Annotated in this window: 42 protein-coding genes and 1 pseudogene; 30 read left to right on the forward strand and 13 right to left on the reverse strand. The window is 73.4% G+C overall.

Annotated features, from left to right (window positions below; translation table 11 throughout):
- Both ACH499_RS31525 and ACH499_RS31530 read left to right on the forward strand, forming a co-directional pair.
- Positions 1–336: lactate utilisation protein LutB domain-containing protein (locus ACH499_RS31525; protein ID WP_399020164.1), on the forward strand; the 336-nt coding region annotated here is incomplete at its 5' end.
- Positions 333–974, forward strand: coding sequence for a lactate utilization protein C (locus tag ACH499_RS31530; protein WP_399020166.1), 642 nt, complete (start codon positions 333–335; stop codon positions 972–974). The genes ACH499_RS31525 and ACH499_RS31530, both read left to right, overlap by 4 nt.
- A gap of 19 nt (positions 975–993) precedes the next feature.
- Here the strand turns inward: ACH499_RS31530 and ACH499_RS31535 are convergent, their stop codons facing one another.
- Together ACH499_RS31535 and ACH499_RS31540 are read right to left on the reverse strand one after the other, a co-directional pair.
- Positions 994–1,872: a universal stress protein gene (locus ACH499_RS31535; RefSeq protein WP_399020167.1), complete on the reverse strand. Its 879-nt coding sequence runs from the start codon at positions 1,870–1,872 to the stop codon at positions 994–996.
- Between the two features lie 10 nt (positions 1,873–1,882).
- Positions 1,883–2,788 (reverse strand): universal stress protein, encoded by a 906-nt coding sequence (locus ACH499_RS31540; protein ID WP_399020169.1) that lies wholly within the window; start codon positions 2,786–2,788, stop codon positions 1,883–1,885.
- Positions 2,789–3,237: 449 nt separating this feature from the next.
- Here ACH499_RS31540 and ACH499_RS31545 point away from each other — a divergent pair, with 449 nt between their 5' ends.
- From ACH499_RS31545 to ACH499_RS31590, 10 genes are all read left to right on the forward strand, one after another.
- A complete protein-coding gene (locus ACH499_RS31545) occupies positions 3,238–4,332 on the forward strand; it encodes a hypothetical protein (RefSeq protein ID WP_399020171.1) in 1,095 nt (364 codons plus the stop codon).
- A gap of 470 nt (positions 4,333–4,802) precedes the next feature.
- The gene (locus ACH499_RS31550) at positions 4,803–6,257 is read left to right on the forward strand and encodes an AAA family ATPase (protein WP_399020292.1); all 1,455 of its coding nucleotides are present in this window, start codon (positions 4,803–4,805) and stop codon (positions 6,255–6,257) included.
- A 293-nt stretch (positions 6,258–6,550) separates the two neighbouring features.
- A complete protein-coding gene (locus ACH499_RS31555; RefSeq protein WP_399020173.1) occupies positions 6,551–7,420 on the forward strand; it encodes a universal stress protein in 870 nt (289 codons plus the stop codon).
- A 62-nt stretch (positions 7,421–7,482) separates the two neighbouring features.
- A complete protein-coding gene (locus tag ACH499_RS31560; RefSeq protein WP_356207148.1) occupies positions 7,483–8,001 on the forward strand; it encodes a flavodoxin domain-containing protein in 519 nt (172 codons plus the stop codon).
- 162 nt (positions 8,002–8,163) lie between these two features.
- Positions 8,164–9,093 (forward strand): ABC transporter ATP-binding protein, encoded by a 930-nt coding sequence (locus ACH499_RS31565; protein WP_399020175.1) that lies wholly within the window; start codon positions 8,164–8,166, stop codon positions 9,091–9,093.
- Positions 9,093–9,911, forward strand: coding sequence for an ABC transporter permease (locus ACH499_RS31570; protein ID WP_399020177.1), 819 nt, complete (start codon positions 9,093–9,095; stop codon positions 9,909–9,911). The genes ACH499_RS31565 and ACH499_RS31570 overlap by 1 nt, the downstream gene beginning before the upstream one ends.
- Before the next feature lie 25 nt (positions 9,912–9,936).
- The gene (locus ACH499_RS31575; RefSeq protein WP_399020179.1) at positions 9,937–11,196 is read left to right on the forward strand and encodes a sensor histidine kinase; all 1,260 of its coding nucleotides are present in this window, start codon (positions 9,937–9,939) and stop codon (positions 11,194–11,196) included.
- A gap of 13 nt (positions 11,197–11,209) precedes the next feature.
- Positions 11,210–11,845, forward strand: a complete 636-nt coding sequence (locus ACH499_RS31580; RefSeq protein WP_356207164.1) for a response regulator transcription factor — start codon at positions 11,210–11,212, stop codon at positions 11,843–11,845.
- A gap of 162 nt (positions 11,846–12,007) precedes the next feature.
- Entirely contained in the window at positions 12,008–12,751 is a 744-nt protein-coding gene (locus tag ACH499_RS31585; protein WP_399020181.1) for a LuxR C-terminal-related transcriptional regulator, read from the forward strand.
- A gap of 36 nt (positions 12,752–12,787) precedes the next feature.
- A complete protein-coding gene (locus ACH499_RS31590; RefSeq protein ID WP_356207138.1) occupies positions 12,788–13,576 on the forward strand; it encodes a hypothetical protein in 789 nt (262 codons plus the stop codon).
- A 4-nt stretch (positions 13,577–13,580) separates the two neighbouring features.
- On the opposite strand, the gene ACH499_RS31595 is transcribed toward ACH499_RS31590, so the two are convergent.
- Positions 13,581–14,408 (reverse strand): hypothetical protein, encoded by an 828-nt coding sequence (locus ACH499_RS31595; RefSeq protein ID WP_399020183.1) that lies wholly within the window; start codon positions 14,406–14,408, stop codon positions 13,581–13,583.
- Positions 14,409–14,659: 251 nt separating this feature from the next.
- Between ACH499_RS31595 and ACH499_RS31600 the strand changes: the two genes are divergently transcribed.
- From ACH499_RS31600 to ACH499_RS31625, 6 genes are all read left to right on the forward strand, one after another.
- Positions 14,660–14,785, forward strand: coding sequence for a lasso RiPP family leader peptide-containing protein (locus tag ACH499_RS31600; RefSeq protein ID WP_356207133.1), 126 nt, complete (start codon positions 14,660–14,662; stop codon positions 14,783–14,785).
- 135 nt (positions 14,786–14,920) lie between these two features.
- Positions 14,921–16,753, forward strand: coding sequence for an asparagine synthase-related protein (locus ACH499_RS31605; protein WP_399020185.1), 1,833 nt, complete (start codon positions 14,921–14,923; stop codon positions 16,751–16,753).
- Positions 16,750–17,007 (forward strand): lasso peptide biosynthesis PqqD family chaperone, encoded by a 258-nt coding sequence (locus ACH499_RS31610; protein WP_356207127.1) that lies wholly within the window; start codon positions 16,750–16,752, stop codon positions 17,005–17,007. The genes ACH499_RS31605 and ACH499_RS31610 overlap by 4 nt, the downstream gene beginning before the upstream one ends.
- A complete protein-coding gene (locus tag ACH499_RS31615) occupies positions 17,004–17,438 on the forward strand; it encodes a lasso peptide biosynthesis B2 protein (RefSeq protein ID WP_356207125.1) in 435 nt (144 codons plus the stop codon). The genes ACH499_RS31610 and ACH499_RS31615 overlap by 4 nt, the downstream gene beginning before the upstream one ends.
- 2 nt (positions 17,439–17,440) lie before the next feature.
- Complete coding sequence (locus tag ACH499_RS31620) at positions 17,441–18,502, forward strand: LLM class flavin-dependent oxidoreductase (RefSeq protein WP_399020188.1); 1,062 nt, start codon at positions 17,441–17,443, stop codon at positions 18,500–18,502.
- A 13-nt stretch (positions 18,503–18,515) separates the two neighbouring features.
- Positions 18,516–20,318: an ABC transporter ATP-binding protein gene (locus ACH499_RS31625; RefSeq protein ID WP_399020189.1), complete on the forward strand. Its 1,803-nt coding sequence runs from the start codon at positions 18,516–18,518 to the stop codon at positions 20,316–20,318.
- Positions 20,319–20,329: 11 nt separating this feature from the next.
- Here the strand turns inward: ACH499_RS31625 and ACH499_RS31630 are convergent, their stop codons facing one another.
- Positions 20,330–21,574, reverse strand: coding sequence for a serine hydrolase domain-containing protein (locus tag ACH499_RS31630; RefSeq protein ID WP_399020191.1), 1,245 nt, complete (start codon positions 21,572–21,574; stop codon positions 20,330–20,332).
- Between the two features lie 154 nt (positions 21,575–21,728).
- Here ACH499_RS31630 and ACH499_RS31635 point away from each other — a divergent pair, with 154 nt between their 5' ends.
- A complete protein-coding gene (locus ACH499_RS31635; protein WP_399020193.1) occupies positions 21,729–22,886 on the forward strand; it encodes a sensor histidine kinase in 1,158 nt (385 codons plus the stop codon).
- A complete protein-coding gene (locus ACH499_RS31640) occupies positions 22,877–23,542 on the forward strand; it encodes a response regulator transcription factor (RefSeq protein WP_356205985.1) in 666 nt (221 codons plus the stop codon). Before ACH499_RS31635 ends, ACH499_RS31640 begins: the two co-directional genes overlap by 10 nt.
- A gap of 70 nt (positions 23,543–23,612) precedes the next feature.
- Here the strand turns inward: ACH499_RS31640 and ACH499_RS31645 are convergent, their stop codons facing one another.
- Both ACH499_RS31645 and ACH499_RS31650 read right to left on the reverse strand, forming a co-directional pair.
- Entirely contained in the window at positions 23,613–24,176 is a 564-nt protein-coding gene (locus ACH499_RS31645) for a dihydrofolate reductase family protein (protein WP_356205984.1), read from the reverse strand.
- Positions 24,177–24,356: 180 nt separating this feature from the next.
- Positions 24,357–25,064: a TetR/AcrR family transcriptional regulator gene (locus tag ACH499_RS31650; RefSeq protein ID WP_399020196.1), complete on the reverse strand. Its 708-nt coding sequence runs from the start codon at positions 25,062–25,064 to the stop codon at positions 24,357–24,359.
- A gap of 113 nt (positions 25,065–25,177) precedes the next feature.
- Between ACH499_RS31650 and ACH499_RS31655 the strand changes: the two genes are divergently transcribed.
- On the forward strand, positions 25,178–26,812 hold the full coding sequence (locus tag ACH499_RS31655; protein ID WP_399020198.1) for an amidohydrolase: 1,635 nt from the start codon (positions 25,178–25,180) through the stop codon (positions 26,810–26,812).
- A 7-nt stretch (positions 26,813–26,819) separates the two neighbouring features.
- Here ACH499_RS31655 and ACH499_RS31660 read toward each other — a convergent pair whose 3' ends face one another.
- On the reverse strand, positions 26,820–26,987 hold the full coding sequence (locus ACH499_RS31660; protein ID WP_356205979.1) for a hypothetical protein: 168 nt from the start codon (positions 26,985–26,987) through the stop codon (positions 26,820–26,822).
- A 484-nt stretch (positions 26,988–27,471) separates the two neighbouring features.
- Here ACH499_RS31660 and ACH499_RS31665 point away from each other — a divergent pair.
- The 5 genes and pseudogenes from ACH499_RS31665 (at position 27,472) to ACH499_RS31685 (ending at position 37,884) form a co-directional block, all read left to right on the forward strand.
- Positions 27,472–27,944, forward strand: a pseudogene (locus ACH499_RS31665) (MaoC family dehydratase).
- Between the two features lie 235 nt (positions 27,945–28,179).
- Entirely contained in the window at positions 28,180–30,921 is a 2,742-nt protein-coding gene (locus ACH499_RS31670) for an AAA family ATPase (protein WP_399020293.1), read from the forward strand.
- 286 nt (positions 30,922–31,207) lie between these two features.
- Positions 31,208–31,981, forward strand: coding sequence for a thioesterase II family protein (locus ACH499_RS31675; protein WP_399020200.1), 774 nt, complete (start codon positions 31,208–31,210; stop codon positions 31,979–31,981).
- Between the two features lie 256 nt (positions 31,982–32,237).
- Positions 32,238–37,400, forward strand: a complete 5,163-nt coding sequence (locus ACH499_RS31680) for a beta-ketoacyl synthase N-terminal-like domain-containing protein (protein WP_399020202.1) — start codon at positions 32,238–32,240, stop codon at positions 37,398–37,400.
- A gap of 85 nt (positions 37,401–37,485) precedes the next feature.
- Complete coding sequence (locus ACH499_RS31685; protein WP_356202293.1) at positions 37,486–37,884, forward strand: ATP-binding protein; 399 nt, start codon at positions 37,486–37,488, stop codon at positions 37,882–37,884.
- 61 nt (positions 37,885–37,945) lie between these two features.
- On the opposite strand, the gene ACH499_RS31690 is transcribed toward ACH499_RS31685, so the two are convergent.
- Together ACH499_RS31690 and ACH499_RS31695 are read right to left on the reverse strand one after the other, a co-directional pair.
- Positions 37,946–38,998 (reverse strand): DUF2637 domain-containing protein, encoded by a 1,053-nt coding sequence (locus ACH499_RS31690; protein WP_356202291.1) that lies wholly within the window; start codon positions 38,996–38,998, stop codon positions 37,946–37,948.
- 301 nt (positions 38,999–39,299) lie between these two features.
- On the reverse strand, positions 39,300–40,145 hold the full coding sequence (locus ACH499_RS31695) for a (2Fe-2S)-binding protein (RefSeq protein WP_399020205.1): 846 nt from the start codon (positions 40,143–40,145) through the stop codon (positions 39,300–39,302).
- 166 nt (positions 40,146–40,311) lie between these two features.
- Between ACH499_RS31695 and ACH499_RS31700 the strand changes: the two genes are divergently transcribed.
- Positions 40,312–41,127: a GntR family transcriptional regulator gene (locus ACH499_RS31700; RefSeq protein WP_399020207.1), complete on the forward strand. Its 816-nt coding sequence runs from the start codon at positions 40,312–40,314 to the stop codon at positions 41,125–41,127.
- Between the two features lie 19 nt (positions 41,128–41,146).
- Here ACH499_RS31700 and secD read toward each other — a convergent pair whose 3' ends face one another.
- From secD to ACH499_RS31720, 4 genes are all read right to left on the reverse strand, one after another.
- The gene (secD, locus tag ACH499_RS31705; RefSeq protein WP_399020208.1) at positions 41,147–43,525 is read right to left on the reverse strand and encodes a protein translocase subunit SecD; all 2,379 of its coding nucleotides are present in this window, start codon (positions 43,523–43,525) and stop codon (positions 41,147–41,149) included.
- Positions 43,526–43,605: 80 nt separating this feature from the next.
- The gene (locus tag ACH499_RS31710; RefSeq protein ID WP_399020210.1) at positions 43,606–44,382 is read right to left on the reverse strand and encodes a hypothetical protein; all 777 of its coding nucleotides are present in this window, start codon (positions 44,380–44,382) and stop codon (positions 43,606–43,608) included.
- An 89-nt stretch (positions 44,383–44,471) separates the two neighbouring features.
- The gene (locus tag ACH499_RS31715) at positions 44,472–45,191 is read right to left on the reverse strand and encodes a response regulator transcription factor (protein ID WP_356202285.1); all 720 of its coding nucleotides are present in this window, start codon (positions 45,189–45,191) and stop codon (positions 44,472–44,474) included.
- 2 nt (positions 45,192–45,193) lie between these two features.
- Positions 45,194–46,147, reverse strand: coding sequence for a HAMP domain-containing sensor histidine kinase (locus ACH499_RS31720; RefSeq protein WP_356202283.1), 954 nt, complete (start codon positions 46,145–46,147; stop codon positions 45,194–45,196).
- Between the two features lie 402 nt (positions 46,148–46,549).
- Here ACH499_RS31720 and ACH499_RS31725 point away from each other — a divergent pair, with 402 nt between their 5' ends.
- The 3 genes from ACH499_RS31725 to ACH499_RS31735 are packed head-to-tail and all read left to right on the forward strand — an operon-like array spanning position 46,550 to position 48,189.
- A complete protein-coding gene (locus ACH499_RS31725) occupies positions 46,550–46,879 on the forward strand; it encodes a TraR/DksA C4-type zinc finger protein (protein WP_356202282.1) in 330 nt (109 codons plus the stop codon).
- A 42-nt stretch (positions 46,880–46,921) separates the two neighbouring features.
- Positions 46,922–47,293: a TraR/DksA C4-type zinc finger protein gene (locus ACH499_RS31730; protein WP_356202281.1), complete on the forward strand. Its 372-nt coding sequence runs from the start codon at positions 46,922–46,924 to the stop codon at positions 47,291–47,293.
- Complete coding sequence (locus ACH499_RS31735) at positions 47,290–48,189, forward strand: hypothetical protein (protein ID WP_399020213.1); 900 nt, start codon at positions 47,290–47,292, stop codon at positions 48,187–48,189. Before ACH499_RS31730 ends, ACH499_RS31735 begins: the two co-directional genes overlap by 4 nt.
- Positions 48,190–48,286 lie beyond the last annotated feature (97 nt).

Genomic DNA, 48,286 nt, shown 5'->3' on the forward strand with positions numbered 1-48,286 from the left:
GCCTCCCTGCCCTACGCGTCGTCCCTGTGCGGCGCCTGCTACGAGGTCTGCCCCGTCGCCATCGACATCCCCGAAGTCCTCGTACACCTGCGGGAGAGGGTCGCGGACCAGGGAGGCAAGAGGCACCGGCTGGAGAGGGCCGCGATGAGGACGGCGACATGGCTCCTCGATCACCCGGCCGCCCTCGCCGCCGGCGAACGGCTCGCGTCCGGGACGCGCAAGCTGCATCCCAAGCGGCTCCCCGGCCCGGGGGCGCGCGCGTGGACCAACAGCCGGGACCTGCCGGAGCTGCCCGCCGAACCGTTCCGTGACTGGTGGAAGAAGAACCACGCATGACCCCTCCCCCCTCCTCCCGCGACCGCGTCCTCGGCCGAGTGCGCAGGGCCCTCGCGGACGCGCCCGAAGCACCCGAGGCCGCGCGCGACTACCTGGTGAGCCACACCCCGGACGACCCGGCCGCGGTGCTCGACCTCCTCCACGAGAACCTCGCCGACTACCGCGCGGGCGTGCACCGCACCACCCGGCAGGGCCTCGCGGAACTGATCGGCGAACTCCTCGCGGGACACGGTGCGCGCAGCGTCGTCGTGCCGCCCGGCCTTCCCGGTGCCTGGCTGGCCGGCTCGGACGCCCGGCAGCGCTTCGACGACGTCCCCCTGACTCCCGAGGAGCTCGACTCCGCCGATGCCGTGGTCACCGGCTGCGCCCTGGCCGTCGCGGAGACCGGCACCGTCGTGCTCGACGCCGGCCCGGGGCAGGGCCGCCGTGCCCTCACCCTGGTTCCCGACGTGCACGTCTGCGTCGTCGACGCCCGCACCCAGGTGGTCGCCTCCCTCCCGCAGGCCCTGCCCCGCCTCGACCCCACCCGGCCGAGCACCTGGATCTCCGGCCCGTCCGCCACGAGCGACATCGAGCTGGACCGGGTGGAGGGCGTGCACGGGCCCCGGGCCCTGGAGGTCGTGCTGGTGGTGGACTGACGGCCGGCCGCCCGGACGTTCACCGGCGCTGCCCGTGGGGGACGGTGATCACCGTGCAGCGCGCATGGTGCAGAACGCCCTGGCTCACGGAGCCCAGCCGCAGGCCGCGGAAGCCGCCGCGCCCCCGGGTGCCGACGACCAGACCCAGGGCGTGGTCCGACGCCTCGGTCAGCACCTGCACCGGGTGTCCTTCGACCACCTCGTGGTGCAGCTCCACCTCCGGGTGGGCGGCGGTGCGCCCGGCCGTCGTCTCGGCGAGGACCCGTCGGCATTCCTGAAGCGTCGCCTGCTCGTCCAGGACGCCGAGCAGGGGGGCGTGCCATACGTACAGCGCGCGCAGGTTCGCGCCGAGTGTCCCCGCTTCCTCGAAGGCGAAGTCGACGGCGGCAGCCGAGTCGGGGCTGCCGTCGACACCGACGACGAGGCCGGGCGGCCGCGTGCCCTCGGACTCGCGCACGACGACGACCGGGCAGGCGGCGTGGGCGGTCAGAGGAAGAGCGACCGCGGCGGAGGTGAACGACTCCCGCGCCCCGCCCGGACGCCGGGAGCCGATCACGACCAGCGCAGCGTGATGCGACTGCTCGGCCAGGACCCATGCGGGACGCCCCTCGGCCAGCACCGCGGAGATCTCCACGGCGGGCTGGCGCTCCTCGGCGAAGGCGAGCGCGCCGTCGAGGACCTCGGCCCCGGCCCTGTGCAGCTCCTTCGGCCACTGCTCCCACGAGGGCCGGCCGCCCTCGGGCCGGTAGCCGGGGAGCGGAACACCCTGCGCGTACACCAGTGTCAGGGGGCGCCGGCGGCGTCGGGCCTCGTCGGCGGCCCAGGCGAGTGCCGTCCGCTTGTCCGGATCGGGATCGACGCCGACCACGATCGGCTTCGGCTTCAAGTCCGTGCGCATCGTCAGCACCTCACTCCGGACGCTCTGCCCGGACGTGCCGGGAGGGTCGTCCCCGTACGACGGCCACGGGGCTGTGCGCGTGGTGGAGGACGGCCTGGCTGACCGATCCGAGCAGCAGTCCCGTGAATCCACCGCGCCCCCGGGAGCCGACCACCGTCAGGCGAGCGGTGCGGCTCGCCTCGATCAGCGCCGGACGCGCCGGCCCGTGCACCGTCCTGCGCTCCACCTTCACATCGGGGTAGGTGTCACCCGTGCCCGCGAGGCTCTCGGCCAGGAGCCGCTCCTCCTCCGCGGCCAGCACACCGGGCCCGTACGCATAGGGCTCGGAGGCATCCGCGGGAGGCGGCAGGGGGGCGTTCCACGCGGTCCAGGCGTGCAGGGCGACGAGACGGACGCGCTGTGCCGCGGCCTCCTCGAAGGCGAACCGCACGGCTGCCGTCCCCGCGGGCGAACCGTCCAGGCCGAGCACGACCGGGCCGACCGGTGCCTCCGGCTCCCGGACGACCAGCACGGGGCATCGGGCATGGGCTGCCAGCCCGCCCGCCGTGGACCCGAGCAGCGTTCCCGCGAACTCGCTCAGGCCGCGGTGCCCGACGACGATCAGGTCGGCCGACCGGGACTCCGCCGTCAGGACGGTGAGCGGTTCCCCCGGACGGACCAGCCCCGAGACCTCGATGCCGGGTGCCGTCGTCCGTGCCATGAGCACTGCCTCGTCCACCACCGCGTCCGCCTCCCGGCGGAAGTGCTCCCTGACCGCTCTCGGCAGGACGGAGTCCAGCGGCAGGTGCCCCGGCCGGGCCAGGGCGTGCACCACCCGTAGCGCGGTCTTCCGCAGCTCGGCCTCGCGGGCCGCCCACGCGACGGCGTCGAGGGAAGGCGCGGAACCGTCCGTCCCGACGACCATGAAGCCGCTCATCCCCGCTCCTCTCGGCCGACGGATTCTCCACCGCCCGGACCGGCTGCCGTCGTCCCGGTCGTCCCGGCTCCGCCGCCTGCCCGCCCCCATCGGGAACCGATCTCCCGCCCTGCGTTCGCCCCGCCGGTACGGCGCCACCGGTCGAGTACCACCGGCGCTCCGAAGTACCCGGCGGATGCCGCGACGACGACGGCGAGGGACGAGGCCGCGCGTCCCCGGGACGGTCGGGGCCGTCCGGCAGCGCGCGACCGCGGCGCGACGGCGTCGCACGGTGCCGGCCGGGCGGTCTGCCCGACCGCGCGGAACCGAGCTCCCTGGCCGGCCGGTTGAGGAGGGGCGGCGTGCCCGGACCGTCCGCACGGCCGCCGTCGCTGTCGGTGCTCTGTGCCATGATGCGCACGCGTCCCCGGGGACTGGGGCGCGGGCTACGGATCGCCAGGGGGTCGGGGATGGGCTCGAGTACGGAGCCGGACGGTTCGTCCAGGTCGGACGAGGAGTGGGAGCGGTTTCTGCGCGAGTCGGTGACGGGCGCCGCCGACGCACCCAAGGAGCCGTCGGCGCGAGCCCGCCAAGTGGCGAACCGGCTGCGCGCGGAGCCCGGCCGCGGCCAGGAGGGCTGGCGCAGCTGCACGCCCGCGCGGCCCAGGCGGCGCACGGGCTGGTACGTGGTCGGGATGCTGGCCGCGCTCGCGCTGCTGGTGGTGGCGCTCGCGCCGGGGCGGGTGGCGGACCTGTTCGCCGACGACGACTCCCCGTCGGCCGCGGCCGACAGCGCACGCCCGGCCCAGGCGTCGCCGACGGACGCGGCCCGGCGACCCACGAGGGAGGAGCCGTTCCGCGGCTCGCCGGCGGCGAGCTGGGCGAGCGGAGCGGAGGGGATCACCGTTCCGAAGGCAGGGGCGGTCGGCTGGATGAGCGAGGCCGAGGTCGAGCGGGCCCTCGCCCGCAGCCGGGACTTCCTCGTCGCGTCCGGCCTGGACCGCGGGGTGCTGCGGGGCGAGCGCCCCGAGAAGGCGATCGCGCTGATCAACCCGCACCAGAAGGACGTCCAGGACCTTTTGGACACGGCCTTGCGAACGCCGAGCGAGAAGAGCGACCCCCTCCTCCTCTTCAGCCGCTTCGAGCCCTCCCGCACCGAGCTGGTCGGCGACGTCGTGAAGACCCGGGGCCGGCTCACCTACCGGGAGGGCGAGCGCGGCGCGCTCCAGGTCACGGCCGACGTCACCTTCGTCTACCCGGTCACCCGCGCGGACGCGGGCGGCGACGACGAGATCGTGCGCACGATCGTCCGGCGCGAGCTGGTCCTGAGCTGGGACGACCCCGACAAGGTGATCACCGAGCCGGGCACGTTCTCGATCGTCTCGTACAAGTACGACGTGACCAACGGCGGTTGCGGCGCCTCCACGGGCTACTTCGTGCCGCCCTTCGGCACGGACCGCCGGGCGGACGACGCCGGCACGGAGATCGATCCGTACGACCGCAGTGTGCCGGTCGCGCGGGACGGGCCCTCGGGGGACGAGTGCAGGAGGGCTACGCGGTCCTAGCGGGCGTTGCCCGGTGGCGGCCGTTCCCCGGCCCGCAGACGGGCGCCCCGCCCCTGTCGGCGGCATCGCCCGTGCCGGCGCGGTGGAAAGGACCGGGCCGGCCGACGCCGCCCGCTCCCGGAGTCCTTCCTTCCGTAGGCGGGGCCCGCATGCGCCACGCAGGCGGATGAGGTACTCCTCGAAGGGAGCGCACCCATCGGCACAGTGGAGGCTGCCTGTGATGCCATCAGCCGTCACCGTGGGCCGCGACGGTCCGCCCGCGAGTCCCGCCGTCGCCGGGTGGGCTGCCGACGAGGCCGCACGGCGGCACCTCTCCCCGCCGCTTCGCGCACGCTGCCCCGTTGCCCTGGCGCCTCATGACTGAACGGGGGCGCAACGAGGATCCGGTCCACTCGCCGCACCCGCCCGGACCCGCCGGCCTGGGTGGGCACGTACCGAAGCGTGCGGAGGTCTGCGAGACGCACACGGCGATGATCTTCTTCGCGGGGGACCGCGTGTACAAGCTCAAGAAGCCGGTGGATCTCGGGTTCCTGGACTACACCTCGTCGACGGCTCGCCGTGCGGCGTGCGAGCGCGAGATCATGCTCAACCGGCGGTTCGCACCGGATGTGTACACGGGGCTGGGAGAGCTGCGCACCCCGGGTGAGGAAGAAGCCGAGCCGCTCGTGGTGATGCGCCGCATGCCCGCCGATCGCCGCCTCTCGCATCTGGTCGGCACAGCCGCGCCGGTCGACGATGCCCTGCGGGCCGTCGCCAGGCAGCTCGCCGCGTGGCACGCCACCGCGCCGCGCGACCCCGCCGTCGCGGAACAGGGAACGCGGGACGCCCTGGCCTCGCGCTGGGAGGCCAGTTTCGAGCAGGTCGACGCCATGGCCGCCGAGGGCACCGAGGTCCAGGGGCGGGCGGAGGTCGTGCGGCTGGTCCGTCGCTATCTCGCGGGCCGCGAACCGTTGTTCGACGCCCGTATCGAGCAGGGGCGGGTGATCGACGGGCACGGAGACCTCCTCGCCGACGACATCTTCTGCCTCGACGACGGACCGCGGATCCTGGACTGCCTGGAGTTCGACGACCGTCTGCGGTACGTCGACGGTCTCGATGACGCCGCGTTCCTCGCCATGGACCTCGAGCGGCTCGGTGCGCCCGAGTCCGCGGACTTCTTCCTGGCGCAGTACCGGCAGTACTCCGGCGACCCCGCGCCGCCCTCGCTGTGGCACCACTATGTCGCCTACCGCGCCTTCGTCCGTGCCAAGGTCTCCATGATCCAGGCCCGGCAGGGAGCGTCCGGCGCGCAGGTGGCGGCACAACGGTTCGTCTCCCTCGCGCTGCGCCACCTGCGGGCCTCGGCCGTCCGGCTGACGCTCGTCGGCGGCCTGCCCGGCACCGGAAAGTCCACGCTGTCCGGCGCACTCGCCGACCGTCTCGGCGCCGTACTGCTCAGCAGCGACCGCCTGCGCAAGGAAATGGCTGGGCTCCCCCCGGAACAGCCTGCCGCCGCCGGATACGGCGAGGGCCTGTACACGCCCGAACGGACGGCCAGGACCTACACCGGACTGCTCGATCGGGCGGCGGCTCTCCTGGCCGAGGGCGAGTCCGTGGTTCTGGACGCCACGTGGATCGACTCGGCCCAGCGCGAGGGAGCACTGCGTACGGCGGAACGCGCCGGCGCCGACCTCGTGGCCCTGCGCTGCCACGTACCGGGGGACCTCGCGGCGGCCCGCCTGAGCACACGCGCCCCCGGCGCGTCCGACGCGGGCCCCGCCGTTGCCGCCGCCATGGCCGCCGAGGAGCAGCCATGGCCCGAGGCGGTCGCCGTCGACACCAGCGGCCCACTGGAGTTCGCGGTCGCCCAGGCACTGGCGGCGGTCCGGCCGTGGGGCGCGGACCGGGCGAAGGTCTTCCGCCGCCCCTACATGGAGCCGGACTGAGGCAGGACGTCGCGCACACCGCCGGCCCGGTGAAGCCGGACCCGTGGCGTGAGGCGTCCCGCCACCCGGTGGCGGTCCGGAGGGTGAGTGCGCACGATGTCCTTGAATGCCGCCGCGTCCACGGTGGCCCGGACGACGGCCCGAAGCCGCGCCACCCGGGTCTGGAGGTGCCGACCGCATCATGGCCGCCCACGAGCCCGCCCGTTGTCCGCCGTCGACGACCCCGCCGACGCGCCGCCGCGCGCAGCGGTCACGTCCCCCGTCCTCAACCCGGGCACCGGAGGGTGAGTGCCATGAGAAGGCCCGTCGTCGTCGGGGTGGACGGTTCCGAGGCCAGTCTCCGGGCCGCGGAGTGGGCGGCCGACGAGGCCGCGCTGTGCGAACTGCCCTTGCGTATCGTGTACGCCACGCTCTGGGAGCGGTACGAGGGCACGGACCTCGCCGAGGACCTGGGGGAGCCGCCGGACGGCGTACGCGGCCACGACATCGTCAACGCCGCCGCGCGGCGGGCCGAACGCCGCCGGCCGGACCTGAGGGTGACCACCGACGTGCTGCCGGAGGAGGCGGCGCACGCCCTCGTGCGGGAGGGGCGCAGGGCCTCCCTGCTCGTCGTCGGCACCCGCGGACGCGGCGGCCTCGCCGAGTTCCTGCTCGGCTCGGTCAGCCTGGCCGTCGCCGGGCACGCAGACTGCCCGGTCGTCGTGCTCCGCGGCAGCCACGACAACCAGGCCACGCGCGCGGTCCGAGGGCGGGTCGTCGTGGGCGTCGGCGAAGGCGCCGACGACACGGCCGTGGTCCGGTTCGCCGCCGAGGAGGCCCGGCGGCGCGGGGTCCCGCTGGCAGCGGTGCGCGCCTGGCGGGTCCCCGCGCACGAGCCCGCCGAAAGCACACCGGTGACCGGCGGGCCGGCCCGGACGTACGAGCGGCGGGCGGCCGAGGCCCTCGACGCCGCGCTGGCCGATGTCCCGCCCGAGGTGCAGGTCCACCGCCACACGGTGGAGGGACACGCCCGGGGGGTCCTGGAAGCCGCGTCCCGCGAGGCCGACCTCCTGGTCGTGGGCACGCGGCGCCACCGTGGTCAGTACGGACTCCAGCTCGGCCGCGTCACGCTCGCGGTACTTCACCATGCGGCCTGCCCCGTGGCCGTCGTCCGGCACACGTGACGCTTCGGTACGGCAGGGCGCTCGTGCGGCGTCGTCACGCCGCGGACCTCGAAGGAGACGGGATGGAAACGGCAAGGAACAGGAAGGTACTGGTCGCCTACGGGACGACGAACGGATCGACCGCCCGGATCGCGCAGGACGTCGCCGCCGTGCTCCGCAAGGAGGGGACGACCGTCGACGCGGTGCCCGCGGGATCCGTCGCCGACGTGACCCCCTACGACGCCGTGATCGTCGGCGGAGCCCTGTACGCGGGACGCTGGCACAAGGACAGCCGGCGTTTCGTCCGGCGGCACCGGCACGCGCTGGCCCGGCGTCCCCTGTGGTTGTTCAGCAGCGGGCCGCTGGACCCGTCGGCCTCCGAACGGGACATCCCCCCGGTGCCCGGGGTGCGGCGCGTCATGGCGCGCCTCGACGCCCAGGAGCACGTGACCTTCGGCGGCTGCCTGGAGGAGGGCGCCAAGGGGTTCGTGGCCCGGATGATCCTGCGCAACGGAAAGGGGGGCGACTTCCGTGACTTCCCCGCCATCGAGCGATGGGCGGCGCGGGTCGCCGGCGAGATCAAGGCCCCGGCCGGGAGCTGACCCTCGTGCTCGCCCGGCGGCTCCGGGCGGGCCTGACGAAGCGTGCCCGAGGACGCGGTACGGCCGCCGGGCGGCCGTACCGCGGCATCGACCGATCGGCTGATGCCGCTTCGAGCGTGACGGCCGATGTGGTGACGCCGGTCCCCGGGCGATGCTCGCCCCATGATCCTGGCGAGTACGAGCGCGAAGGCCCGCGGGCCTGTCATAGAGGTCAGTGACCTGCGGAAGTCCTACGGTGGGCGGACCGTCGTCGACGGTGTCTCCTTCGCCGTGGAGGAGGGGGAGATCTTCGGAATCCTCGGCCCGAACGGTGCCGGCAAGACCACCACCGTGGAATGCGTCGAGGGCCTGCGCGTGCCCGACTCGGGCCGCATCCGTGTCGCGGGGCTCGACCCGGTCGCCGAGCGCGAGGCGCTGACGCGTGTCCTCGGTGCCCAGCTCCAGGAGAGCGAACTGCAGCCCAGACTCACCGTGCGCGAGGCGCTGGAGCTGTACGCCGCCCTGTACCCGAGCCCCGCCGACTGGCGGCCGCTCGCCGAACGCCTGGGGCTCACCGGGCAGCTCGCCACCCGGTTCGCCAGGCTCAGCGGCGGTCAGAAGCAGCGCTTGTTCATCGCCCTCGCGCTGATCGGGAACCCGAGGATCGTCGTGCTCGACGAGCTGACGACCGGACTCGACCCGCGCGCCCGTCGCGACACCTGGCAGCTCATCGAGGACGTCCGCGCACGCGGCGTCACCGTCCTCCTGGTCACGCACTTCATGGAGGAGGCGCAGCGCCTGTGCGACCGGATCGCTCTGATCGACGACGGGCGCATCGCCGCACTCGACACACCTCGTGGGCTGACAAGCCGCGCGGCGGGCGCGACCGTCATCTCGTTCACACCGTCGGCGCCGCTCGACGACGGGGAACTGGCCGCATTGCCCGCGCTCGCGTCCGTCGAGCACAAGGACGGCCGGATCACGCTCGGCGGAACCGACGAGACCGTCAACGCCGTCATCTCGCTGCTCGTCCGGCACCGCATCACCGCGTACCAGCTCCGCGTCACCGACGCCACGCTGGACGACGCCTTCCTCGACCTCACGACGACCTGATGCCCCCCTCAACGACCACGGGACACCCCGACGGGAGCCGCACCGTGACCGCCACCCCGACCACCGCCACCCGCGCCGCCACACCCCGTGGCGCGGTCCTGCGAGCCGAGGCCCGGCTCTTTCTCCGCGAGCCCGGCAACCTCTTCTGGATCCTGGGGTTCCCGCCCCTGCTGCTGGCGATCCTCGGCTGCGTCCCGCCGTTCCGGAAGGCCGACGACGACCTCGGCGGCATTCGGCTCATCGACACCTACGTACCCGTGACCGTGCTGGTCGCCCTCATCGTGGCGGGAATCCAGGCGATGCCACCCGTCGTCACGGGTTACCGCGAGCGGGGCATCCTGCGCCGGATGTCGGCGACACCGGTACGTCCCTCCTCCCTGCTGTCCGCGCAGATGGCCCTGCACGGCGCCGCGGCCCTGGTGTCGGCGCTGCTGTCGCTGGCGGTGGGACGGCTCGCCTTCGGCGTACGGCTGCCGGACCAGCCGTTCGGATACGCCCTGGCGCTGGTGCTCGCCGTCGCCGCGGCCCTGGCCACGGGAGCGCTCGTCGCAGCGCTGTCCCGCACCGCGAAGATCGCGACCGCGGTGGGTTCCGCGGTGTTCTTCCCGATGATGTTCTGCGCGGGGGTGTGGGTGCCCGTGCAGGCCATGCCGGACGTCCTCGCCGGCGCCGTCGCTCTCACCCCCTTCGGAGCGGCTGCCCGCGCCCTCGGCCGGGCAGCGGCGGGCGACTGGCCCGCATGGGCCCACCTGGGCATCCTCGCCGCGTGGGCGGTCGGCCTCACCGCCGCGGCCGCACGCTGGTTCCGGTGGGAGTAGGAACGGCGCGGTGCAGACTGGGGGGATGACGGTGGCGGACACGGACATCGAGCGGCGATGGGAACTGTTCCGGCGCCGGGGACCGTACGGGCTGCTCGGCATCGCCACCATCCTGTCGGCGGCCGCCGGCGAACTGACGCCGAGCACGTCCGAACGGAAAGCGGCCGCGCTGCTGGTGATCGCGGCGCTGGTGCTTCAGCTCTGCTGGGGCCGGGCCGGCCGGACGCGCACGGGGCCGACGCCCGCCGGGGCGGTGTACTACACCGTGCGCTGGGCGATCGGCTTCGCGCTCACCTGGCTGAACCCGTTCTTCGCGTTCTACGCGGTCACCGGATACTTCGACGCCGACAAGCTGCTTCCCGGGCCGAAACGCCGGGTGCGGATCGGGCCGTTCGCCTGCTCCGTGGTCGTGGCGGGTTCGCAGGCCGGCGGGATGCCGTTCCGGAGCACGGCGCAATGGGCGGTGTTCGCCGGGCTGTTGCTGGCCAACAATGTGCTGCTCACGGTGGTCGGCAACCTTTCCGCACAGGAGGAGGAACGGTCCCGCGCCCGGGCCGCCGCCATCTCGGAACTCGAACGCACCAACGCCGCCCTCCAGCAGGCCCTCGACGAGAACGTTGCTCTCCACGCCCAACTCCTGGTCCAGGCACGGGAAGCGGGAATCGCCGACGAACGCAGGCGGCTCGCCGCGGAGATCCACGACACCATCGCGCAGGGCCTGACCGGCATCATCGCCCAGCTCCAGGCCGTCGTGAGCACGCCCGACCCGGCGGTCGCCCACGAGCACGTGAACCGTGCCGCCGACCTGGCCCGCCACAGTCTGGGCGAGGCCCGCCGGTCGGTGCGCAATCTCGCACCCGTGGCCCTGGACCACGACGGGCTGCCCGAAGCATTGCGGAAGTCGGTCGACCAGTGGGCCGAACGAACCGGAACGGGCGTCGAGTTCACGCTCACCGGCACGGTGGAGGACCTGCACGCGGAGGTCTCGGCGACGCTGCTGCGCATCACGCAGGAGGCCCTGGCGAACGCCTCGCGGCACGCGTCCGCCTCCCGCGTCGGCGTCACCCTCAGCTTCATGGGCGACGAGGTCACCTTGGACGTGTGCGACGACGGCCGGGGTTTCGACCCGTCGGCACCGCCCCGGCGCACCGGCACCGGTGGGTTCGGTCTCGACGGCATGCGCGCCCGCGCCGAGCGGATCGCGGGCTCGCTCACCGTCGAGTCCGAACCTGGCTACGGCACGGCGGTGTCGGCTCGCGTACCGTTGGTGCGCCATGACCGATGAGGTGAGCGAGGACATGACCGAGCACGCCGTGATCTCCCTCCTGGTCGTCGACGACCATCCCGTGGTACGGGACGGTCTGCGCGGCATGTTCGAGTCCGCGCCCGGCTTCGCCGTGCTCGGCGAGGCGTCCAACGGCGTGGACGCGGTCGCGCTGGCCGCTGAACTCGATCCCGACGTGGTCCTGATGGACCTGCGCATGCCCGGCGGCGGCGGGGTCGAGGCCATCGCCGAACTGACGCGCCGCCGCGCTCGGGCGAAGGTCCTCGTCCTGACCACCTACGACACGGATTCCGACACCCTTCCCGCGATCGAGGCGGGGGCGACGGGCTACCTGCTGAAGGACGCCCCGCGCGACGAGTTGTTCACGGCGGTGCGCGCGGCCGCGGAAGGCCGTACGGTCCTGTCCCCGGCCGTGGCCTCCCGCCTGGTCTGCGCGGTCCGCGCCCCCGGCAACGAACCGCCGTCCGCCCGGGAACGCGAGGTGCTGGCCCTGGTCGCCAAGGGCACCACCAACCGCGAGATCGCCCGCGAACTCTTCATCAGCGAGGCCACGGTGAAGACCCATCTCACCCACCTGTACGCCAAGTTGGGCGTCAGTGACCGTGCGGCGGCGGTGGCGAAGGGATACGAGCGGGGAATCCTGGGTTAGGGGCGGAGACCGGGCCGATCGGGCAACGCACGGTCGAAATCGCGACAGGGGCACGGGCGGCACCGGAAAGGGGCTGCGGGAATATTCCGGGGGAACGTTCACGGGGGTCGCCGATAAATTGGTGAGTGAAGCCGGAAGCCGGGGTGGCGAACTTGACCGGTAATGGCCGTTGTTGCCGTTGAGCACTGTACTAGCATCCCCGTCATGGGTGGATCGGAGAGGCGGCAGGGCGATGGGGGGTGCCGAGCGGCCGTACGGATTTTCCTCGTGGAGGAGTATCCGGTCTTCCGGGCAGGAATTCGCGGCGGGGTGGAGAAAGCACCCGACATGGAGTTGACCGGCGAGGCGGCGACGGGTGAGGAAGCGCTGCGCATACTGGAGGAGAACCCCCGGACGCGCCCCGACGTCATTCTCGCGGACCTGCGGTCCTCCGGCATGACGGAAGAGGATTTCCTGCGGGCTGCCGGTGAGTTGCCGGAGGGACGCCCGATGCGCCTCCTGGTCCTCTCCGCAGGGGGGACCGACGAATCCGTGATCACTGCCATGAGCGCCGGTGCTCACGGATTCATGGAGAAGGCGGCACCGTGGGACGAGCTGATGCGGGCGATCCGCCTGGTGGCGGCCGGCGGAGCGGTGTTCGGCCCGGACGTCGCGGCACGGCTGCGGGCGTACTTCCGCGCCGTGCGCGACCTGTACGGGCAGTCTGCCTTCCCACAGCTCACCTCGCGGGAAAGGGAAGTCCTCGACCTGCTGGCGCGGGGGAGCGGAAACCGGGAAATCGCCCGGCAGCTCTTCCTCTCGGAGAAGACCGTCCGCAATCACGTGACGCACATCTTCGCGAAACTCCAGGTGCACGACAGGGCGATGGCGGTGGCCCGGGCGCGGAGCGCGGGAATGGGGAAGTGATGCGTCTCCCGGTACTGATGTCTCAGAGGAGGAAGAATGGCCGTGCAGGACCACAGCCGGCGGCACGCTCTCCGCATCGCCTTGGGGGCTGTCGCCCTCTCCGGCTACGCGGCGGGAGGCGCGAAGGCGTTCGCGGCGGACCATCACGGAGGGGAATTTCCCGAGGTCCCCGGAATGCTCGGTGACCGCCGGGCCAACGAACTCTGGTACCGCTTCAACGTGGCGACGCTCTACGAACAGTCCGCCGACGTGAAGGAGGCCTACGCGCAGATCAACGGTCACTTCGGCGGGAATCTCCCTGTGACCCTGCGCGAGAACTGGTTCGCCATGTACAGGGAACCCGGATACCCCCGCAACTACGCCGAGTTCATGGCTCCGGTGACACGCGCGCTGCGGATTCTCTCGCGGGTGCAACTCGAAGTCTTCGACACGTACTACCCGGTGAGGCGGCGGCTGGTGGACGCCTTCTCGTTCTTCGGCCAGGGGACCCTGTTCGATCCGAGGGAGCGGGTCGGGCTCAGAGTCCACACCATGGACGCCCGCCCGGGAGAAGCGCCGACGGCGTACCACACCTGGTACCTGTTCATGCGCGCGATGATGCTGCTCGGCATCGACACCGACCGCTGGCGACGGACGGCACCGCTGCTGGCGTTCGCCTGGGCGGTCCAGAACACCGCACTCCCGGCCATGGACGCCGTCAACCCCCCGTTGCCCGCGGACATCCTGCGGGGTTTCGCGCGGACCTGGCTGCCGACGAACCCCCGGCAGCTCGACGCGGCGTTCCAGTCGTTCCCCGCTCCGCCGGCCACGGTGCCGCGCCACTGACCCGTCAGCCGGGCCGTCGCGGGGTGGCGCCCGTACGGGGTGACGCCCCGGGACGGTGCAGTGCGAGGAGGTCGGCGTCGACGCGCCGCACGCCCCTCGGGAGCCAGGAGGCCGCCACCCGCGCCACCGTCTCCCGCGGAAGGGCGGGGTTGACCGTCCGGGTGCTCGGGGCGGCGATCAACTGGAGTGCCCAGGAGAAGCCGTTCACGGGGATCATCGCCGTCCAGAACCGCCGGTCGATGTCGAACAGCACGCTCGCCAACTGGTAGGCGTGCCAGGTGTGGTAGGCGAGCGGCGGGTCCCCGTCCATGGTGTGCACCTCCGACTGGACCGGCGCCCGGCGAGGGTCGAAGAGCACCCCCTGCGCGAAGTCGGACATGGCCGCCAGGATCCGGTCGCGGCGGTGTCCGTAGTAGGTCCGGAACACCCGCACCTGCGTGCGGGAGATCACCCGCAGCGGCTCACGGACCGGCCTCAGGAAGGTGGCGTAGGTCTCCGGATAGCCGGAGGCCGTCCCGGTGCGCACCCAGGCGTCGCGGACGCCCGTCAGCGGGTTCCCGCCGACATGGGCGGCGATCGTCGCGTAGGCGTCCGCGAGCTGCGGCGTCTGCCGGAAGTACGTGGCCTCGTCGAACTGGAACCAGAACTCGTTGGCCAGACGGTCTCCGAGCATCCCGGGGACAGGCGGAAGCCCGTGGCCGTCCCGCCGGGACGCCGCCGCCCGGGCGAGCGTGCCGGGTGCCGACAGCGCCAGCCCGGCCGCACCCGCGAGAGCGAGCCCCCCGCGCAGCGCCCGCCTGCGCCCGTACCCGTCGTGCCGCACAGCGTCCATCGAGAAGTCCGTCCTTCCGGTCCCGGGGAGCGAGGGCGGCCCACCGGCCACCGCGGTCACCGCGGCCATGCTGCGGTCGTCGCCCGCGCCCTGTCCACGCCGGAACCAGAACCAGGACATGAACCGGGACCGCTGACTCAGGCGTCCGGGACCCGCGCTCGCCTAGATTCGCCCTTGCCCGCCGGGGAGCCGATCACGGCATGCCCGGCGGCGTTTCCACATCCGCACCGAGCAGAAGGAAGGGGAACGTCATGAGTGACGAGACGGTCTACGAGCCGCCCGCCCTGGTCGAGGTCGGGGACTTCGCGGAGATCACGCTGAGCCGCGGCACCTGGGGCTGGGACGACTACAACGAGTGCTGGTTCCTGGGCTGCTGATCCCGCGGCGAAGGTTCCCCGGCGCCGTCGCTGACGGCCGCCGGAGTCACAAGCCGTGTGTGCCCCGCGGCACGCGCCGCCCGGCACACACGGCGTTCCCGGACGACTCCCGATGATCCGGCCAGTGGGGGGCAAGTGGAGTTCCTCGTTCTTCCCGACAACCCGGACGGCGCGGCGGCGGCCCGCACCACGCGTCCGGAGCCCGAGCCGGCGAAGGTGATCACCCACGCTTCCGGACGCCCGTGGATCGTGGGCACCTGGGACGACGGCGAGATGCTGACCGTCTCGCGGGGCCGCAAGCGCCTGGCACTGCTCGGCTGCTTCCGGACGACCCCTGCGGACCTGCACAGTGCCCTGTCGGGCAGCGGGGACGTCGCCGCCCTGGACGTCTTCCTGCGGTCCGTGCCCGGAAGCCACCACGCGATCACGTCCTTCGACGGTGAGGTGCGCGTGCAGGGCTCCCTGTCCGGCGTCCGCGAGGTCTTCCACGCCTCGGTCGAAGGCGTGACCTGCGCGGCCGACCGTGCGGACACACTCGCCGCCAGGACCGGCGGCGACATCGACACGCGGGTGCTGGCGGGGCACCTGCTGTCACAACAGCCCTGGCCGCTGCACGGACGCCCGGTGTGGCGGGGCGTCGAGTGCCTCGCACCCGGCCACTACCTGCGGATACGCCCCGACGGCAGCCATCGCGCCGTACGGTGGTGGAGCCCACCGCCCGCCGAGCTGACGCTCGCGCAGGGCGCGCGCCGCGTGCGCCGTGCGCTCGGCGACGCCATCGCCGCACGGACGGGCAGCACCCCCGCCCTCGGCTGCGACCTCTCCGGGGGCATGGACTCCACGAGCCTCGCCTTCCTCGCCGACCGGCAGGAGGACTGCCGGCGGCTGGTGACGGTCCGCAGGGAGGCCGCGGACCCCGCCCACGACGACGCCCAGTGGGCGCTGCGCGCCGCCGCGTCCCTGCCCGGCGCCGAGTCCGTCGTGCTGACCGCGGCGGAGCTTCCGCTGTCGTTCGCCGGCCAACTCGCCTGTGACGACGACCTGGAGGCGCCGTACCCGTGGAGCCGGGTCAAGGCGGTCGCGGCCCACGTCGCACGGCAGTTGGCCCTGCGCGGCGTGCACCTCCAGCTCACCGGCCACGGCGGCGACGAACTCTTCAGCCCGGCGCCGTCCTTCTACCACGCCCTCGCCCGCAGCGAGGGGCTCCGGTCCGTACGGGATCTGCGGGCCGCCCGCAGCATGTACCGCTGGCCGCTCGGCGCGATGCTGCGCAACCTGCTCCGCGACCCGTCCTACCGCCAGTGGCTCACCACGGCCTCCACGTCCTTGACCGAGCCCGCCGGCGGGCCCACCGAGCCCTTCACCGGCTGGGGCGCCCACCCCAGACTGCCGGCCTGGGCCACCCCCGAAGCGGTCGAAGGGTGCGCCGCCCTGCTGCGCGAGGCGGTCGACCGGGCGACCCCGCCCCACTCTCCCGAGGCCGCCCAGCACGAGATCGTCCACGCCGTGCGCCAGTGCGGCACGAAGATCCGCCTCACCGACCGCCTCACCTCCCGGTCAGGCGTGGCCTACCACGCCCCCTACCTGGACGACCAGGTGGTCACCGCCGCCCTGTCCGTGCGCCTCGCCGACCGCCTCAGGGTCGAGCAGCCCAAACCGGTCCTGGCGGCCGCCATGCGCGAAACCGTGCCCGACGCACTGCTGGACCGCACCACCAAGGGCGAGGCCAGCGCCGAGGTGTACGCCGGCGCCCGGCGCCACAAGGCCGAACTGCTCACGCTCACCGAGGACATGCGCCTCGCCCGCCTGGGACTGGTCGACGGTACCGCCCTGCGCGCCGCGCTCCTCGCCCCGCACCCCGCCGCACGGACGTTCATCCCGGTGGTCACCACACTCGCCTGCGAATCATGGCTGCGCTCGGTCGAAGCCGCACGGACACGTGCGCGCCGGCAGGAAGGAGCCGCATGAGCTACTCACTCTCCCCCCACGTGACGGCGGCCGAAACCGACGACGGCATGGTGCTGCTCCACGAGACCACCGGCCGCTACTGGATGCTCAACCCCACCGGCGCCGCGGTCGTTCGCTCCCTCGGGCAGGGCAAGGACGTCGCGGAGATCGCCGCCGAACTCGGCGCCCGCTTCTGCCAGGACACCGCGCGCGTGAGCGCCGACGTCGACGCGCTCCTGAAGCGCCTCGCCGAGGCCGGGCTGGTGACGGGATGAGCTTCCCCGTCGTGCCGGAGCGGCGCACGCACGTCCCCTGGGCCACACGCCTGCTCGCCCGGGCCGCCGTGACCGCCGCATGGTTCCTCATCAGGCTCTCGCCCGCCAGGCTCCGCCGCGTCCTGACCACCGCCGCGCGCGGCGCGCGCCCCGCCACCCGCGAGGAAGCCCTGCGCGGCCGCCGGGCGGTGGTGTCGGTGAGCAGCAGGTGCGCGGGCCAGGGCTGTCTTCAGCGCTCCGTGGCCACCGTGCTGCTGTGCCGCGCCAGAGGGACCTGGCCGGACTGGTGCACCGGCGTACGGACACAGCCCTTCCGTGCCCACGCCTGGGTCGAGGCGGCCGGCCGGCCCGTCGGGGAGGGCGAGGACGTCCAGTACTTCCGGACGCTCATGCGGGTGTCCGCCGCCACGGGAAGCCGGAGGAACGCGTGAAGATGCGGGAACGAGACCTCAGGTTCGGCGTCGTGCTGGCCACCGACCGGCACCCGGGCCAGTCGGAGGCCGACGTCCTGGCCCGCACCGTGGCCGTCGCGCGGCGGGCGGAGGAGTTGGGCCTGGACGACGTGTGGGTGACCGAACACCACTTCCTCGACACCGCCGTCAACCCCTCCGCGCTCACCCTCGCCGCGTACCTGCTGGCGCGGACCGAGAACCTGCACGTGGGCACCGCGGTGACGGTACTGCCGCTGCACTCGCCGGTGCACACGGCGGAACAGACGGCCCTGCTGGACCACCTGTCGGGCGGCCGGTTCCGTCTCGGCGTGGGACGCGGCTTCCCCGGCGTCGAGTACGACCTGCTGGGCCCCGGGCTCACGGCCTGGCGGGCCGGTCTGGCAGAACCCCTGGACCGCCTACTCGCCGCACTGCGCGGCGAGGTGTCCGCCGACCCGGCCCTCTCCGCCGTCCGTCTCACCCCGCCCCCGCTGGACCCGCCCGGCCCGCCGGTGTACGTGGCGGCCGGTTCCCCCGCGTCGATAGAGCTCGCCGCCGACCGGGGACTGCCCCTCATGCTGTTCTTCGACAAGAGCGCCGAGGCCAAGGCGGAGATGCTGGCCCTCTACGAACGCCGCCGACTGAGCGGCGAGCGCCCAGAGCCGGCGGCGGGCCACGCGTTCGCCGTGTTCGCGCAGGTCTGCGACGCGCCCGAGGACGCCAGGCGGCTCATGCGGGACCGGGCGCGGTTCATCCTCTCCCTCAACAACGACCCCAGCCGCCTCGCGGGCGACGCCGCCTCGGCACCGCCACCGGTCTCCGACGCCAACATCGGGCACCTCGCCGACAGGCTCCTGGCCACGCACCCCGTCGGACCCGCCCGGACCTGCGCCGAACGGCTCGCGCACCACGTCCGCGCCTCCGGCTGCACACGGGTGATGTGCCAGGTGGAGGCCGCGGCGGACACCGGCGACGTCCTGCGCAACCTGGAGCGGCTCGCCACCGAGGTCTTCCCCGCCGTACGGCACCGGCTCGGCACCGCCCCGGCCCGGGTCACGGTGTGAGAGCCGCCCCGCCATGACCGCACACGCACCTGGCGCAGACCCCCGAACCAGGGGCACCGCGGCCGGACCGTCTCCCGTACCGCTCCGCTCGACCTGGCAGGCCCTGCTGGCCCACATCCGCCCGCACCTCCGGCGCACAGCCCTGGGCGGGCTGCTCGGGCTGGCCGGGGCGGCGGCGGCCCTCGTCCAGCCGCTCGCGGCGAAGGCGCTGATCGACGACCTGTCACGGCACGACAGCGTCACCGGGACGCTGACCCTCCTGTCGGGACTCGTCCTGCTGGGCGCGGCCCTCAAGGCGCTCAGCCAGTACGTTCTCGCCCACACCGCCGAGTCGGTGGTCCTGCGCGCCCGCCACCACCTCGCCGGCCGGCTGCTGCGCCTGAAGGTGCCCGACTTCGAACGCGCGGAGCCCGGGGACCTCCTGGCACGCGTCACCTCGGACACCACGCTGCTGCGGCAGGTCACCACCCAGTCGGTGGTCTCGGCGGCCAACGGCGTCCTCACCCTCGGCGGGGTGCTGGTCCTGATGGGCCTGCTCGACCCCGTGCTGCTGTGCGTCTCCGTCGGGGTGACCGTCTTCGTCAGCGCGGTGGTCACCACGGCCATGCCGCGCATTTCCCGGGCCACCGTCCGGGCGCAGGCGTCGGTGGGCGCCATGGGCGCGACACTGGAACGCGCACTGGGGGCGCTGAGGACGGTCAAGGCGTCCGGCGCGGAGGAACGCGAGACCGCCGCCGTCCGCCGGGCGGCCGACGAGGCGTGGCGGTACGGCGTACAGGCGGCCAAGTGGCAGGCCCTGATGGGCACGTCGGCCGGGCTCTCGGTCCAGTTGTCGTTCCTCGCCGTCCTCGGGGCCGGGGGAGCCCGGGTCGCCTCGGGCGCCATCGACGTGTCCACCCTCGTCGCCTTCCTGCTCTTCCTCTTCTACCTCACCGAGCCGGTCTCCCAGCTCATCCAGGCGACCACCCAGTTCCAGGTGGGGGCGGCAGCCGTCGCCCGGCTGCGGGAGGTGGACCTGCTGGAGACCGAGAACGACCCGCCGGCCGCGCCGCGCGGGACGGCCCGGACCGTCCCGGCAGGCCCCCCGGCGACCGTCGTCTTCGAGAAGGTCGTCTTCCGCTACCGCCCCGACCTGCCCGACGTCCACCGCGGTGTCGACTTCGCCGCGCCCGGCAGGGGGATGACCGCCGTCGTCGGGCCTTCGGGCGCGGGGAAGTCCACCCTGTTCGCCCTGCTGGAGCGCTTCCACGAGCCCACCTCGGGCAGAGTGCTCCTCGACGGCCGGGACATCCTGGAGATCCCGCTGTCCGAACTCCGCGCCGCCATCGGCTACATCGAACAGGACGCCCCGGTCCTCTCCGGCAGCCTGCGCGACAACCTCGTGCTGGCCGCGCCCGACGCCTCCGACGAGGAGATACGCGACGTACTCGTCCGCACACGCCTCGACGCGTTCGTACGGTCCCTGCCGCGGGGGCTCGACACCCCCGTAGGGCACCGGGGGACCCGGCTCTCCGGCGGGGAGCGCCAGCGCGTGGCCATCGCCCGTGCCCTGCTGCGCGGACCCCGGCTGCTCCTCCTGGACGAGGCCACGTCCCAGCTCGACGCGGCCAACGAGCAAGCCCTGCGCGAGGTCATCCTGGAGGCGGCGCGCCGGACGACGGTGCTCGTCGTCGCGCACCGCCTGTCCACCGTCACCACGGCCGACCGCATCGTGGTCATGGAGTCCGGCCGGGTACGCACCACGGGCACCCACGAGGAACTGCTCACGCGCGACGCCCTGTACCGCCGCCTGGCCGCCACCCAACTGCTCGTCTGAGGCACGGGCGGTCAGCTTCGCCGGGTGTTGCCGGGGGTGTCGCACAGGGCGTGGTCGACGAGTGCGCCGGCGGTCCTGTGCTGCCCGAGCGTTGTGCCGAGGTCGTTGAAGCTGGTGGACATGGAGACGGTGACGGTACGGGTGCCGTCGTCGGTGGCTCCGTTCAGGGTGATGTAGCCGGCCTCGCCCCCTTCGTGGCTCCAGTAGCTGCCGCCGCAGGTCAGGGGCCGGTTGACCAGGCCGAGGCCGTAGCGTCCGCCCGGCCAGAACACCTCGAACCGCTCGGCGACCGGAACGGTGTCCTTCATCTCCGCCATGCGCGCCTCGGACAGCAGCGTGCCGCCCAGCAGAGCGCGGAAGAAACGATTGACGTCCGCCGTGGTGGAGACGTAGCCGCCGAGGTCGGGGACGATCTGCTCGGTGACGTCGGTCCGTTCGCCGGAGGCGAAGACCTGGTAGCCGTCGGCGTGCGGGCGGCGCAGGGTCGGCGTGGAGCCCGGCAGATACGTGTGGTTCATGCCGAGCGGCCGCAGGATCCGGCGCCGGACCTCCTCCTGCCAGGGCCGGCCGGTGACCGCTTCGACGATCATGCCGAGGACGACGTAGCCGGTGTTGGAGTAGCTCCAGCCCGTGCCGGGCGGGAAGTCCGGGTGGTGCTTCATCGCCCGGGCGACGATCTGTTCGGGGGTGTAGGTGTCGTAGCGGTGCTCGTAGTACTCCTGCGGGGTGTCGAAGCCGGGCAGGTCGTCGTGGAGCCCACTGGTGTTCTGCAGGAGCTGACGCACGGTCATCCGCCGTCCGTCGTTGCCGTTCCCGTCGATCACACCGGGCAGTCGGCGGTCCACCGTGTCGTCCAGTGACAGCGTGCCCTCGTCGGCCAACTGCAGGACCACGGTGGCCATGAGCGCCTTGCCGGTGCTGGCGATGCGGAAGTAGCCCTCGCGGGGCACCGGGCGGTTCCTGCCGGACACGGCGACGCCGGCGGTGGCGACCAGGTCCCGGCCGGACGTGGTGGTCACCCGCGCCTGGACGCCGGTGATCCCCAGCGCCCGAACGGCATCGGTGTCCCGGCGCAGGTCCTCCTGCCGGTAGCCGGGCGGGGGAGCGGCCGCGCCGTCCGGGGACTGGACGGCGACGGTCACACCCACGGCGCCGAGCACGGCCGCCGCGACGGCCGGCCGTGCTCGGCGGATCCGGCGGTGACGCCTCGGGGACGGGAGGTGCTGCGGCGCGGAGGTCTGCGGCGTGGTTGTCATGGATGGCACGCTAGGAAGGCGTCGAGTCTCATGTCGGTACCCCGCAGGGCCGGTGGGAACCTACAGGTGGCTGTAGTGCCGCCGGCGTGCCCGGCACGTACAGTGGCGCGTCCGAGGGCCGCCCCCGGCCCGGACGACGAACGAAGGCGAACCCGTGCACGGCGTGACCGGCGAGGCTCGCGCACGGCTGGTCCGGGCCGTGCGCGGCGGACGCTACCTGCTCGGCACCCTGATGACCGCGACGGTGACGCTCGTGGCGGCGCCACTGCTGTGCGTACCGTCGCTGGCGGCTCCCTGGGCGGAACGCCACCGCCGGAGCGCCGCGGCACTGCTCGAACGGCCGGTGGAGCCGCGCCCGCGCGCCGCGCGCCGCGATCTCGCCTGGCTCGTGACCCAGGTGGCCACCGGCCTGCCCGCGGGCACGTTCGCCCTGTTGTGTCTGGGCAACCTGCTCCTCTCCCTCGTCGTCACCGCGGCGTGGTGGGCCTTTCCCCCGTCGGACCCGCCACGGGCGCTGCTGCTCGGTGTCCGTATCGACGGCTGGGCCTCCGCGCTGACGGTCAACCTGGCACAACTCCTGCTCCTCGCGGCGATGGCGACCATCACCCTGCCTTCGCTCGCCCGGGTGCACGCGCGGTGCTGCATGGCAGTCCTGGCACCGTCTCCCGCTCAACGACTGGCGGCCCGCGTCACCGAGCTCACCCGCACGCGCGCGGACGTCCTGCAGGCACACGGCGCGGAACTGCGACGGATCGAACGCGACCTGCACGACGGCACCCAGGCCCGGCTGGTGGCCATCGCCGTGCGGCTCGCCGTGGCCGGGGAGAGTCTTCCCCGGGACCCGCACACGGCCGCCGCGCTCGTTCGGCAGGCCCGTGCCGAGACCGAGGAGGCCATGACCGAGCTGCGCTCCGTCATCCGCACCATCTACCCCCCGGTCCTGGCCGACCAGGGTCTGGCGGGCGCGCTCGACTCCCTCGCCGGCAGGGCCGGGGTGCCGACCCGCATCGGCGTCGGCGAGCTCGGTGACGTCCCCGCCGCGGTGGAAGCGGTCGCCTACCACGCCGTCACCGAGGCGCTGGCGAACGTCGCCCGGCACAGCCGAGCCGCCGAGGCCGCCGTCCAGGTCGTCCGCGACGGCGCGACGCTGTCCGTGGAGATCACCGACGACGGGACGGGTGGGGCAGAGGCGTCCCGAGGCAGCGGACTGGACGGAATCGGCCGCCGCGCCGCAGCTCTGGACGGCACCATGAGGATCAGCAGCCCGCCGGGCGGGCCGACCGTCATCACCGTGGAGCTGCCGTGCGCGTAGTCATCGCCGAGGACAACGTCCTGCTGTCCTCAGGACTCGAACTCCTGCTGGGCTCCCAGGGCTTCGAGGTCGCCGCCGTCACGGACGACGCCCCCGGCTTCCTGGCCGCCGTCGAGTCCCATCGGCCGGACGTCACCATCGTCGACGTGCGGCTGCCCCCCACCTTCCGCGACGAGGGGATCCGCGCCGCGCTCCAGGCCCGCCGCGACCGTCCCGGCCTTCCCGTCCTCGTCCTGTCGCAGTACGTCGAGCGGGAATACGCGGGCCGCCTCCTTGCCGACGCCGGCGGCGGAATCGGCTACCTGCTCAAGGACCGGGTGAGCCGTGTCGCGGAGTTCACCGAGGCACTGCGCCGGGTGGCCGCCGGCGGCACCGCGATGGACCCCGAGGTCGTCGCCCAGCTCCTCGCCGTCCGCGGCGATCCCGTCGATTCCCTCACTCCCCGCGAACGCGAGGTCCTGGCGCTGATGGCCGAAGGACACGACAACACCACCATCGCCCAGCGGCTCTTCATCACCGACAACGCCGTTCACAAACACATCGGCAATCTCTTCCTCAAACTCGGCCTGTCGCCCGGCGACAGCGGCCACCGCCGGGTCCGCGCCGTCCTGGCCCACCTCCGCCGCCACGGCGGCGGTGACCCCTGCCCCCGGTGACCGCCCGTGCGGGGTCGCCGCCCGGGGGCCTCCGTGCGGATCCGGGCCCGGCGGCCGGTCCCCGCCCCGGCTAACGTGTCACGCCGTAGCGGAGGTAGACCACCTTCGCGTTGTAGGTGCGGGTCTCGAGCAGTTCCAGATCCACCCGGCGCTCGCGGGCGGGGAAGAACGGGATGCCACCGCCCACCAGCACCGGGTACATCATGATCCGGTACTCGTCGATGAGACCCGACGCGGCCGCCTCGGCGGCGAGGGTCGCGCCGCCGATCGCGATGTCGCCGTCTCCCGGCTCCGCTCGCCACCGCTCGATCTCCTCCGCCACGCCTCCGGAGGCCAGGCGGGCGTTGCCCCGCACCGCCGACAGCGTGGTGGAGAACACCACCTTGGGAAGCGGATTCCACAGCGCGACCCACTCGCGCTCGGAGTCGTCGAGCGATGCCTCCTGCTCGGCGGTCTCCCAGTACAGCATCGTCTCGTAGAGCCGTCGCCCCATCAGGTGGACGTCGACGTCACGGATCTCGTCGATCCAGAAGCGGAAGACGTCCTCGTCGGGCCCCGACCAGTTGATTCCGCCGTCCGGTCCGGCGATGTAGCCGTCGAGTGAGACGTTCATCGAATAGGTCACCTTGCGCATCGGAAGTCCTCCTCGGTAGTGGGTCCGACGTACGACTCCCGGACGCCGCGGAATTCGTCGCTGCTCACCGGATTCCCCGGGGCGAGTCACCTGGGAACGAGATGGTTCGGTGGTTTGTGCATCCTAGTGCGCGCCGGCTTGTGCGGGTGGGGACGCGTGGGGACAAGGCCCCTGAACGGCCTATCCCCCGGCGCTCGGGTGCAGGGACGCCACCGCGGTGAGCGTCAGCTCCAGGGCGAAGGGGTAGCCGCTGTGCCGCATGTCGGCGGCGAGCAGCGGGAACGTGGCCGCGATGTTCGGGTGGGTCTCGGCGGGCAGGCGGCCGTAGGCGGCGTGCCAGACCTCCGCCTCCGCGTCCGCCGCGGCCTCGGGCAGGGCCGCCGCCGCGGCGTCCTGGGCGGCGAAGGCCAGGGCCTGGTCGACGAAGGCGTGGTAGATCCGAACGGCCAGGGGGTCGGGGAAGCCGCCGTCACGGAGGATGCCGAGGATGGTCTCCACGGCACGGGTCTCGTGCGGACGGCCGGTGGTGCGGTGCGCGGCGAGCAGGGCCGCCTGGGGCTGCGCGAGGTACGAGGCGTGGATGCGCAGTCCCATCGAGCGCAGGTCCTCCCGCCAGTTCCCGGTGGCCCGCCAGCCTTCCTGGGCCCGGCCGATCATCTCGTCGGCCATGGCGAGGAGCAGGGCGTCGGTGTTGCGGAAGTAGCGGTACAGGGCGCTGGGGTCGGCGCCGAGGGCGGCGCCGAGTCTCCGTACCGAGAGGGCGTCGGCGCCGTGCTCGGCGACCAGCCGCAACGCGGTGTCGACGATGAGCCGTTCGGAGAGGACGGCGCCCTGCTTGGTCGGCCGGCGCCGCTGCCGGCTGCCTTCGGGAACCACACGATCGGACATGGCCGGGACCTTATGTCAACGACATTGACGTGTAAATGGCAGACGGGCTTCCATGGCGCTCTGTCCGCCCGCCACGCGCCCGTCCGGCGCACTGTACGCAAGGGAGCCCCCGCATGCCCCACGCCGATCTCGTCTTCACCCGGGGACCCGTCCTCACCATGGATCCGGCCCGGACGCGCGCGAGTTCGCTCGCGGTCACCGGCGACCGGATCACGGCCGTCGGCCACGACGAGGTCAGCGAGCTGATCGGGCCCCGGACCGAGGTCGTGGACCTGAGGGGCAAGCTGCTGCTGCCCGGCTTCCAGGACGCGCACATCCACGCGGTGGGCGGCGGATGCGAGCTCGCCGAGTGCGATCTCAGCGGGGTCGTCGACGTCGAGTCGTGTCTGGAGCGGATCCGCGCCTTCGCCGAGGCCCACCCGGAGCGGGAGTGGATCACCGGCGGCGGCTGGTCGCTGGAGACCTTCGCCGGGGGCCTGCCGACCCGGCAGTTGCTCGACTCGGTCGTGCCGGACCGCCCTGTGCTGCTCGCCAACCGGGACCACCACGGCGCCTGGGCGAACTCCCGGGCCCTGGAGCTCGCCGGGATCACGGCCGGTACTCCGGACCCGGCCGACGGCCGCGTCGAGCGGGAGGCGGACGGCGCCCCGAGCGGCACGCTCCAGGAGGGTGCGACGGGGCTGGTGTCCCGTCTCGTGCCGCCGAGCACGCCGGCGGACCGGGTCGCGGGTCTGCTGCGGGCTCAGAAGCTGCTGCACTCGCTGGGCGTCACGGGCTGGCAGGACGCCCTGCTCGGCTCGTTCAACGGTATGCCCGACCCCTCCGAGGCCTATCTGGCCGCGGCGAAGGACGGCTCGCTCACCGCACGGGTGGCCGGGGCGCTGTGGTGGGACCGGGAGAGGGGCGGCGACCAGATACCCGAACTCGTTGCCCGACGGGGCGCGTTGACCTTCGGACGATTCCGGGTGGGCTCGGTCAAGATCATGCAGGACGGGATCGCGGAGAACTTCACCGCCGCGATGACCACCCCGTACCTCGACGGCTGCGGCTGTGCCACGGCCAACTCCGGGCTGAGCTTCGTCGACCCGGACGCGCTGCGCCGCCATGTCACGGAACTTGACGCCCTGGACTTCCAGGTGCACTTCCACGCCCTCGGCGACCGCGCGGTCCGCGAGGCGCTGAACGCCATCGAGGCCGCCGTCGCGGCCAACGGACGGCGGGGCAACCGCCATCACCTCGCCCATCTCCAGGTCGTCCACCCCGACGACCTGCCGCGTTTCGCGGCGCTCGGCGCGATCGCGAACATCCAGCCGCTGTGGGCGGCGCACGAGCCGCAGATGGACGAGCTGACCATCCCCTTCCTGGGCCCGGAACGGGCGTCCTGGCAGTACCCGTTCGGTTCGCTGCTGCGGGCCGGGGCGACCCTGGCGGCGGGCAGCGACTGGCCGGTCTCCAGTCCGAACCCCCTCGAAGGCATCCACGTGGCGGTGAACCGGCGAGAGCCCGGGTCCCAGGACGAGCGGGTGTTCCTGCCCGAACAGCGCATCGACCTGATGACCGCCCTGGCCGCGTACACCGCCGGCGCGGCACATGTGAACGGCCACGACGACGCCGGCAGTCTGCGCCCGGGCCATCTGGCCGACCTCGTGGTGCTGGACCGCGACGTCTTCGCGGCGCCGCCGGAGGAGATCGCCGAAGCCGGGGTGGAGCGCACCTACGTGGGCGGCGCACTCGTACACCAGGCCTGAGCGCGCCTCACTCCGGCCGCGGGGAGGAGGAGCGGACGCGCAGGCGAACCGGCACGAGCACTCCGTCGGTCTCCCGCCGTCCTTGCTCCAGTACGGCCACCGGCAGGTCGATCCCGGCCTCCGCGACGGCGTCCGGGCGCAGACTCGGCGTCGTCACCGGCGGATCGGTGTGCACGACGGTCTCGTCCTCGCTGACGCGGACGAGAGCAGATCGCCGGGGACGTCGTAGCCGTGACGGCGGGCCGCCTCCAGGACGAGCGGCGGGCCGGCCTCGGCGGCCACGAGCAGCGCGTCGTCGGGACGCTCCGGTCCGGAGCCCAGGGCGGTCTCGACGGCCCCGGCCCGTTCCCGGGTTCGGAGGCTCGTACGGCCGGCTCGGGCAGGCCGTGCGCCGCGCACCAGTCGCGGTGCGCGGCGCGCACCTCCCGGTGGAAGCGGGTGGTGCTGTCGGGTACGACCAGCGCGGGCCGCCTGGCGCCCTGGTCCAGGACGTGGTCCAGGGCCGGCCGGACGGCGGCGCCGCGTCGACGTCCGCCCAGTGCGCCCCCGGCCTGCCCTCCACGGACCAGTCGCTGAAGAGCGGGATGCGGGCGGCCGGCAGGCACCCCGTTGTCCGCGGGCCGCCGTCCAGCGCCGTCCGCGCCACCGACCGGTCCGTCATGCCCACCACCGCGCGCAGCCTCGACGAACTCAGGGCGCTCACCGGAGCCGACCTCGGCCGTACCGAATCGCTCCACATCACCCGGAGCCGGGTGAACACCGTCGCCGACGCCACCGACGACCACGAGTGGATCCACACGGACCCCGTGAAGGCCGAGGAGGGGCCCTTCGGAGGAACGATCGCCCACGGCTACCTCACCCTCTCCCTCATCATCCCGCTCTTCGGTGAGCCGCTGGAGATCACCGGTACCAGGATGAGCGTCAACCACGGCCTGGAGAAGGTCCGTTTCCCCAGCCCGTACCGGTCGGCGCGAGGGTCCGCCTGCACGGCGTCGTCGGCACCGTGGAGGAGGTGAAGGGCAACGGCGTGCAGATGCCGCTCACGTTCACCGTCGAGGTGGAGGGCGGCGACAAGCCGGCCTGCGTCGCCCGGGCCGTCTACGCCACTACTCCTGACGGGCCGGTGCCGTGAGGCACCGCCACCCGCGGGCGCTCGACTCCGGCCCGAAAACACCCTGCTGGATCGTTATCTCGTGATGGCGCACAAGATCCAGGATCAGGAGAGTTTGGGCGGCCTTGCCGGCGGCCTACTTCGGGCCAGGCCCGGCAAGGGGATCTTGACTGCCCGACGGGGCTGAAGTTACGTTGAATATTCAGTCAAGTCGGTAAAGTTCACGTAAAGCGGATCCGGGAGTTGTGCGGTGAACATGGTCGAGAGGAATATCGAGCTCACACGTCTGAAGAGAATGCTGAACGAGTGCATGACGAACGGCCGAACGGTTGCCCTCATAACAGGCCCGGGCGGTTTAGGGAAAACGACACTCTTATCCGGCTTCTCTGGGTACGCGAGGAACAGCGGCGCCCTGGTTCTGAGTGCGTCGGGAGCCTCTTCCGAGCAGGTCCACTCCCTGGGCGTGCTGGGGCGGATGTTCCGCTCCGTCGAGTTGAGCGCCGAGCAGGAGGGGCGGGTCGAACATCTCCTGGCCGCACGAGAAGCCGATTGCCGGGATTCTCCGCTGACCGCCCGGGCGGTGGACGAGCTGACGGGAATCCTCCTCGAAGCCGCCGACGGGCGACCTCTGGTGCTGGCTGTCGATGATATGCAGTACGCGGATCCGGCCAGTCTGCAAGCGCTTCTCCTGATACTGCGCCGACTTTCCTCCAGTCCCGTCGTCGCGGTGTTCGCCGAATGGCGGATATTCAGCTCCAAGCCTCCACTGGTCCTGGCCGAGTTCATCAAGCAGCCGTACTTTCATCTCTTGAACCTGGAGCCGCTCTCTCTCGGCGGCGTGACCGATTGGCTGCGGCAGCGAGGTCTGGACGAAGCGAGCGCGGAGCGGCTTGCTCCTCCCTTCCTGGCGGCGACAGGGGGCAGTCCGCTGATCCTGCAAGCGCTGTTCCAGGATCAGTGCGACGCCTTCGACGAGTCCGATCCCGCAGGCGTGGAGTCGGTTTCCGTGACGGACGAAGTGCGCATCGGCGCTCACTTCAAGCTGGCTGTGGAGGCTTGCCTGCACCGCTGGGATCCTCACCTGCTCGACGTCGCCCGTGGCCTGGCCGTCCTCGGCGCTCCGGCGTCGGCCGCCGCGCTGGTACGGCTGCTGAAGAGCGAACAGCGCACCGTGGGGGAGGCGTTGAACGCCCTCGCCGGCACCGGACTGCTCCGGTCCGGATGGTTCTCCCACCCGGCTGCCAGGGCCGCCGCGCTGAGCGGGCTCGACGATGAGGCGCTCGCCGCGCTGTACGAGCGCACCGCGCTGCTGCTCCACTCCGACGGGGCGATGCCGTCCGAGGTCGCCGAACGCCTGGTCGCCGCGGGGGGCGTCGCGGAGAAGTGGTCCGTGGACGTCCTGCGCAACGCGGCCTGGCAAGCGGTGAGGGAGGGGAATCCGGGACGCGCGGCCGAGTTCCTCGAAGCCGCCCAGCGAGCCTGTGGCGACGCCCAGGAGAGGGCCGAGGTCCTGGGGGAGCTGGCACGGGTCCTGTGGCTGGTGAAGCCGACCGCGGTGACCTCACAACTGGAGCCGCTGTGCTCAGCACTCGAGGACGGGACCCTGGCCGATCGCGGCAAAGTGGCGCTCAGCACGTTCCTGGCCTGGCAGGGCCGGGCCGACGAGGCGGCCACGGTGCTCGAGGAGGTCGACGGACAAGAGGACGAGTCCGACCTGACCGGTGCGGCAGAGCTGGCGCTCGCGCGTCAGTGGATTCGGTGGGTGGTGCCTCTCAAGGAAACGGACCGTGCCGAGGAAACCCCCATGGCGAACCGTGCCGAGGAGACGGCCGAGCGCATGTCGTGGAGCGACCTCGTCAAGAGCGCCGAACAGCTCCTGCAAAGCTGCCGAATCGCCGACGCCCTCCCGGTCACCGCGCTGTCCGCGTTGCTCGTCCTGACCTTCGACAACAGGCTGGACGATGCCGAGCGCTGGTGCGAGCGGCTCGGGCCGGAGGCCGAAGCGCATCAGGCAGTGGCCTGGGTGGCGATACTCGCGGCCGTCCAGGGGCTGGTGGCCGTGCGCAGGGGCGACCTCGTCGATGCCGAGCGGCACTCTCGCCGAGCCCTGACCGCGATGCCTGAACACAACTGGGGCGCGGCCCTCGGGTTGCCGCTGTCCGGTCTCGTCCACGCCACCACCGCCATGGGCAACATGGATGAGGCGGAGACGCTCGTCAAAGAGGCACTTCCCTCAGTGCACCGAAATCCTTTCTGGCTGCATTTCCTGCATGCGCGCGGCCGTTTCTACATCGAGAGCGACCGGCCGTATGCGGCGGTGGCGGACCTTCAGGCGTGTGGTCGCCTTCTCGCCAGATGCGATCTCGACCTTCCGAACTTCGTCCCCTGGAGGAGTGACCTGGCGGAGGCGTGGTTGCGCCTCGACGACTCACCGAGTGCCAAGGCCGTCATCGAGGAACAACTCAGGCTGACGAACGCCGACGACAAGCGGGTGCACGGTCGCTCCCTGCGCATCATGGCCGCGACACTGAACCTTCCGGAGCGGGCCTCCCTGCTGAGGGACGCGGTGAAGGTGCTCCTCGAATCCGGTGACCGGCTCGAACTGGCCGTCGCGCTCGCCGATGCGAGTGACGCCGAGCTCGAGTCCGGCCGCTTCACCGAATCCAGGCTCAGCGCACATCAGGCAACGCGCATGGCCAAGATCTGCGGGGCCGAACCGCTCTACTGGAGGCTGCAGAGTTCCGGTGGCGAAGAGGCGCAGGAGGACGCTCCGACGGCGCGGAAGGACATCCACGGGTTCGCCCTGCTCAGTGAGGCCCAGCGCAAGGTCGCGGCTCTGGCCGCACAGGGGCGGAGCAACCGTGAGATCAGCCGGACCCTCTTCATCACGGTGAGCACGGTGGAGCAGCACCTCACCAAGGTCTACCGGAAACTCGGAGTGAGCAGTCGCTCCGGTCTGCCGGTGGAGCTGTGCCTGGTGGGGCCGGCGGACCACTGAACCGCCGCGCGTCCGGTCCGGACGTCTCCGCGGATGGCGGTGCCCCCGGCGGCCTGGTCGTGGTCGGAACCGGGCGGCACCGCCGCCACCGCTCCATGCCTGGTCAGGGCGGGTCGCGGACGACGAGCTGGGGCAGGGCGGCCGCACGACAGGGGTAGGGGTAGGGGTGTGATCGCTGTCGTCGCGCTCGGGTCGCCGGTTACGTTGAGGCTCGATTGCCGACGGAGTGAGGCTCGTCAGACGGAGGATGTGCCGGCTGACTGCCCTGAGACGGGGGTCTTTGCCGATGACCGTAGCCGCGGATCGGGACCACTGGTTCCGCAGGTACGAAACCGCGTTGCCGGGCGCGGTCCAGTTGCTCTGCCTGCCGCACGCCGGCGGTGCGGCGTCACAGTTCCTGCCCCTGGCCCGGGAACTGGCGCCGGCCGTCGACGTCGTCTGCGTCCAGTATCCGGGCCGGCAGGACCGGAGGAAGGAGACGCCGATCGACGACGTGCACACACTGGCGGACCGGCTCTGCGACCTGCTGGCGCCCACGCCGGAGCGGCAGCTCGTCATCTTCGGGCACAGCATGGGCGCGGTCGTCGGGTTCGAACTGGCGCTGCGCGTCGAGCGTTCGGCACCGGGCGCGCTGCTCGGGCTGATCGCGTCCGGCCGCCGGGCCCCGGTGATCCACCGGGAGGAGAACGTCCACCGGCGTGGCGACGACGAGATCATCGCGGAGATCCGCGCACTGAGCGGCACCGATCCCAGTGTGCTGGCCGACGACGAACTGCTGCGCATGGTCCTGCCGGCACTACGGGCCGACTACCGGGCGATCGAGACCTACCGCTACCGGGAGGGCGACCGGCTCGGCGCTCCGATCGGCGTGCTCGTCGGGGACCGCGACCCCCGTGTGAGCCTCGACGAGGCCCGGGCATGGGAGCAGCTCACTCAGGGGGCCTTCTCGATGCGCACGTTCCCCGGAGGGCACTTCTATCTGAACGCGCAGCAGGCCGCGGTGGCGTCGGCGGTCGGCGACCGCATCACCGCCTTCCGGGACCTGTCTCGTGTGTCCTGACGAGTGAGCCGCAAGAACCGCCGGAACAGGGGCCGTTGCCCGGTGCGCCGGCGGGCGGGTGAAGGGACCGGGACCCGGTAGCTCCTTCACCACGATCCGGTCCCCTCTCGATCCGATCCCCTCCGCCTCTCCTCACGCGTGCACACCTGAGCGGGAACGCTCACGGCGCCGCGGGCATCCCGCCGCGCCCGCTCCGCCGCGCCGTCGGCCTCGAGAATCCGTCCGTCCTCGCTCGTTCCCTCATGACCAGGAGGTGATGTCAGCCGTGCTGGAATCGGCTACTGACACCAACGGCGGTACCGGCGACGAGCCGATCGCCGTGGTCGGGGTGTCCTGCCGGCTCCCCGGGGCCGCCACGCCCGAGGAGTTCTGGCGCCTGCTGGTGGACGGACGCAGCGCCGTCGGGCGGGTGCCGGCGGGCCGTTGGCCGCAGGAGCCGGCCGAGGAGGCGGCCCGCCGGGGCGCGTTCCTGGACGCGGTGGACCGGTTCGACGCGGCGTTCTTCGGTATCTCGCCGCGCGAGGCACGGACCATGGACCCGCAGCAGCGGCTGACGCTGGAACTGTGCTGGGAGGCGCTGGAGGACGCCGGGATCGTCCCGGAGACGCTGCGGGACCGTCCGGCCGGTGTGTTCGTCGGAGCGATCGCGGACGACTACGCCCGCCTCCTGCACCGCCAGGGCATGCCGACGATCGGCGCGCACAGCCTCACCGGCCTGCACCGGAGCCTCATCGCCAACCGCGTCTCCTACAGCCTGGGTCTGAACGGGCCGAGCCTCACCGTGGACACCGGCCAGTCGGCCTCCCTGGTCGCGGTGCATCTGGCGGCGGAGAGCCTGCGCCGGGGCGACTGCGAGATCGCGCTCGTCGGTGGAGTGCACCTCAATCTCGTTCCTGAGGGCGCCGTGACCGCCGCCCGGTTCGGCGCGCTCTCGCCCACCGGCCGCTGCCACACCTTCGACGAACGCGCCGACGGATTCGTGCGCGGCGAGGGCGGGGCGGTCGTCGTGCTCAAGCCCCTGGACCGGGCCCGGGCCGACGGTGACGTCGTCTACTGCGAGATCCGGGGCAGCGCGGTCAACAACGACGGCGGCGGCGCGAGCCTGACCAGTCCCAGCGTGCGGGCGCAGACGGAGGTGCTGCGGGCGGCGTACCGGCGAGCCGGAGTGAGCCCGGACCACGTCGGATACGTGGAACTGCACGGCACCGGAACTCGCGTCGGCGACCCCGTCGAGGCGGGCGCGCTGGGCGCCGCACTGTCCGCCGGCCGGACGGCGGACCGGCCGTTGCTGGTCGGATCGGTGAAGACGAACATCGGCCATCTGGAGGGCGCCGCGGGCATCGCCGGCCTGGTCAAGGCGGTACTTTCGCTGGCGCGTCGCCGGATCCCGCCGAGCCTGAACTTCACCCGCGCCCATCCGGACATCCCCCTGGACGAGCTGCGGCTGAACGTCGTCCAGGAGACGACACCCTGGCCCGACGGCACGGGTCCGGCCGTCGCCGGCGTCAGTTCGTTCGGCATCGGGGGCACCAACTGCCATGTGGTCCTGGCCGCGGGAACGGCACCGGAGGGGACCGGCGGCACCGACGGCGCGGGGGACGGGGCCCCACCGCGTACGGTGCCGTGGGTGCTCTCGGGCCGCTCCGCCGCCGCGCTTCGTGACCAGGCGGACCGGCTGCGTGCCCGCCTCGTGTCCGAACCGGGCCTGAGGCCCCTCGACGTCGGCCACACACTGGCCGGGCACCGCGCGCTGTTCGAGCACCGTGCCGTGGTGACCGGCGACGACCATAAGGCCCGGATGGGGGCGTTGGCGGCACTGTCCCGTGCGGAGTCCTCCCCGGACGTGGTGACGGGGCAGGCCGTCCAGGGCGACGTCGTGTTCGTCTTTCCCGGTCAGGGATCGCAGTGGGCCGGCATGGGGCTGGAGCTGTACGAGGAGTTCCCGGTCTTCGCGGATCACCTGCGCGCGTGCGCACGGGCGTTGGAGCCGCACGTCGGCTGGTCGCTGCTGCCGGTGCTCCGAGGGGAAACCGGTGCGCCGTCGCTGGACCGGGTGGACGTGGTGCAGCCGGCTCTGTTCGCGGTGATGACGTCGCTGGCGCGTCTGTGGGGTTCCCTGGGTGTGCGTCCCGCGGCCGTGGTGGGTCACAGCCAGGGGGAGATCGCGGCCGCCCATGTGGCGGGGGCGCTGTCCCTGCGGGACGCGGCTCGTGCGGTCGCTCTGCGGAGCCGGGCACTGCGGGGTCTGTCGGGCCGGGGTGCGATGGCCGTGGTGTCGATGCCCGCGGACGAGGTCGCGCGGCGTGCCGGGGGTGCTGCCGGCGGCCTGTCGGTCGCGGCCGTGAACGGGCCGGTGTCGACGGTGGTCGCCGGCGAGCCCGACGCGGTGGACGGCTTCGTGGCCCGGGTCGCCGGGGAGGGGTTCCAGGCGCGTCGTCTGCCCGTCGACTACGCCTCGCACTCGGCGCAGACGGAGGAGATCCGTCAGGACCTCTTCGAGTCGCTGGCCGGGGTGTCCGCCAGGCCGGGGGAGATCCCGTTCTATTCGACGGTCACCGCCGAGGTGGTGGACACGGCCGGTCTGGACGCCGGCTACTGGTTCCGGAACGTGCGGCAGACGGTCCGGTTCGAGGAGACCGTCCGTCTGCTGCTGGCCGACGGGCACCGGCAGTTCGTGGAGTGCAGTCCGCACCCCGCTCTGCTCGCCGCGGTGGCCGACACGGCCGCCTCGGCCGGGGTGCCCGCTGCCACCGTGGGCTCGCTGCGTCGCGGTGACGGCGGCCGGCGGCGGTTCATGACCAGCCTGGCCGAGGCCCACACGCACGGCGCACCCGTGGACTGGTCCGAGATCCTCGCCGACCCGGGCCGACGGCGCGTGCCGTTGCCCACCTACCCCTTCCAGCGTGAGCGCCACTGGTGGGACGGGCCTGCCGCCGCGGCGCCGGCGCCCGACGTCCCGGCAACGTCCGCCACGCAGCCGCCGGCCCCGGCCGCCGGCGAGGAGAACGAGCCGCCCACCACGGCAGCCGGCCGGCGGTCCCTGGCGGACCGGCTCGCGGGGCTGCGCGAGGTCGACCGCGACCGGATGATGCTCGACCTGGTCCGTGACGGCGCGGCATTGGTGCTGGAGCACGACTCCGCGGAGGGCGTCGAGGCCGACCGGTCGTTCCGCGAACTCGGCCTCGACTCCATGACGGCGGTCGAGCTGCGGCGGCGGATGAACGCCGCCACCGGCCTGCACCTGCCCGCCACCGTTCTGTTCGAGCATCCGACCCCGGCCCGGCTGGCCCGCCACCTGTGGCGCGAACTGCTCGGGACGGCGCCCGCTACGACGGCCGCCCCCGGCGCGGCCCCCGGAGAGGACGAACCGGTCGCCGTCGTCGGCATCGGCTGCCGCTTCCCCGGCGAGGTACGGTCCCCCGAGGACCTGTGGCGGCTGCTGGCCGAAGGCACCGACGCCGTCTCGGAGTTCCCCGAGGACCGCGGCTGGCGGCTGGACGACCTGTTCGGCCCCGATCCGCGCGGCGGCGCGCGCAGCTACGTACGGCATGGCGGCTTCCTCCACGACGCGGCCCGGTTCGACGCGGCCTTCTTCGGCATCAGCCCGCGCGAGGCCGACGCGATGGACCCCCAGCAGCGGCTGCTGCTGGAGACCTCGTGGGAGGCGCTGGAGCGGGCCGGGATCGACCCCGCCGGGCTGCACGGCAGCGACACCGGTGTGTTCCTCGGCGCGACCTCGCAGGACTACGGCTCGCGCCTGGCCGACGCGCCGGCCGGCTACGAGGGGTACGTACTGACCGGCACCACTTCCAGCGTGGCGTCCGGGCGCGTGGCGTACACACTCGGCCTGGAGGGACCGGCGCTCACCGTCGACACGGCGTGTTCCTCCTCGCTGGTGGCGCTGCACCTGGCCCGCCAGGCGCTGGTGCGGGGCGAGTGCTCCATGGCGCTGGCCGGCGGGGTGACCGTGATGGCGACGCCCGGCATGTTCACCGAGTTCAGCAGGCAGCGCGGACTGGCCCCGGACGGGCGCTGCAAGCCGTTCGCCGAGGCCGCCGACGGCACCGCCTGGAGCGAGGGCGTCGGCGTCCTCGTGGTGGAGCGGCTGTCCGACGCGACCCGCAACGGGCACCGGGTACTGGCCGTCCTGCGCGGCTCCGCGGTGAACCAGGACGGCGCCAGCAACGGCCTGACCGCACCCAACGGAGCCGCCCAGCGCCGCGTGATCCGGCAGGCGCTGGACACGGCCGGACTCGCGGCGGCCGACGTGGACGCGGTCGAGGCGCACGGCACCGGCACGACGCTGGGCGACCCGATCGAGGCGCAGGCCGTCCTCGCCACCTACGGCCAGGACCGCCCGGCCGGACGGCCGGTGCTGCTCGGTTCGCTCAAGTCGAACATCGGGCACACCCAGGCCGCCGCGGGCGTCGCCGGCGTGATCAAAATGATCATGGCGATGCGGCACGGCATGCTGCCGCGCACGCTGCACCTGGACCGCCCGTCCTCGCACGTCGACTGGGACGCGGGTGCCGCCGTGCTGCTGCCCGAGCCCACCCCCTGGCCGGAGGTGGACCGGCCGCGCCGCGCCGGGGTGTCGGCGTTCGGCATCAGCGGAACCAACGCCCACGTCATCCTGGAACAGGCACCCCCGCAACCGGAGCCCGAGATGTCCGGCCCCGCCCCGGCGGCCGTGCCGTGGCCCCTGTCGGCACGCGACCCGCGCGCACTGCGCCGCCAGGCCGAACTGCTGCACGACTGGCTGCGCGACCACCCCGACGCTTCACCCACCGAGGTCGCGCACACCCTCGACAGGGGACGGGCCGCACTCACCCACCGGGCCGTGGTGGTCGGCGCCGACCGCGACGCGTTCCTGACCGGCCTGCGCGCGCTCGCCGACGGCGAGAGCGCCCGCCACCTGGTCCAGGACGCCGCCACGGCCGACCGCAGGACCGTCTTCGTCTTCCCCGGCCAGGGATCGCAGTGGGCCGGGATGGGCGTGCGGCTGATGGACGAGTCACCGGTCTTCCACCGGCACCTGACCGACTGCGCCGAAGCACTCCAGCCGTACCTCGCGTTCTCGCCGCAGGCCGTGCTGCGCGGCGATCCGGACGCGCCCGCCCTCGACCGGGTCGACGTCGTCCAGCCGGTGCTCTTCGCGGTGCTGGTCTCCCTGGCCCGCACCTGGGAGTCGTACGGCGTACGGCCCGACGCGGTCGTCGGGCACTCCCAGGGCGAGATCGCCGCCGCGCACCTCGCGGGCGCGCTGTCGCTGGACGACGCCGCCCGGATCGTGTGCCGGCGCAGCCAGGCCCTCGGGGTGCTCGCCGGCCGGGGCGGCATGGCGTCCGTACCACTGCCGCTGCCCGAGGTCACCGAGCTGATCCACCACTGGGGCGACCGCCTGGAGGTCCCGTCATGACTGGCCGGGGCCCGTCCGGGCAAGGATTCCTCCGTGAACGCGTTCGAGTAGAGGGGGAACCGACATCGTTACGCGGACGGGGGACATGGAGAGGCAGGCGGTGCCACAGCTCAGGCGCAGACTCGGCCGGGCGGACCTGCGGGCGGTGCCCGAGGCCCGCCGGGCGCTGCGCGAGCTGCTGCGGCAGTGGGGCAGACCGGGGCGCTCGGAGGTCGCGGAACTGCTCACCAGCGAACTGGTCACGAACGCGCTCGTCCACACCGACGACGACGCCCTGCTGACCGCGACGGTCTCGGAGCGCGGGCTGCGGGTGGAGGTGCGGGACGGGGAGAGCGGTCTGCCCACCCCGCGCGCCCCCGACCCCGACGAGGCCACCGGCGGCAGGGGTCTCGTCCTGGTGCGGTCGCTGGCGGACGCCTGGGGCGTGCGGTCGCACGACGGGGGGAAGTCGGTCTGGTTCGAGCTGGACGCCGAGGCCGCCTGAGACGCCGAAGGGGCGTGACGCACGGTCACGCCCCTTGTGGCGAGTGGTCGTTCGGGACGGATCAGCCGAACTGCTGCTCCAGGTCCTTCAGCTTGCGCTCCAGGGAGTCCAGGCGCGGCAGGGCCTGGGTGTCGTCCTCCGCGGTGAGGTCGACGGTGACCGGGTCAGTTCCGCTGCGAACGGGCTGGAGCGAGGGACGCTGGCGTACGGGCAGGGGCTCCGGGGTGGATATGGCAGGCTCCGCTGCGGCGCGCTCGGATCCGCGCTCCACCTGCTGCACCTCGACCTCGACCTGCCGGCCGCCGCGTCCGGGGAAGCCCCGGTGGCCGTGGCCCCGGCTGATGGCCTTGAGCTGGGCCCGCTCCAGGCGCTCCTGCTCGCGCCGGCGCTGGCGGGTCTCCTCCTTCTGGCGCTTGTCCTCGCGCACCTCCTCGACCGCCTCGTCGAGGCTGCGCACGCCCTCGAGGAGCATCAGCGACCAGGCGCGGTACGTCTCGCGGGGGGCCCGCAGCCAGCGGACCATGCGGATCTGCGGCAGCGGACGCGGCACCAGGCCCTGCTCGCGCAGCGCGGCCCGTCGGGTCTGCTTCAGGGCGCGGTCGAACAGCACCGCGGCCGACAGGGACATGCCCGCGAAGAAGTGCGGGGCGCCGGCGTGGCCCACGCCGCGGGGCGCGTGCACCCAGTTGAACCAGGCCGCGGCGAACGCGAAGGTCCACACGAGGATGCGCGAGCCGAGCGCCGCGTCACCGTGGCTGGCCTCGCGCACCGCGAGGACGGAGCAGAACATCGCCGCCCCGTCGAGGCCGAACGGGACCAGGTACTGCCAGCCGCCGCTCAGGCCGAGGTTCTGCTCGCCGAAGCCGACCAGGCCGTGGAAGGAGAGTGCCGCGGCGACCGCGGCGCAGCAGAAGAGGAGGACGTAGGAGACGCTGCCGTAGACGGCCTCCTTGCGCCTGCGGCGCTCCTCGGCACGCTCCCACGAGTCGTCCGCGCCCGCGTCCTTCCCCGAGGATCGCTTGCCGCGCGCGAGCACCGCCACCGCCGCCAGCACGCCCAGGAGCAGCACGGCGCCCGGAAGCAGCCAGTTCAGCGATATGTCGGTCAATCTCATCAGGGGTCCCTTGCCTTGGGATAGGGCGTAACGCCCGCCATGGTGGCCCAAACCCGGCGTCCCTCAGGGGGTTTCGGGGCAAGAGGCCGCCAAGGGAGTGAGGAGGAAGGGCACAGGGCGGCGTTCTGCTCGAACTGCCGCATGAGGGGCGGGAGTTGAGTTCGAATAAGAATACCCGTACGGGTGGTTCCACGGAAAGTTCCCGCGACGCGTGGGGAAGTTGTGAAACACCGTGCCGGACGCCGGATGATCTTAGCGCGGCCCGAGCCGGCGGACGCCGCGGGGCCGTGTGCGCGGGCCCTCAGCCGGCGGCGGCGAGCAGCTTGCCGACGCGGTCGGCGTCGCAGGTGCGCGGGCAGGTGGCGCAGGTGTCCTCGGGGCGCAGGGTGTAGAACATGCAGCAGCTCGCCCGGTCCCGGGTGTGCAGCGGTTCACCGTCCGGCCCGGTCAGCTCCCGGAACGCGGCCCTGCCGACGTACGGTTCGGTCGCGCCCGGCAGCAGCAGCTCCAGCTCCCGGCGGGCCCGCTCCTGCTCGCCGAGGAGGTGGGCGACGTACCACAGGCCCTCGACGACCTCGTCGGTCGCCATGCCCCACAGGGCGCGTCCGCGCCGCCGCATGCGCGGCCCGAAGCCGGCGAGCACCGGCTCCATGTGCTCGGCGACCGCGGCCCGCACCTCGGCGCGCAGCGCCTCCTCGCCGGCGACCACCCGGGCACCGGGCAGCGCGGCTGCCGGGTCGCCGGGCAGACAGGCGAAGCCGGCGGGGCGCGCGGCCATCCGGCCCAGGGGGAGTCCGGGCGCCCCGCGGTCGTAGGCGACGTGCGTCACCGGATAGCGGGGCACCCTGCGGTGCAGGAACCACGGCACCGTGATCAGCAGGCAGGCGGGCCAGGCGTACCGGTGCAGTCCGAAGCTCGCGACCACGTCCGGGCGGGCCCGCTGCCCGTAGTCCCGGACCACCTGGGCGTCGTCCCAGGCGAGGAAGGCCTCCAGCTCCGCGCCGCCCGCCGCGAGCGCGGCGGCGGCGGCCCAGCCCCCGCCGGCGGGCAGTTCCTCCCCGGCGGCCGTCTCGGTCACGCCCAGTGCCGGCAGGACCTCGGACAGACGGGCGTACGAGTCCGCGACGGCCGAGCGGGAGACAGGCATGCGGGACCACCGATCCACGTCGGGACAACGGGCTGCTTCAGGTAAGCCTTACCTTACCGAAGTTCGTCGACAAGGGAACTGACGGGTCGTGCGCATAGGGTGCTCGACGGGCCGAACGGCATCCCGCCCGACGGCCCTGCGACCGCCGCGTCCTGGAGGAGGACCCGTGAAGCAGAGCGCCCAGGTCCCCGACGCGACCGAGGACCCGCGGCCCGCCGCCGCACAGCCCTTACGCGTGCCGGCCCAGCCCGCCGCGGCCGACCGGGAGCGCACCCGGGACCGCGACGCCGTCGCCGGGGGCGACGACGCGCCCGAGCACACCACGCACGGCCGGCCGCCGCCCGGTCGGCCCGGAGCACCGGTCCGGCGCTCCTCCGTGCGCGGGCAGGTCCTCGACGCCCTGCGCGCCGCGCTGACCGCGGGCGACCTGCGCCCCGGCGAGGTGTACTCGGCGCCCGTGCTCGGCGAACGGTTCGGCGTCTCGGCGACGCCCGTGCGCGAGGCCATGCAGCAGCTCGCCCTCGAGGGCGCCGTCGAGGTCGTGCCCAACCGGGGTTTCCGCGTCGTCGAGCGGGACGCCCGGGAGCTGGCCGAGCTGGCCGAGGTGCGGGCCCTGATCGAGGTCCCGGTGCTGCTGCGGCTGGCCCGCACGGTCCCCGCCGAGCGCTGGGCCCGGCTGCGCCCCGTCGCCGAGGCCACCGTCCGCGCCGCGTCGTCCGGCTGCCCGGTGACCTACGCCGAGGCCGACCGCGCCTTCCACCGCGAGGTGCTCGCGCTCGCCGGCAACGAGCAGCTCCTGCGCGTCGCAGGTGATCTGCACCGCCGCGCGCAGTGGCCGTCGGTCGGCGCCCCCGCGGTGCGGGGGCGGGCCGGCCTGACCGCCGACGCTCACCAGCACACGGCCCTGCTGGACGCGCTGATCACCGGCGATCAGGACCTGGTGCGGGCCCTGGTGGCCGAGCACTTCGCCACCGCGCTCTGAGGGCCCGCACGCCGGCTCCTCAGCGGACCTCCTGCGTCACCTCCCGCGGCTCCTGCTCCCCCGCGCGCTGCCGGGCCGCCGGTTTCCCGCCGGACCTGCCCCCGCGGCGCGCGGTGCGCCCGTCGGATCCGCGTCCGTGCAGTTCGACGGCGAGCGGCGCGGCGGTGAACACCGAGGAGTACGTGCCGACCCCCACGCCGATCAGCAGGGCGAGGGCGAAGTCGGTCAGCGAGTCCTGGGCGAGCACCGCCAGCGAGGCGAGGATCAGCACCGCGCCCATACCGGTGTTGACCGTGCGCGGCAGCGTCTGCAGGATCGCCTGGTTGGTGAGCCGGTCGAACGGCGCCTTGCGGTCCTTGCCGATCAGCTCCCGGATACGGTCGAAGAGGACCACCGAGTCGTTGACCGAGTAGCCGATCACGGTCAGCAGCGCCGCCAGGAACACCCCGTCGATCGGCTTGCCGAGCCAGGCGAACACACCCACCAGGATGACCACGTCGTGGGCGAGCGCGCCGACCGCGGCGGTGCCGAACAGCAGCCGGAAACGGACCGCGAGGTACGCCAACTGGGCGGCGAGCGCGAGCCCGAGGGCGATCAGGGCGTCCCGGCGCAGCTCCTCGCCGAGGCTCGGGCCGATCAGCTCGTCGCGGACCTTCTCCGTCTTGCCCCCGAGCTCGCCGATGGTCTTGGTGACGGTGGTCTCCTCGGCGTTGCTCAGCTCCTCGGTGCGCACGGTCAGGTCGTGGTCGCCGGACGACTGGACGACCGCGCGCGGGAAGCCGGCGTCGGCGAGGGCGGTGCGGGCCCGGTCGGGATCGACCTCGGTCGCGGTGGAGTACTCGATGAGCCGTCCGCCGGTGAACTCGATGCCGAAGTCGAGGCCGCGCACCAGGATGCCCGAGCCCGCCAGCACCAGGGCGACGGCGGAGGCGGCCAGCCAGCGGCGCGGCCGGCGCATCAGGAAGGGGTCGCGGCGCACCAGGGCGTCACGGACCGGCCCGGTGGTCGAGATGCCGGTGATGTGCGGGCGGCGGAAGACGGCCGGGCGGCTCGCGGCGAACTCGGCCAGCACCCGGGTGATCACCAGCGCGCTGACCATGGAGGCGAGGACACCGATGCCCAGGGTGACGCCGAAGCCCTTCACGGGACCGGAGGCCAGGAAGAACAGCAGCGCCGCGGCGATCAGGGTGGTGATGTTGGAGTCGGCGATCGCGCTGAAGGCGCTGCGGAAACCGGTCGTCAGCGCCGAACGCGTACTGGGACGCGTGCGCAGCGCCTGTTCCTCGCGGGCGCGTTCGAACACCAGGACGTTGGCGTCCACCGCCATGCCGATCGCCAGGACGAAACCGGCGAGGCCCGGCAGGGTCAGCGTGGCGCCGACGGCGGCCAGGGCGGCGTAGGAGATGAGGCCGTAGCAGATCAGCGCGAGGGTGGCGAGGGCGCCCATGAGCCGGTAGACGACGATGATGAACAGCGCGGTCAGCGCGGTGCCGATGACGGCGGCCCAGGCACCGGCGGAGATCGCCTCGTCGCCCAGGGTGGCGCCGATGGTGCGCTGTTCCACGGTCTCCACGGGCACGGGCAGCGCGCCGCCCTTGATGAGCAGGGCCAGTTCGCGGGCCTCGGCGTCGTCGAAGGAGCCGGTGATCTGCGTGGAGCCGCCGGCGATGCCCGCCTTGCAGGCCACCGAGGGGTCGACCTGCGGCGCGGAGATGATCTTGTTGTCGAGCACGATGGCGACCCGGCGCTTCGGGTCACCGGCCGGGTTGCAGGCGGCCTCGCCGGTCACCTTGGCCCAGCGGTCGCTGCCCTTGTCCTTGAAGTCGACGGTGACGTGCCAGCCGGCGCCGTTCTGCTGGTCGAACCGGGCGTCGGCACCCTTGACGTCCTGACCGGTGAGGTCGGCCGCCTTCAGCCGCAGCGGCTGGCCGGTCTCGTCCGGCAGCACGCGCTCCTTGGACGGGTCGGTCTGCTTCGCGTCCGCGCCCTCGGCGGACTCGGCCGCGCCGAGCACCGAGTGGACGGTGAGCTGTGCGGTGCGGCCGAGGACGTCGGCCGCCTTCTTCGGGTCCTGTACGCCCGGCAGTTCGACGACGACGCGGTTCTCGCCGGAACGGACGATGGTGGGTTCGGCCACGCCGAGCGCGTCGATCCGGCCGCGCAGCACCTCCACGGTGCGGTCGGTGGCCTCGCGGTCGGCCTTGGTCGTGGCCGTGGACTTGGTCTCCAGCACGATCTGGGTGCCGCCGCGCAGGTCGAGGCCGAGGCGGATCGGCACGGTGAGGCTGATGGCCACCGACACGGCGATCACCGCCAGGGCGATCAGCGCGCGCAGGCGCAGCGAGCGGGCCTGCGCCCGGGTGCTCGCCGAGCGGGGACGGGGACGGGAACGTTTCACACGGGCCTCCGGCAGGCACGCCGCGGCGGCGGCTCACGCGGCCGCGGCGGAAGAGGGAAGGGGAAGGTACGGGCTCGTCTTCAGGTGCCGGAGAGTGCGGGAGGTGCCCGTCCGCGGTCGTGGCTGGTGCGGCCGGGGGAGACGGACACGGGGACGGACGCCGTCGAGGTCCGCCGCCCGTCGGCGACCGGGGTGGTGCCGGTCCCCTGCGCCGTGGTGGCCTGGTGGTCCGGTGCGGCCGGGCGCTCACCGAGGTGGTCGTGCCGGGGCCTGGCCTGCGCGGCGCAGGTACCGGGGCACCCGTCCTCGTCGTGGTACCCGGTGCCCGGACGGGGCACCGCCGTCGCCGAATGCACCGGCAACGCCCCGCCCGCGACCCGCACCCCCGGCGCGGGCCACGCGGGGAGCAGGGCCATCACCACGGCGAGCAGCGTGAGGACCGCTGCCGCGAGGGGGCGGCTGTCCGTACGGGGCACCGCCCCGGTGCGCGGGGATTCCCCGCGGGGGCTCGTCGTGGGGCGGCGTGCGGGGGAGCGGTGACGTGCGGAGGCGCGCTGGATGTCCGCGCCGGGGCCCGCCGGGAGGAGACCCCTCCCGGGGCGGGGGTCGTCCGTGTGGGGGGCCGGCGCGGGGAGGGCGTCGTCGGGGCCCGTCGTGGGGCGGGCGTGGTCCCGGTGGGGGCCGTCGGTGCGGAGGGCCGGCACCGGGCAGGGGGCGCTCGCGGCGACGGCTGCCGGGAGGGGGCCGACCGGGTGGGCGGGGCGCCGGGTGGCCGCCCGGGGCGGGGCAGGGGCGGGCACGCCGGAGGCCCGGGGCCCGGTGGGGGCCGGGCGGGCGGTCCAGGGTGCGGGGCGCATGCGCCGTCCCTTTCGTGGTGGGCGGGGGAAGCCCGGAGCCCCGGCCGGGGAGTGAGCGACCGGAGCTCCGGGCGGTTCGGGGAGCGGCCTCAGGGCTCGATGAGGCCGGCGCGGATGGCGTACCGGGTCAGTTCCAGGCGGTCCCGCAGGCCCAGCTTCTGCAGCAGGTTCGCCCGGTGCCGCTGGACCGTCTTGATGCTGATGAACAGCAGCTCGGCGATCTCCTTCGAGGAGTGGCCCTCGGCGACCAGCTTGAGGACCTCCTCCTCGCGCGGCGTGAGGATGTGGTCGGCGGTCTCCTCGCCGTGCCGCACCCGGTCCAGGTAGTTGCGGATGAGGGCGGTGACCGCGCCCGGGTACAGGAACGGCTCGTCGCGCATCGCGGCCCGGCAGGCGGCGACCAGATCGCGGTCGGCCACGGACTTGAGGACGTAACCGCAGGCACCCGACTTCAGCGCCTGGAACAGGTACTGCTCGTTGTCGTGCATCGTCAGCATCAGGATGCGCAGCCCCGGCTTCAGCGCCGCCAGCTCGCGCGCCGCCTGCAGCCCCGTCAGCCGGGGCATGGCGATGTCCAGCACGGCGAGGTCCACCGTGTGGGCGCGGGCCATCTCGATGGCCTCCGCGCCGTCCCCGGCCTCGGCGACCACCTCCAGGTCGGGCTCCCGGTCCAGGATGAGGCGCACCCCGCGGCGTACCAGCGCGTGGTCGTCGGCGAGCAGGATGCGGATCCGGGAGGGATCGGAGGCGGACGGCCCGGACGCGGCCGGCGCGGACGGGGCGGAGTCGGACTGGGTCGGGTCGGACATGGTCAGGGCTGCTTCCTGGGTACGGGTGCGGTGAGCCGGATCCGGGTACCGGCCCCGGGTGCCGAGGTGATGTCGAGGGCGGCGCCGATGAGCAGGGCCCGTTCGCGCATGCCCCGGATGCCCGCGCCCTCGCGCGCCGCCTCGATGCCGCGGCCGTCGTCGGTGATCTCGAGGACCACCGACGAGTCGGCCCGCGCGAGGCCGACCTCCAGGCACTCGGCGTCGGCGTGGCGGGCCGCGTTGGTCAGGCTTTCCTGGGCGACGCGGTACAGGACCAGCTCCGTCTCGTGGTCCAGAGCGGGCAGATCGGAGTCGAAGCGGCGCGTGACCCGCAGACCGGTGTGGGTGGCGAAGTCGTGCGTCAGCGAGGTCAGCGCGCTGATCAGACCGAGATCGTCCAGCACGCCCGGCCGCAGCCGGCGCACCAGGCGGCGGACCTCGTCCAGGCTCTCCCGGGTGATCTCCTGCGCCTGGTGCAGCTCGCCGCGCAGCGGTTCGTCGGCGTCGTCCGCCGCGCGCCCCAGCACCAGCAGGATCGCGGTCATGCTCTGCCCGACCTCGTCGTGCAGCTCCTGGGCGATACGGCGCCGCTCCGCCTCCTGGGCGAGCAGCACCCGGGCGCTGCTGGTGGCCCGCTCGTGCTCCAGGCGCTCCAGCATGGCGTTGAACGTGCGGATCAGCTCGGGGACCTCACCGCCGCCGGACACCGGGAGCCGCTGCCCGGGACGCAGCAGGTCGACCGTGGTCATCAGCTTCGTGAGCCGGTCCAGCGGGGACAGGCCCCAGCGCAGCAGGGCGCCGTTGGCCACGAGCATGACACCGAGGCCGCCCACGAGGATGACGGCCTCGGTCAGCAGGACCGGTACGGACACGGTCACCGGAGCCCACAGCAGCAGTGCTGTGGCAAAGCCCAGCACCACCGCGTTGAGCCCGAAGATCCGCCAGAACAGGGACACCGGGGGTACGCCTCCTTAGCGACGCGGTAGGCCTCTACTTTCGGTCATCGCGCCCCCCGGTCGGGAGCTGCGGCCCTTGGTCACGACCGAGCCTGGGGCCAGCCTGCCCCGTGTCCGCCGCCGGGTCGATGGGGTCCGACCCCCATTTCCCCGGTGTCCCGCACCCATACGGACGCCTCGGCACAGGGGGCAGTGGATGCTCCGTCCCCGGGCAAATGGGGTCTGCGCCCGATGGGAAAGCACCGCCGGGTCGGCCAGGGTTGAGGGTGACCAGGACTTCTTCGTACTCCCGGCACCACCCACGCGGTCCCGCCGGCCGGCCGCCGCACCTCCGACGACTCGCCGTACCGCCGGGAAACCGCCGTCTCCGAGATCGTCGTCCACCCGAGAAAAGGACTCATCGTGTCGCTCGACGCCTCCCGCATCGAACCCCGCCCCGAGCGGCTGACCGCTCACGAGGCCCGCCAGCGCCTCGAACACGCGCGCAACACCCGCATGACCCAGCTCCAGGCCCTCGACGAGACCGGGCAGAGCGCCGAGGACCAGCTCATGTCCGCGCAGAAGGCGGCCATCGAGCGGGTGCTCAAGGAGATCGAGGAGGCCTTCGCCCGGGTGGAGAACGGCACCTACGGCACCTGCCTCGGCTGCGGCAAGCCCGTGCCCGGCGAGCGTCTGGAGATCCTTCCCTACACGCGGTTCTGCGTCGCCTGCCAGCGCCGCGCCGCCGCCTGAGCACCGTCCCGTTTCTCGTCTCCCGCCCTGCTGAGGGGTGAAGTGGTGAACCAACAGATCATCGGCGGCCAGGACACGCGGCTGTCGCCCGAGGACCTCGCCGAGCTGCGGGCGAACCTCCTCGAGCAGCGGCTGTTCCGCGAGGAGCAGCTCCGGCAGATCGCGGCCGTCCCGTCCCGCGCCGACGACCGGCTCGAGAGCTGTTCCGCCGCGCAGACCGAGGTCCGGGTCAAGCTCGCGGCCTCCGCGCGCATGGTCCTGGCCGACGTCGAGGCGGCCCTCGACCGGATGGACGCGGGCCGCTACGGCTCCTGCCACCTGTGCCGGCGCCCGATCGCGCGCGAGCGTCTGATGATCGTGCCGCAGGCCCGTTACTGCGCCCGCTGCCAGCAGGTGCGGGAGGCCGGACGATGACGGTGATCCGGCGGCCCCGTGCCGCCCTGGCCCGGCACCGGCCGTGGCCCATGTGCCGGCAGTGCAGCGGCGTCGCCCTCGACATGGGCAGCGCCCGCACCCGCGCGTGGGTCGCCGGCCGGGGCATGATCCTGGACGTTCCCACGGTGACGTTCCCGGGCGCCGGCGCGGTGTACCCGATCCAGCGGGGGTCCATCGTGGACACCCCGGGGACGGCGCGGATGCTCGACCGGCTGCTGGGGCACCGCCTGCCCCGCTTCACCCGTCCGCTGGTCGTGGTGACCGCGCCGGTCCTCGACGGTTTCGCCTACCGCGCCGAGGCCCGTACGGCGGTGGAGATACTGCGTCCGCGCAGCGTGCTGACCGTCCCCAGCGCGCGGGCCGTCGCCCTCGCGGCCGGTGCGGACCTGTCCCGTCCACTGCTGGTGGTGGACCTCGGTGCCCATCTCACCGAGGTGGTGCTGCTGGTGGACGGCGCCGTGTTCGACGCGCGCCGCACCGCGCTGGGCACGGGCGACCTGGACGCGGCGACGCCGGCGACGGTGATCGCGGACGCGGTGGCCGAGATGGTGACCTCGATGCTGCGCCAGGACCGCACGTCCCTGATGGTCGACGCCCTGGGGCGGGGGCCGCTGCTGGCGGGCGGGGGAGCCCTGCGTCCCGAGATCACCTGCCGGCTGACCGCCCGGCTGCACGCGCCGCTGCGGGCCGTGCCGGCGCCGCACACCGCCGCCGTCCGCGGGGCCGCCAAGCTGCTGGAGGCCGCGCACTCCCACCCGTCGACCATGGAATCCGACCTGGACCCGGACGGTCCGGACCTGGACCCCGACCGCCCTGGCCAGGATCCCGACCGGCCGGACCCGGACCGGGACCGGCCGGACCAGCACCCCTCCTGACCACGGCCACGGCCCCACCCCCGGGGGGGGGGGGCGGGGGGGCCCCCCCCCCCCCCCCCGCGCGCCGGCCCCCCCCCCCCCCCCCCCCCCCCCCCCC

This window comes from Streptomyces sp. NPDC018947 (genome assembly GCF_044390505.1).
In the GTDB taxonomy this organism is placed as follows: domain Bacteria; phylum Actinomycetota; class Actinomycetes; order Streptomycetales; family Streptomycetaceae; genus Streptomyces.

Excerpts from the sequence above, each read along its gene's own strand:
- ACH499_RS31675 (WP_399020200.1), top strand. The coding sequence starts at position 31,208 with ATGACCGTAGCCGCGGATCGGGACCACTGGTTCCGCAGGTACGAAACC.
- ACH499_RS31530 (WP_399020166.1), top strand. The coding sequence starts at position 333 with ATGACCCCTCCCCCCTCCTCCCGCGACCGCGTCCTCGGCCGAGTGCGC.
- ACH499_RS31710 (WP_399020210.1), bottom strand. The coding sequence starts at position 44,382 with ATGCGCCCCGCACCCTGGACCGCCCGCCCGGCCCCCACCGGGCCCCGG.
- ACH499_RS31715 (WP_356202285.1), bottom strand. The coding sequence starts at position 45,191 with ATGTCCGACCCGACCCAGTCCGACTCCGCCCCGTCCGCGCCGGCCGCG.
- ACH499_RS31540 (WP_399020169.1), bottom strand. The coding sequence starts at position 2,788 with ATGAGCGGCTTCATGGTCGTCGGGACGGACGGTTCCGCGCCTTCCCTC.
- ACH499_RS31625 (WP_399020189.1), top strand. The coding sequence starts at position 18,516 with ATGACCGCACACGCACCTGGCGCAGACCCCCGAACCAGGGGCACCGCG.
- ACH499_RS31565 (WP_399020175.1), top strand. The coding sequence starts at position 8,164 with ATGATCCTGGCGAGTACGAGCGCGAAGGCCCGCGGGCCTGTCATAGAG.
- ACH499_RS31685 (WP_356202293.1), top strand. The coding sequence starts at position 37,486 with ATGGAGAGGCAGGCGGTGCCACAGCTCAGGCGCAGACTCGGCCGGGCG.
- ACH499_RS31650 (WP_399020196.1), bottom strand. The coding sequence starts at position 25,064 with ATGTCCGATCGTGTGGTTCCCGAAGGCAGCCGGCAGCGGCGCCGGCCG.
- ACH499_RS31590 (WP_356207138.1), top strand. The coding sequence starts at position 12,788 with ATGGCCGTGCAGGACCACAGCCGGCGGCACGCTCTCCGCATCGCCTTG.
- ACH499_RS31550 (WP_399020292.1), top strand. The coding sequence starts at position 4,803 with ATGATCTTCTTCGCGGGGGACCGCGTGTACAAGCTCAAGAAGCCGGTG.
- ACH499_RS31580 (WP_356207164.1), top strand. The coding sequence starts at position 11,210 with ATGACCGAGCACGCCGTGATCTCCCTCCTGGTCGTCGACGACCATCCC.
- ACH499_RS31535 (WP_399020167.1), bottom strand. The coding sequence starts at position 1,872 with ATGCGCACGGACTTGAAGCCGAAGCCGATCGTGGTCGGCGTCGATCCC.
- ACH499_RS31610 (WP_356207127.1), top strand. The coding sequence starts at position 16,750 with ATGAGCTACTCACTCTCCCCCCACGTGACGGCGGCCGAAACCGACGAC.
- ACH499_RS31575 (WP_399020179.1), top strand. The coding sequence starts at position 9,937 with ATGACGGTGGCGGACACGGACATCGAGCGGCGATGGGAACTGTTCCGG.
- ACH499_RS31620 (WP_399020188.1), top strand. The coding sequence starts at position 17,441 with ATGCGGGAACGAGACCTCAGGTTCGGCGTCGTGCTGGCCACCGACCGG.
- ACH499_RS31555 (WP_399020173.1), top strand. The coding sequence starts at position 6,551 with ATGAGAAGGCCCGTCGTCGTCGGGGTGGACGGTTCCGAGGCCAGTCTC.
- ACH499_RS31735 (WP_399020213.1), top strand. The coding sequence starts at position 47,290 with ATGACGGTGATCCGGCGGCCCCGTGCCGCCCTGGCCCGGCACCGGCCG.
- ACH499_RS31695 (WP_399020205.1), bottom strand. The coding sequence starts at position 40,145 with ATGCCTGTCTCCCGCTCGGCCGTCGCGGACTCGTACGCCCGTCTGTCC.
- ACH499_RS31615 (WP_356207125.1), top strand. The coding sequence starts at position 17,004 with ATGAGCTTCCCCGTCGTGCCGGAGCGGCGCACGCACGTCCCCTGGGCC.
- ACH499_RS31680 (WP_399020202.1), top strand. The coding sequence starts at position 32,238 with ATGTCAGCCGTGCTGGAATCGGCTACTGACACCAACGGCGGTACCGGC.
- ACH499_RS31545 (WP_399020171.1), top strand. The coding sequence starts at position 3,238 with ATGGGCTCGAGTACGGAGCCGGACGGTTCGTCCAGGTCGGACGAGGAG.
- ACH499_RS31645 (WP_356205984.1), bottom strand. The coding sequence starts at position 24,176 with ATGCGCAAGGTGACCTATTCGATGAACGTCTCACTCGACGGCTACATC.
- ACH499_RS31560 (WP_356207148.1), top strand. The coding sequence starts at position 7,483 with ATGGAAACGGCAAGGAACAGGAAGGTACTGGTCGCCTACGGGACGACG.
- ACH499_RS31600 (WP_356207133.1), top strand. The coding sequence starts at position 14,660 with ATGAGTGACGAGACGGTCTACGAGCCGCCCGCCCTGGTCGAGGTCGGG.
- ACH499_RS31630 (WP_399020191.1), bottom strand. The coding sequence starts at position 21,574 with ATGACAACCACGCCGCAGACCTCCGCGCCGCAGCACCTCCCGTCCCCG.
- ACH499_RS31585 (WP_399020181.1), top strand. The coding sequence starts at position 12,008 with ATGGCCGTTGTTGCCGTTGAGCACTGTACTAGCATCCCCGTCATGGGT.
- ACH499_RS31595 (WP_399020183.1), bottom strand. The coding sequence starts at position 14,408 with ATGGACGCTGTGCGGCACGACGGGTACGGGCGCAGGCGGGCGCTGCGC.
- ACH499_RS31690 (WP_356202291.1), bottom strand. The coding sequence starts at position 38,998 with ATGAGATTGACCGACATATCGCTGAACTGGCTGCTTCCGGGCGCCGTG.
- ACH499_RS31570 (WP_399020177.1), top strand. The coding sequence starts at position 9,093 with ATGCCCCCCTCAACGACCACGGGACACCCCGACGGGAGCCGCACCGTG.
- ACH499_RS31670 (WP_399020293.1), top strand. The coding sequence starts at position 28,180 with ATGGTCGAGAGGAATATCGAGCTCACACGTCTGAAGAGAATGCTGAAC.
- ACH499_RS31655 (WP_399020198.1), top strand. The coding sequence starts at position 25,178 with ATGCCCCACGCCGATCTCGTCTTCACCCGGGGACCCGTCCTCACCATG.